A 55,083-nucleotide genomic window follows, 5' to 3' on the forward strand; every position below is an offset into this window, starting at 1 on the left:
GGCAACTGGGGCGAGCTGGTCCTGGAGCGGGTGCTTGAACATGCCGGGCTTGAAAAGGGCCGCGAGTACCAGACCCAGGTCAGCCTCAAGGGGCAAGACGGCGCACGCTTCCAGCCTGATGTGCTGATTCAGTTGCCGGGCGAGCGGCAAGTGGTGGTGGACGCCAAGGTCAGCCTCACCGCTTACCAACACTATGTGGTGGCTGAAAACGACAGCGCGCGTCAGCACGCGCTCAAGCAGCATGTGGTGTCGCTGCGCAGTCATTTGAAAGGCTTGTCGCTGAAGGATTACCAGCGCCTCGAAGGGCTGCACAGCCTGGATTTCGTGCTGCTTTTCGTACCGATTGAGGCCGCTTTCGCCGCCGCTTTGCAGGCCGATCCGGGGCTGTTTCAGGAAGCGTTCGAGCAGAACATTGTCATCGTCAGCCCCACGACGTTGCTGGCGACGTTGCGGGTGATCGACAGCCTCTGGCGCCAGGAACGGCAAAGCCAGAACGCGCGCGAAATTGCTGAACGTGCCGGCGCGCTGTACGACAAGTTCGTGGCCTTTATCGTGGATTTGGATGAAGTGGGCAGCCGCTTGAGCCAGCTCGACAAAGCCTACGCCGCCGCTCGCAACAAGCTCGCCGACGGGCGCGGCAATATCATCAGCCGCGTGGAAAATCTGAAATTGCTGGGCGCGCGGGCAAGCAAAAGTTTGCCTAGTGATTTGCTCGAGCGTGCCGCTGGATTGCCTCAGTTCGACGACGCGGACGAACCCGCCGACGTCTCCAACTCCGCCGAAGCCCCCAACCCGTAGGAGCCAGCTTGCTGGCGAAGCCGTTTCCAGGATTCGCCAGCCAACTGGGTTCTACGTCTGCTGCGCGACAAATTTGCGGATCCAATCGGCCAACTGAGTGGGCTCGGCGAGCAGTTGCCAATGCCCGGCCGCCACTTCCCTCCGCAGCAGATTCGGCGCCCAGTGCTGCAAGTTATCGAACAGGTGCGGGCGCACGAAACGGTCGCGGGTGAGGACCACCACCTGCACAGGAACCTGGGTAAACCGTTGGCGCGGCGTAAACAAACTGCGGACGAAATTCGCCCGGTACAGCTTCACGCCATATTGGCCGTCTTCGCGCTGGGTCGGGTTAATGCGCACCGGGCGGATGCCTTCCATGTTGCGTAAAAAGCGCGGCCATAGCCTGGCCATGCCGTGGCGCCAGGCCAGTTCAGGCAGCCAGGGAATGTGGAAAAAGCCGATGTACCACGAGCTGAGCAACTGGCTGAGCATCTGCTTCAGCCCGCCAAGACTGCGGGCCTTGCCTCGCTCGCCCATCCAGTAGCCGATGTGGTCCAGGCACGGCCCGGAAATGCTGGTGTAAGAGGCGATCCGGCGCCGAAGACGCGGCTCGGTCACGCCTTCCCAGCTTTGAATCGAGCCCCAATCGTGGGCGACCAGATGCACCGGTTTATCGGGACTGTGAGCCAGAATCACGGCCTCTAAATCATCGGCCAGAAGCGGCAAACGGTAGTCGCGACGATGCCGGGGTTTATCCGATGCGCCAGCGCCACGCACGTCATAGGCAATGAGGTTGAAGTCTGCTGCCAATTGGTTAATCAGCGGCAGCCAGATGTCGTGGTTATCGGGGTAGCCGTGCACCAACAGCACTGTCGGCCCGTCTGGGTTGCCCCAGCGGTACGTAGCCAGGCGCACGCCGCCGCTGTCGACCATCACCTGATCGGTTACGGCGGCGGGGCTGGCGATGTGAACGGCAACAGTCATGGCAACACTCCAATTCGGGCAGGTTGTCAGTATTGAAGGGCGAGGGCGCGGGTGACCAGAGGGCCGCGGGCAGAGCGTGGGTTGCGCGCTGGCGCTGATGGGGTCGACAGGTGCCGCGCTAGAGCGGTGGCTCCTATAAATAAGACAGACCGGAGAAAACCAGTTCCAACCCAAGGTTGGGGCGGGAGATGAGAGTTGGATGCCTTGACCGCGTTATATCCGAAAGCCTGGGTCCCCGCTTTCGCGAGGGCGACGGCAATCCAGGCGATTCACGTTCCGGTACTCACCGCAACGACAAATGCCGACTCAACAACGCCCGCAACGCCGCCGGCTTCACCGGTTTAGGCAGGAAATCCAAACCGGCCGCATGAACTTGAGCAATCAGTTCCGGGCGCCCATCGGCGCTGATCACCACCCCCGGCACCGGCTCGCCCAAGCGTGTGCGCAGCCAGGCCATGAGTTCGGTGCCGGTTTCGCCTTCGTCGAGGTGGTAGTCAACCAACGCCAGTTGCGGGCGTACGTCTTCGGCCAGCAGGTGCTCGCATTCCAGGCGATTTCGCGCGGTCCACACCTGGCAACCCCAGCGCGACAGCAGGCTGTGCATGCCGACCAAAATGCTGTCTTCGTTATCGACGCACAGCACATGGGCACCGCTCAGGTGGTGACCGTTGGCATCGGCGCCGTTGCCATTCACGACGGCGGGCGCAGGCGTGCGTGCCAGCGGTACGGTCACGCTGAAGACGCTGCCTTTGCCTGGCCAGGAACGCACTTCAAGCTTGTGGCCCAGCACGCGGCACAAGCCATCGGCGATGGCCAAGCCCAGCCCCAGACCTTTTTCGGCGCGGGTCTGGTGGCTGTCTAGGCGCTTGAATTCCTCGAAAATCACCGCGCGTTTGTCTTCTGGGATGCCCGGTCCGCGGTCCCAGACTTCCAGGCGCAACCCTTCGCTGCACCGGCGCACGCCTAGCAATACGTGGCCGCTGGCGTAGCGGAAGGCGTTGGTGAGGAAGTTTTGCAGCACGCGGCGCAGCAGCTTGATGTCGCTGTCGACGCGCAATTGGCTGCCGCGCAGGTGGAAGGCCACGCCTTGTTCCTGCGCCTGGGCTTTGAACTCGGCGCCCAGGGCATCGAACAGCGTGTTCAGCTCGAAGGCGTGACGCTCGGGGGTGATGCGGCCGTTTTCCAGGCGCGAAATATCCAGCAGGTCGCTGATCAGGTCTTCGGCCGAGCGCAGCGAACTGTCGAGGTGGCGGATCAATTGCTGGGCCTCGCCCGGCAGCGCTTCAGCCTGGTGGGCGAGGGCAGCGGAGAACAGCCGCGCCGCGTTCAGAGGCTGCATCAGGTCGTGGCTGACGGCGGCAAGAAAACGGGTTTTCGATTGGTTGGCGTTTTCCGCCACGCCCTTGGCTTCGCTCAGGGCCAGGTTGAGCTGCGACAGTTCGTGGGTGCGCGCGGCAACCCGTTGCTCCAGTCCTTCGTTGGCCTCTTTCAGCCCTTGCTCGGCATCGCGGAACGCAGTGATGTCGGTGAAGCTCATAACGAAACCGCCGCCCGGCATCGGGTTGCCGATCAGCTCAATCACACGGCCATTGGGGAAGAGTCGTTCAGAGGTGTGCGCACGGCCTTGGCGCATCCAGTACAGGCGGCGCTCGACATGCGCATCCGCTTCGCCCGGCCCGCACAGACCGCGCTCGGCGTTGTGGCGAATGATGTCCGCAATCGGCCGGCCCACGCTGATCAAACCATCCGGGTAATCGAACAATTCCAGGTAGCGGTGGTTCCACGCCACCAACCGCAGCGCGGGGTCGACCACGCTGATGCCTTGGGTGATGTTTTCGATCGCGCCTTGCAGCAGGGTGCGGTTGAACTGCAGCACCTCGGAGGCTTCGTCGACGATGCGCACCACGTCCTCGACCTGCATGTCGCGGCCTTCAATGGCGGCCTTTACCACCGCGCGGGTTGATGACGCGCCGAGTACGCCGGCCAGCAAACGTTCGGTGTGGGCAATCCAGTCGCCGTTGGCCGGCTGGTCGGGGTTGAAGGTTTTGCCTTGACGGTAGGCGAAGCGAATAAAGCTTTGCTGTGCCCGTTCTTCGCCAACGAAGCGACTGGCGAGGTTCAGCAAGTCGTCCACCTGCACGGCAAGTTGATTGCGGCTGCTGGGCTTGTTGCCGAATTCCTGGCTGATAAATCGCCCGGCTTGCCAGTGCTCAGCCACGCGGGTGCGGGAAAAGTACGACACCCACACGAACAGCGTGCAGTTGCTCGCCAGCGACAACACCACGCCCCGGGTCAGCGGGTCGACCTGCATGCCAATGGATTGGTACAGCAGAAATTCCAGACCCGGAAACTTCGCCAGCGACCAGCCCAGACTGTGCGCCACCACCGGCAGTACCAGTGTGTAGAACCACACCAGGCAGCCGGCCGTGAGCCCGGCAAACACGCCACGGCGGTTGGCCTGTTTCCACAGCAGGGCACCGAACATGGCCGGCGCCAGTTGCGTGATGGCGGCGAAGGAAATCTGGCCGATGGTTGCCAGGCTGGCGTTCGAACCGAGCAAGCGGTAGCAGACGTAAGCCAGCAGCAGAATCACCACAATGCTGACGCGGCGCACCGAGAGCATCCAATGGCGGAACACCTCGAAGGGCCGCTCGGCGTTTTGCCGGCGCAGCAACCAGGGCAACAGCATGTCGTTGGAGACCATCGTTGACAGCGCCACCGCTTCGACAATCACCATGCCGGTGGCGGCCGAGGCGCCGCCGATAAAGGCCAGCATCGCCAGGGCTGGATGGGCGTGGGCCAGCGGCAGACTGATGACGAATGAGTCGGGAATCACCCCGGCCGGCAAGAGCATTTTCCCCGCCAGGGCGATGGGGATGACAAACAGCGCGGCCAGCGCCAAATAAGCCGGAAATACCCAGCGGGCCAGGCGCGTATTTTTCGGCTCGATGTTTTCAACCACCGTCACGTGGAACTGCCGGGGCAGGCAGACGATGGCCATCATGGCCACGCCGGTTTGCACGATCAGCGACGGCCAGTTGATGGTTTCGGCCCAGAACGATTCAAGCTGCGGCGCGGCGGCAGCTTGATCGAGCAGGTCGCCGAAGCCGTTGAATACGCCCCAGGTGACGTAGGCACCGACCGCCAGAAAGGCGAGCAATTTCACCAGCGACTCGAAGGCAATCGCCAGCACCATGCCCCGGTGGTGCTCCGTAGCGTCGAGGTTGCGGGTGCCGAATAAAATCGAGAACAGGGCCAGCACCAGTGACACCACCAAGGCGGTGTCTTGCGAGCGGGTGCCCGTGGTGTCTTGCACGTGGCCGGAGCCAATCAGCATGTTGACGCCGAGCACGATGCCTTTGAGTTGCAGGGCGATATACGGCAGCACGCCCACCAGGCAGATCAGCGCGACCACAACCGCCAACAGCTGCGATTTACCGTAGCGCGCGGCGATAAAGTCGGCGATGGAGGTGATGTTTTCCTGCTTGCTGATCATCACCATTTTCTGCAGCACCCAGGGTGCGAACAGCATCAGCAGAATGGGCCCCAGGTAAATCGGCAGAAACGACCACAGCTGCCCGGCGGCCTGGCCAACGCCGCCGAAGAAGGTCCAACTGGTGCAGTACACCGCCAGCGACAGGCTGTACACCCACGCTTGTACGTTGGCCGGCATGGGCGTGCGGCGGCGGTCGCCGTAAAAGGCGATGGCAAACATAATGGCCATGTAGCACAGAGCGACCGTGGCGATCAGCCCGCTGGACAGCGACATGCGTACTCCGAAAACAGCTGGTTTATTTGGCGCGTTGAGGTGGCGAGGTGGAACGCCAGCACGCTGCTGAGTGTCGCATCAAAGTGTCATCCAGTCAGGCGCGACTAAGGTCGCACGCAGCGTATCGCCGCACTCACGCGCCGGCAGTCGTCCATAGGAATTCAGTCATGTTCAAGCCCCAACTCATCACCTTGCAGCGTGGCGCGCTGCGTCTGGAACCGTTGCTCGAAGCGGACATTCCGGCGTTGGTCACGCTCGCCGACGCCAACCGCGCGCAGCTTGTTTATATGAGCGGCCCGTTGCGCCTGGATTGGTACCGCAGCGCGCTTGCCCAGCAGCGCGACGAGCAGGCGCTGCCGCTGGTGGTGCGCTTGGGTGATCGGCTGGTGGGCACTACGCGGTTTTTCGATTTTCATCCGGAGCTGCCGTCGTGCGAAATCGGGGGCACGTGGCTCGACGCCAGCCAACACGGCACGGGGCTGAACCGAATGATTAAGTACCTGATGCTGCGTCATGCCTTCGAAAGCTGGGACATGGTTCGAGTGCAACTGCGAACCGCCGCCAGCAACGGGCGCTCGCAAGCGGCCATCGAAGGACTGGGCGCGGTGCGTGAAGGCGTATTGCGCAACCATCGGCGTTTGGCCGATGGGCGCCTGGACGACAGCGTGCTATATAGCCTGACCGACCGCGAGTGGCCGGCAATCAAGCAGCAGTTGGAGGCGCGTTTCAGCGGGTAGCGATGGCAGCGGGTAATGCAGCAGAGTGTTGGCAGATAGCGGATTTTTTCGGTGTTGAGCGGCTTGCGGCGCAACGCATCAACCAGTGGACGAGCACCTCGACGGTTCGGCAGGCGCACCCATGAACCGCTCGCAGTTGTTCGCTTACGGCTTGCGCGACAGCGTGCCGATGATTGTCGGCATCGCGCCCTTCGGCATTATTTACGGCACCTTGGCGAGCGTTGCCGGGCTCAGCCTGTGGCAGGCGTTGGGCATGTCATTGCTGGTGTATGCCGGCTCGGCGCAGTTCATTGCCATTAGCCTGCTCACCGCCGGCACCGGCGCGGCGGTCATTCTTTTCACCACCTTGATCGTCAACTTGCGCCATGTGCTGTACAGCGCTTCGTTGCAGCCTTACATCGCCCATCTGCCGCAAGCGTGGCGCGTGCCCCTGGCCTTTGGCCTGACCGACGAAACCTTTGCTGTGGTGCAGCGCCGCTACCTGGCGCACGGCGCCGGTGACCATGGCCATTGGTACCACGCAGGCGTGGCGCTGGCCTTGTACCTGTGTTGGATCAGTTCGTCATTGCTCGGCGTGTTGTTCGGCCAAGCGATGCCGAGCCTGGCCGGCTGGGGGCTGGATTTCGCCATGCTGGCAACCTTCATCGGCATCGTCGTGCCGCTGCTGCGCAATACGCCGCAAGTGGCCGCCGCCGTAGTCGCTGGCGCCGTGGCGGTGGCGTGTCACGCCCTGCCTTACAAACTCGGATTGCTGGCGGCGGCCATGGCCGGGATCATCGTTGGGGTGGCGCTGGAGCGTCGCGTTAGCAAACCCGTGGTCGGGGAGGGCGCGTGATGCAAACGTGGTGGCTAATTCTCGGCATGGCACTCATCACCTTTGCGGTGCGCTACAGCTTGTTCGCCTGGCCCAACCTTCGCTTCCCGCCGCTGGTGCTGCAAGGCTTGCATTACGTGCCGACGGCTGTGCTCACGGCGATTGTGGTGCCGGGCATGTTGATGCCTGATGGCGAGCACCTGGCGCTTCGCCTGGATAACGCTTACTTGCTCGCCGGCTTCGCTGCGATTGTGATCGCTGCCCTCACTCGGCACTTGCTCGCCACCATTGGCGGCGGGTTTGTAGTGTTCTTCTTGCTGCGCTGGGCGTTCGGCCAGTTGCCGCTATAAGCGCAATTTTTTCGCACGTTCCGGCACAAAATCTGTTTCGCCCTGTGGCTTTGTGTCACGCATTTGCAGTCCAATGCTGGACGGCCGGCGTGGCCTCACCACAGGTACACAGGGATCATGACCACACACTCGCAGTTCGCTTTGTTGGGTAAAAAACGCTTTCTGCCTTTCTTCGTAACGCAATTGCTCGGCGCCTTCAACGACAACATTTTCAAGCAGTCGCTGATTCTGGCCATCCTGTTCAAACTCAGTATCTCTGGCGACCGCACCGTGCTGGTGAACCTGTGCGCGCTGCTGTTTATCCTGCCGTTTTTCCTGTTCTCGGCGCTGGGCGGCCAGTTCGGCGAGAAGTTCGACAAGCACCGGCTGATCCGCGCCATCAAACTCGCGGAAATTCTGATCATGTCGGTAGGCGCAGCGGGTTTTCTGCTCAATAACCTGACGCTGATGTTCGTCGCCCTGTTCGGCATGGGCACGCATTCGGCGCTGTTCGGGCCGGTGAAGTACTCGATTCTTCCGGCCGCCTTGCGCGATGACGAGTTGGTGGGCGGCAACGCCTTGGTCGAGATGGGCACGTTTCTGGCCATTCTGGCGGGCACCATCGGCGCCGGCGTGATGATGTCGGAGCAAACGTATGCGCCGCTGGTGGCCACCGCCATCGTTGCCATCGCGGTTGCCGGTTACGTCGCCAGCCGAGGCATTCCGCCTGCGTCGGCGGCACTGCCGAGCCTGGTGCTGGACTGGAACATCTTTCGCCAGTCGTGGGCCATTTTGCGCATGGGCCTGGGCCAGCGTCCGGCGGTGTCGCGCTCGATTGTCGGCAACTCGTGGTTCTGGTTTCTCGGCGCAATTTATCTGACGCAAATTCCTGCGTACGCCAAAGAATGGCTGTTCGGTGACGAGACCGTGGTGACGCTGATTCTCACCGTGTTCTCGGTGGGCATTGCCCTGGGCTCGATGCTGTGTGAGCGCTTGTCCGGGCGTAAAGTCGAGATCGGTCTGGTGCCGTTTGGCTCTATCGGTCTGACGGTATTCGGCATCTTGCTGTGGTGGCATTCCGGCAACTTCCCACAAACCGCCGAGCCGCACAGTTGGCTGCAAGTGTTGAGCTACGGCCAGGCGTGGTGGGTGTTGGGCGACATTCTTGGCATCGGTATTTTTGGTGGTTTTTACATCGTGCCGCTGTACGCGCTGATTCAGTCGCGCACTGTTGAGAACGAGCGCGCGCGCGTGATCGCCGCCAACAACATCCTCAACGCGCTGTTCATGGTGGTTTCGGCCATCGCCTCGATTCTGTTCCTGGCCGTCGCCAAGCTGTCCATTCCGCAGCTGTTTTTGGTGGTGTCGCTGATGAACATCGCGGTGAACAGCTACATCTTCAAAATCGTTCCCGAGTTCACCATGCGTTTCATGATCTGGCTGCTCAGCCATTCCATGTACCGCGTCGAGCACCGCGAGCTGGATCGGATTCCAGACGAGGGCGCCGCTGTGTTGGTGTGCAACCACGTTTCGTTTGTAGATGCGCTGCTGATTGGCGGAGCGGTGCGCCGGCCGATTCGCTTTGTCATGTACTACAAAATCTACAACTTGCCGGTGCTCAACTTTATCTTCCGCACCGCCGGCACTGTGCCGATTGCCGGGCGCAGCGAGGATTTGCTGATATACGACCAGGCATTCAAAAAGATTGGCGAGTACCTGAGAAACGGCGAGCTGGTGCTGATCTTCCCGGAAGGCAAGCTGACCACTGACGGCGAGATCAACGAGTTCAAAGCCGGCGTGACGCGCATTCTGGAAGAGAACCCGGTGCCGGTGATTCCGCTGGCGCTGCAGGGCTTGTGGGGCAGTTTCTTCAGCAGAGACCCGAACAAGGGCTTGTTCCGTCGCCTGTGGTCGCGCATAGCCCTGGTGGCCGGCACGCCGCTGGCGCCGGAAGCGGCAACGCCCGCCGTGTTGCAAGCGCAGGTGGCGCAGTTGCGTGGCAGCATCAGGTAAGCTTTTGTAGGAGCCAGCTTGCTGGCGAATCCTGCAAACGATGATCGCGAATGTCGTTTGCAGGGTTCGCTAGCAAGCTAGCTCCTACAGGCGTTGCCCTTGCTAGTGGCTGAGCTTGAGGCCAACCAAGCCGCAAATAATCAACGCCACGCTACTCAATCGAATCAGCGTCACGGCTTCGCCGAACAGGACGATGCCGGCGATGACCGTGCCCACGGCACCCACCCCCGTCCATATCGCATAGGCAGTGCCCAGCGGCAGCTCTTTCATGGCAAGACCCAGTAGGCCCAGGCTGACGAGCATGGCGCAAACGGTGAGTGCGGTGGGGAGAGGGCGGCTGAAGCCGTCGGTGTATTTCAGGCCGATGGCCCACGCCACTTCGAACAAGCCGGCGACGATCAGAATGATCCAGGACATGAGACTAGCTCCACAGTGTGTGGGGTCGTCCCCGAGTGAAAGGCAGGCCCAAGGTCGTCCTCAGGCTGTGCGGTATTTTGCACAAGGCTTGTCAGATGGCAAGCCTGGCAGACGTTTCAGGATATGGACTGATCAGGCTTTTCCAGGGAGCCAGGTGCCGGCTGGTCATCTTGCATCCGGCGAAACCACGTCGCCAGCAGCGCCCCGGATATGTTGTGCCATACGCTGAACAGCGCGCTGGGCACGGCGGCCAGCGGTGAAAAGTGCGCACTGGCGAGGGCGGCGCCCAGCCCGGAATTTTGCATGCCCACTTCCAGCGCAAGCGATTTACGTTGCGCCAGCGGCAGCTTGAATACCTTGCCGGTGAAGTAGCCCAGCAAAAAGCCAAAGCTGTTGTGCAGAATTACCACCGCCATGATCAGCAAGCCGGACTCGGCGATCTTCGCCTGACTGGCTGCCACGACGGCGCTGACGATCAGCACAATGCTGACCACCGACACCAGCGGCAGCACATCCACCGCCAATCGCGTGCGCTCGCCGAGCAGCCGTTGCGCCACCACGCCGAGCACGATGGGCAGCAGCACCACTTGCAAAATCGACCAGAACAGCTCGGCAAACGACACCGGCAACCAGGCCGACGCCAGCAGCCAGATAAGCGCAGGCGTCAGCAGCGGCGCGAGCAGGGTGGTGACGGCGGCAATGGCTACCGACAACGCCAGGTCGCCTTTGGCCAGCCACGTCATCACGTTGGAGGCGGTGCCGCTCGGGCAGCAGCCGACCAGAATCACGCCCACGGCAATCTCTGGCGGCAGGTGGAAGAGCTGACACAAGAGCCACGCCACGCCGGGCATGATCACGAAGTGCGCGACCACGCCCAATGCCACACGCCACGGATGGCGGGCGACTTCGGCGAAATCGTCGAGCTTGAGGGTCAGGCCCATGCCGAACATCACCACGCCCAGCAACGGCACGATGGCGACCTTCAAGCCGATAAACAAACTCGGAACGAAGAACGCCACCACGGCGAACAGCAGCACCCAATAGGCGAATGTATTGCCAACGAAACGACTGAGAGCGGCGAGTGCGCGCATGGGGATTTCCTGAACGGGGGGTTAAACGCCTTGCGGAATTTCTTCGCCGCCCAGTGCTTCGAACAGCTGCGGCAGGAATTCGTTAAAGGTCAGCATCATCAGCGTGAAGCTGGCATCCAGCTGGCCGAGGGCTTCGTCGCCGCCGTCCTGTTCAGCCTGGTCGGTGAGCAAGTCTTCGAAGCGCAGGCGCTTGATGATCAGTTTGTCGTCGAGCACGAACGACAGTTTGTCTTCCCAAGCCAGGGACAGCTGAGTGACGAATTTGCCAGACGACAGGTGCAACTGAATTTCTTCGCTGGTCAGGTCCTGGCGTTTGCAACGAACGATGCCGCCGTCTTCCTGGGTGTCGCGCAGCTCGCACTCATCCAACACGTGGAAACCGGGGGTGGCGGTTTGGGTTTTGACCCACTCGGTCATGGTGGCGGTCGGCGCCACTTTTACCGAAAGCGGGCGCACCGGCAGCGAGCCAATGGCTTCGCGCAGGGTGGACAGCAAGTCTTCGGCGCGCTTCGGGCTGGCAGCGTTAACCAGAATCAGACCTTGCTTCGGCGCGATGGCGGCAAAGGTGGAAGAGCGGCGAATAAAGGCGCGGGGCAGGAAGGCCTGGATGATTTCATCCTTGATCTGGTCGCGTTCCTTTTTATAGACCTTGCGCATTTGCTCGGCCTCGATTTCGTCGACCTTCTCTTTAACGGCATCGCGCACGACGCTGCCGGGAAGAATGCGGTCTTCTTTACGCGCGGCGATCAGCATGAAGTCCTGGCTTACATGAACCAGCGGGGCGTCTTCACCTTTGCCGAACGGGGCGATAAAACCGTAGGTGGTCAGTTCCTGGCTGGCGCAGGGGCGAGCGGGTTTGGCGGCCAGTGCGGTTTCCAGTGCTTGCGCATCGAAGGGCAGATCTTGGGTGAGGCGATAGACGAGCAGGTTGCGGAACCACATGAGGGAAGAACTCCATTTTTCGCAAAGCGCGCATTATTCCCCCCTGAACGCCATTGGCCAACCCTGCGCTAAGCCTTTGGAACGTCAGTAAAAATTATTTTAAAAAGGGCTTGCCAGGGTGAGGATCGCTCCGTAGAATGCGCCCCACTTCGAGAGTGAAGGGTGATTAGCTCAGCTGGGAGAGCATCTGCCTTACAAGCAGAGGGTCGGCGGTTCGATCCCGTCATCACCCACCAATCGAGGTTACGCGCAGCGGTAGTTCAGTCGGTTAGAATACCGGCCTGTCACGCCGGGGGTCGCGGGTTCGAGTCCCGTCCGCTGCGCCATATTACGAGTCTCTATAGACTGAAGTAGAGACTCAACGAGGAAGCGGCCATTGGCCGCTTTTTTCGTTTCTGACTTCCCCGTTTTACCCCCTCCTTTCATTGCCGCTTGCAGCTCACCTGAGCCGCCTGCGAACCCCCGTTTTTGTTCAAAAAATGCACACGACTTTTCCTAGCCTTTTCCCGGAGAAATTCCGTTTGGATGCCTGAACTTATGGCACTTTTCCCGTTCGTATCCCCGTAGCCAGTGATCCCGGCGGCCTGCTAAGCTCCCCGCTTCACTCGATTGCCCTCTTTAGCACTAACAAGGAATGAGTATGAGACAACATCGTTTAGCGGCGGCGGTGGCCTTGGTTGGCCTGGTGCTCGCGGGCTGCGATTCGCAGACCAGCGTTGAGCTGAAAACCCCCGCGCAAAAAGCGTCCTACGGTATCGGCTTGAACATGGGCAAAAGCCTGGCTCAAGAAGGTATGAACGATCTCGATTCCAAGGCAGTTGCTCAAGGCATCGAAGACGCTATCGGCAAGAAAGAGCAGAAGCTCAAAGATGAAGAGCTGATGGAAGCTTTCGCTTCGCTGCAGAAGCGTGCTGAAGAGCGCAGCGCCAAGCTCGCCGAAGAGTCGGCTGCAGCCGGCAAGAAATTCCTCGAAGAAAACAAGAAGCGTGACGGTGTGACCACCACGGCTTCGGGTCTGCAATACGAAGTCGTCAAGAAGGCAGACGGCCCTCAGCCTAAAGCCTCCGACGTGGTGACTGTTCACTACGAAGGCAAGTTGACTGATGGCAAAGTGTTCGACAGCTCTGTTGAGCGCGGCAGCCCGATTGACCTGCCAGTTAGCGGCGTGATCCCAGGTTGGGTTGAAGCCCTGCAACTGATGCACGTTGGCGAGAAGATCAAGCTCTACATCCCAAGCGAACTCGCTTACGGCGCCCAGAGCCCGAGCCCGGCGATTCCTGCCAACTCGGTACTGGTTTTCGATCTGGAACTGCTGGGCATCAAAGACCCATCCGCAGCACCGGCTCCAGAACCCGCTCAGTAATACTCAGTGTCATCCCAGCGCCCCGTCTCGACGGGGCGTTGTTGTTTCTGCGCGTCTAAAGTCCGAACCACGGGTTGACTGGCGGGTCTCAAATAAGCATGGGTGTTACGGTTATGCACATTTCGCGAACAACTCCCATCGCCGCCAAGTGACACTTACGTACCACATTTATATCTTCAGTAACTAGCTGATTTAGTTGGTATTTTTACGCTGATTAAAAAATGCCCGATCTGTAGCAAAGCCCCGCGCCATGGGCGTTGGCTTGGACCACCAGCCGCTTGTTCACAAGGTTATCCACAGCTTCGGTGGATAACCCAGCCAGCCCAGTACGCACGCGGGCTGAGGAGAAATGCCGATGAAAACGCCATGGAATTTCGCCCGTTACCTGCCGCTGGCGCAGCGGTTTATTGCCCGCGGCCGATTGCCTGCTTTGCTCCTGGCAGTCACGCGCAAGAGCGCATCCCAGGGCGGTCGCCTGGGCGCATTGAAGGCAGAGTTACGAGTGTTACTGGCGCTGTGTATGGCATGGTGGCGCGGTGAGTATCGCGGCATCAGTTCGCAAGCCCTGCTGTCGGTGGTGGCGGCGCTGTTGTATTTCCTCTCGCCAATCGATGCCATACCCGATGCGCTGCTTGGCGTTGGTTTCATCGATGACATCGCCGTGCTCGGTTGGCTGCTGCGCACCTGGAGCGGCGAGCTGGATGAATTCCGTGCCTGGCTCGCTGCACGAACACCGGCGCAGCAGGAAGAATTGCTGCGGTTGCCATCACCGGTGCCATCATCTGAGGGCGATTCCGCGCCTTAATCACGGGGAAAACTTGCCCCGCGCATCACGCCCCGATCTCGTTTTGGGCTGTTAAGATGCGCCCTTACAAGGAAAGTGCTGAGCCAGTCGGCACTGCTTTTCCATGGGGTGGGCGGTGATGGATGTTCAGGTAATCATGCGTGATGGCGAAGCCGAATATGCGGTGCTGCCATGGGCGGAGTATCAAGCGCTATTGCAAGCGGCGGGTCGACTTCCGGCTGCAGCAGTGGCGGTCAGCGAGCCGGCTGTGTCGGCCTCCAGTCTCAATGAACTAACTGCGCTTCGAGAGGCCAAGGGCCTGACCGTCGAAGCGTTAGCGCGCACGGTGGGCATCAGCCCGCACTACCTCGAGATGATTGAAAGCGGTGAACGCCAGCCGGACTCGGCCATTCGCCGCGCGCTGGCCTGGAATCTGGGTGTGAGCAGTTGGGAGGCCGATACGTGAGCGTGAGTATCAGTCGTCACCACTGGCAGGCACTTCTGGGCGAGCTTGCTGAAGCGCGCCGGCAACGGCATCTGCTCACGTATCGCGCCCTGATCGAACGGTTGGAATTGCCAACCCCAGCGATGCAAACCCTCACTGCGGCACTGGAGCACTTGGCGGCTCTGGACGCCCGCGCGGAAAACCCACTGCGTAGTGCGCTGGTCATTAGCCAAGGCGCCAGTCGTTTGCCGCGCACCGGCTTTTTCGAATGCGCTGTGCGCCTCGGACGCTTCAGCGGCCCGAGCGACGGCATCGCGGCGGCCTCCTGGCATGCGGCCGAAGTGGTGCGTGTATTCGAGTACGACTACCCGGAAGAGGTCTGAGTGTTTTATTGGCGAGTTAAAGCGCGCCTGGGCTATTTCGTGGCCCGGCGCCTGTTGCGCTGGCCGGCGCTGGTGAAACAGCCGCGAGTCTGGGCCTGGATGGAAGGCCAATTCGCCCGCATGGCGGCATTGGACGACGTGCCCGCGCAAAGCTTCTACGGTCATTTACTGGTGTTTCGCGGTCGCGGTTTTGGCGCCCGTGAAGAAGGTATTCGCCTGCTCGGCAAGGCAGCCACTGGCGGGGACGCCAAGGCGGCATATCAGCTTGGCGTGCTCAGCCTGGCGGGCGATACGCGCAAGGCGCCGGATGGCACCGAGGCGGCGCATTGGTGGACGCTGGCGGCCGACGCGGGTCACCCACTGGCCGCTCGCCGTCTGGCGCAGTTGTACGCCGAAGGTGAGCACGGCTTGGCCGCCGACTCAGCGCTCGCCGAGCGTTACGCTCAACGCGCCACCGAGCTGGGTATTTAATCAGGCCGTAAGCTTTTGCGTGTCGATAATGTGCAGGCTGTAGCCGGGCACATTTTTCGCCTGGCGCTTGGCTTCCGAGGCCAAGCCGGCCAGCTGCGCCGCATCCAGCGTGGAGCAACTGGACGGATGCAAATGCACCACCCCCAACGACAGCGACAACAGTGGAAACTCCTCGCGGTGGCCTTTGCGGTTATGCGCAATGAAGCAGCCGGCTTCCAAGTGTTCCGCGCTGTAAAAACGCCGGCACTGGCCCTGAAAATCTTCCAGTAGTCGGTTCAAGCGCGCTCGCCAATCTTCCGAGCCCAACACCAGAAGAAAGTCGTCGCCGCCGATATGGCCGACGAAGTCTCGAGTCGGGTCTACACGTTCATTCAGACATTGCGCCAGGCACAACAGAATTTCGTCGCCTTTGGCGTAGCCGTACAGGTCGTTGAACGGCTTGAAACTGTCGATATCCACGTAGCAAATCACCGCCTCGCGGCTCTGTTGCAAGAGGCGCGTCAGGCATTGCTGAATGGGCACGTTGCCGGGCAGTAGCGTGAGCGGATTAGCGTGCCGCGCCTGCTGAATTTTCAGTTCGGTAATCAGCTTGAGCACATCGATCACACGCCCCAGGCCCAGGTAGCGGCCGTGCAGCGTGATGATGAAATCCTCCTCCATACGTTGCCGCGCGCGGCTGGTGAGTAGGCGGCTGACCTTTTGCAGGCTCTGGCCGATGTCCACTGCCAGGAAGTCGGTGCTCATCAGGCGACTAATCGGCTTACGCGCGAACAGGTCGGTGGCGAAGGGTTTGAGCAGCGCATCGGACAACGAGTGCCGATGGACGATGCCCACCGGCTGCTGTGCTTCGTTCAGCACCGCCAGCGAGTTCAGGTTCGCTTGGGCACGAAAGGCTTCGAGCACGGCGGCAATCGGCAAGCTTTCTTTTACCGCAGGTTGTTCATTGAGCAAGGCGGTGAGGTCGCTGCCTTCGTCGTTCAGTGCCGGCGCGCTGGCATCAAGTTGGGGCAGCAAGCTACGGGCATCGCGAGGCGGCAATTCCTGCGGGCGGCTGAGTAAATAGCCTTGCAGCAGGTCGACGCCCATTTCAGCCAGCACTGTCAGCTCTTCAGCCAGCTCAATGCCTTCGGCGATCACCTGCGCGCGGGAGGCCTTGGCCATTTGCAGAATGGAGCCGACGAACTCGCGCTTCACGGCGTCCTGGTGAATGCCGTCGATAAAGTGCCGGTCGATCTTGACGTAGTCCGGGCGCAGTTCGGACCACAAACGCAGGCTCGAATAGCCCGCGCCGAGGTCGTCCAAGGCAATCGAAAAGCCCATGGCACGGTAGTGGTGGAGAGCGGTGTACAGGAGGGAAAAGTCTTCGGTCGGCGATTGCTCGGTTAGTTCGATTACCACCTGGCTCGGCGGAATGCCGTAATTCTGCAGCAGTTGCAGGGTGCGCCCGGGCTGGTGCGTCGGCTCCAGCAGCGAGTCTGGGGAGACGTTGAGAAACAGCTTGCCCTCCAGCTTGTGCTCGCTGAATGAGCGGCACGCACTTTTGCGGCAAGCCAGTTCCAGTTCGCTCAGGCGGCCGGCATGGCGGGCTACGCCAAACAGATTGACGGGGGAGTGCAGCGGGCTGTTTGAGGGGCCGCGTGTAAGGGCTTCGTAACCAAGAATGCGGCGTTCGGACAGCGACACGATGGGCTGAAACAGGCTATGCAGGTCGCCGTGAGCAAGGATGTGGTCCAGCGCGCTCAACTGCTCGGTGACGGTCATGGGTCGCTCTCGATGTCCTGAAAAAACAAAGGGGCTGATATCGCTATCAGCCCCTTATTTCACGACAGTTTGATGACTGCTTGATGACGCTCCGTCAGTGCTTGGCCACTGCCGAGTTCAGACCCAGGTAATCGAGCAGAATCTGGCCGGTTTCGGACAGATAGGCATCGTCTTCGGGTTTCACTTTGTCGTCTTCGGTGGGCAGCGCGTCTTCGTCTTCTTTCTTCAGTTCCTTCAGCGGCTCTTGGCCCTTGGCGGCACGGCGGGTGTTCTCCATGGCCAATTGCTGGGTTTCGATGTCGGTGTGCTGGGCGCGGCGTTTGACCTCGTTGAGGCTCACGGTAGTTTCGTGGCTCAGCTTTTGCGCCAGTTCCAAACGCTCGCGGGTGAACACGAAGTCGGCGTCTTTGGCGACGCGCGCATCGTGGCGAGCTTTGAGCTCAACCAGGAACGGTTTGAACGGATCGCTTTCCGGCTTGATGGCCGGGCGGATGCTGTCCCATGGCATGGCTTCCGGCAGCGCGCTTTCGCCAATTTCCTTGGTGTCGACCACCGCTGGGTAAGCGATGTCCGGCAGTACGCCCTGATGCTGAGTGCTCTGGCCGGAGACGCGGTAGAACTTGGCCAGGGTCAGTTTCAGTTCGCCATGGTTAAGCGGCTGAATGGTTTGGACGGTGCCCTTGCCGAAGGTCTGGCCGCCGAGGATCAAGGCGCGGTGATAGTCCTGCATGGCACCGGCGAAAATCTCCGAAGCCGACGCTGAGAGACGGTTCACCAACAACGCCATCGGGCCGCTGTAATAGGTGCCTGGGTTTTCATCAGCCAGCACGTCGACACGACCATCGGCATTACGCACCAGTACGGTCGGGCCCTGGTTGATAAACAGACCGGTTAGCTCGGTGGCCTCCTGAAGCGAGCCGCCGCCGTTGTTGCGCAGGTCGATAACCACGCCGTCGACTTTCTCTTTCTGCAATTCAGCCAGCAGTTTCTTCACGTCACGCGTGGTGCTTTTGTAATCCGGGTCGCCAGCACGGAACGCTTTGAAGTCGAGATAGAAGGCAGGAATTTCGATGACGCCGAGTTTGTAGTCGCGACCATCGTGCTTGAGTTTGAGTACCGATTTTTTCGCGGCTTGCTCTTCAAGTTTTACCGCTTCGCGGGTAATCGAAACGACTTTGCTGGTCTGGTCATTCGGGCCGTTGGTGGCAGGCACCACTTCCAGGCGAACCACCGAACCTTTTGGACCGCGAATCAGTTTGACCACTTCATCCAGACGCCAGCCGATGACGTCGACCATCTCGCCATTGCCTTGGGCAACGCCAACAATCTTGTCAGCCGGGGCCACCTGTTTGCTCTTGTCGGCAGGACCTGCCGGCACCAGGCGAACCACTTTCACGGTGTCGTTATCGCTTTGCAGCACGGCACCGATGCCTTCAAGCGACAGGCTCATGTTGATGTCGAAGTTTTCCGCGCTGTCGGGAGACAGGTAGTTGGTGTGCGGATCGTAGGACTGGGCGAAGGTGTTGATGTAGGCCTGGAAGATGTCTTCGCTACGGGTTTGCTCCAGACGCGACAGTTGATTCTTGTAGCGCTTGGTCAGCAATTCCTGGATCGCCGCCGGTTCTTTACCAGCGATTTTCAAGCGCAGCACTTCGTCTTTTACGCGCTTGCGCCACAGCTCATCGAGTTCGGCGGTGTCTTTGGCCCACGGCGCTTTTTCGCGATCGACCATCAGGCTTTCATCAACGCCGAAGTCGATTTTGTCGATGCCTTTATTGAGCAGGCCCAAGGCAAAATCGAGGCGCTGTTTCAGGCGGTCGAGGTGACGCTTGTAAATGGTGAACCCAGGGTCGAGATCGCCACTCTTAAGAAAATCGTCGAACTGTGTGCGCCACTTATCAAACTCGGCGATGTCGCCGGCCGTGAAGTAACTGCGCGACGGATCGAGCAGTTTCAGATAGCTCTCATAGATGATTACCGAGCGCTCATCGTTGAGCGGCGGTTTGCTGTAGTGATGGCGCTTGAGCAGCTCCACTACATTGAGACTGGCGATTACCTGCTCGCGGTCTGGTTGCAACGTGTCCCAGCCATTGTTCGCGGTCGCAGTGGCGCACGCCGTGAGGGGGAGGGCACTGAAACCGATCAAAAGGGCTAAGGCGGAACTGGGTAAAAAGCGCTGCATGCTGAGTCGACGCGAGGGTAGTTGATAACGCATATTAGGCCGTCTTTGAGAGCGCCGGTTCCGTTGGCCCCGGCTGCATAATGCAAATAGCTCGATGGTTCGCACCGGGCTCAGTCCGAACTCACTATGGAGGCACCGTGAAGGCATTGCAAGGCGTTGAAGGACGCGCTGAATGGGCAGATCGACCAAGTCTCACCTGCGACGTCGGACAGATCCGAATTCGCGTTGCGGCGGCCGGTCTCAATCGTGCTGACCTGCTCCAGCGAGCCGGCCATTATCCGCCGCCTCCGGGTGCCAGCGACACGCTGGGTCTGGAGTGTTCCGGGGTTATCACCGAAGTCGGTGCAGGCAGCTCATGGCAGGTCGGCGACCGTGTTTGCGCGCTGCTCGCGGGCGGTGCGATGGCCGAGGAAGTGGTGGTCGATGGCCGTCACGCCTTGCCGGTCCCGCAGGGCCTGAGTCTGGTTGAAGCGGCCGTGATTCCCGAGGTGTACGCCACCGCGTGGCTGAACATTTTTCAGCTGGCGCAGTTGAAGCCCGGCGAGAAAGTGTTGCTGCACGCGGGCGCCAGCGGCGTGGGTTCGGCGGCCATTCAATTGTGCAAAGCGTTCGGTAACCCGTGCTGGGTGAGCGTAGGGTCCGCAGATCGTCTGGCCTATTGCGAAAGCCTTGGCGCCCAAGGCGGCGTGCTGCGAGACAAAGACCTTGAAAGCCTGCGCGATTTCGCACCCTTCGATGTGATTCTGGATCCGGTGGGCGCGAACTACGCCGAGCTCAACCAGCAGGTAATCGCACTGGATGGGCGCTGGGTGTCCATTGGTGTAATGGGCGGCCGCCAAGCGACGTTCGACTTGGGCCTGATGCTGGCCAAACGCGTGCAGTTTTGCGGCTCCACGCTGCGTAGCCGAAGCGATCAATTCAAGGCTGATCTGCTGATCGATTTGAGTCAGCACGTCTGGCCGCTGTTCACAGAGGGTCGACTAAAACCGCAATTGGAGCGTACCTTTGCCAGCAAGGATGTGGAGGCCGCTTTTGCTGCACTCGCCAGCAATACTGTGTCCGGAAAGGTTGCGTTGCTGTTGGATGAATCTCTAAGTTAATCAGCAGTTTCCATTGCGCTTTTATATTGCTGTTCCGTGGCATCGATTGGGTAAAGCAATCGTTGCCATGGTTTCAATCAATATGCTCTTTCAGGCAGATCGGCCTACTATCCTTCCTGTAAATTTTCCAACCAGAAGGATTTAGCGAATGTCTCTGATCAATACCGAAGTCAAACCGTTCACCGCCAATGCTTTCCACAACGGTAAATTCATCGAAGTGACCGAGCAGTCCCTGAAGGGCAAGTGGTCGGTCCTGATCTTCATGCCGGCAGCGTTCACCTTTAACTGCCCGACGGAAATTGAAGACGCCGCTAACAACTACGCCGAGTTCCAAAAAGCCGGCGCTGAGGTGTACATCGTCACCACCGACACTCATTTCTCCCACAAGGTTTGGCACGAAACTTCGCCAGCCGTTGGCAAGGCTCAGTTCCCGCTGATCGGCGACCCGACTCACCAGCTGACCAACGCTTTCGGCGTGCACATTGCCGAAGAAGGCTTGGCACTGCGCGGCACTTTCGTGATCAACCCGGAAGGCCTGATCAAGACCGTAGAAATCCACTCCAACGAGATCGCTCGTGACGTGTCGGAAACCCTGCGTAAATTGAAAGCTGCTCAGTACACCGCTGCTCACCCAGGTGAAGTGTGCCCAGCCAAGTGGAAAGAAGGCGAAGCCACTCTGGCTCCTTCTTTGGACCTGGTCGGCAAAATCTAAAAACGACTCCAAGCCCGCTGCGCAGTCACGCGGCGGCACTGAAAACAGATCCGCCATCTCGTAGTTAGCTGGGTTTGGAATTCGTTTAAGCAAGCAGCGCTGCGGGGCTTTATCGGCTCCGCACGCCCAATGCCTGGGCGCGATCCGCTCGGGCATTTTTTTCCCTGAATTTTGTAAACGGAAGGTACCGCATCATGTTGGACGCCACTCTGAAGACCCAGTTGAAGGCTTACCTCGAGAAGGTTACTCAGCCATTCGAGATCGTCGCGTCCCTCGATGACAGCGACAAATCCCGTGAGCTCAGCGGCCTGCTGAACGACATCGTCAGCCTGACCGACAAAATTACCCTGCGAGAAGATGGCAACGATGCCCGTAAGCCGTCTTTCGCCCTGAATCGTCCCGGCGCCAATATCAGCCTGCGTTTTGCTGGTATTCCCATGGGCCACGAATTCACCTCGTTGGTGCTGGCCCTGCTGCAAGTGGGCGGCCACCCTTCGAAAGTCGCTGCGGACGTGATCGAGCAGATCAAGAACCTCCCAGGCGAATTCAACTTTGAAACCTATTTCTCGCTGTCGTGCCAGAACTGCCCGGACGTCGTTCAGGCCTTGAACCTGATGGCCGTGCTCAACCCCAACATCCGCCACGTGGCCATCGACGGCGCGCTCTTCCAAGAAGAAGTTGAGCAGCGTCAGATCATGTCGGTGCCGAGCATCTACCTGAACGGCGAACTGTTCGGCCAAGGCCGCATGGACGTTGAACAAGTGCTGGCGAAGATCGACACCGGCGCCTCCGCCCGTGATGCCGAGAAGCTCAATAGCAAAGAAGCCTTCGACGTATTGGTGGTTGGCGGTGGCCCAGCCGGTGCCGCAGCCGCTATTTACGCCGCTCGTAAAGGCATCCGCACTGGCGTGGCGGCTGAGCGTTTCGGCGGTCAGGTGCTCGACACCATGGCCATCGAGAACTTCATTTCCGTGCAGGAAACCGAAGGCCCGAAACTGGCCCGTGCCCTTGAAGAACATGTGAAGCAGTACGAAGTCGACATCATGAACCTGCAACGTGCCAGTGCTCTGGTGCCTGCGAAAAATGCCGGCGAGCTGCACGAAATCAAGTTCGAAAGCGGCGCGTCGCTGAAGGCCAAAACCGTGATTCTGGCCACCGGTGCCCGCTGGCGCGAAATGAATGTGCCGGGCGAGCAGGAATACCGCAACCGCGGCGTGGCGTACTGCCCGCACTGCGACGGTCCGCTGTTCAAAGGCAAGCGCGTGGCGGTGATCGGCGGGGGTAACTCTGGCGTGGAAGCGGCCATTGACCTGGCCGGTATCGTCAGCCACGTGACCCTGATCGAGTTCGACAGCAAGCTGCGCGCCGATGCGGTGCTGCAACGCAAACTGCACAGCCTGCCGAACGTCAACGTGATCACTAGCGCGCTGACCAGCGAAGTGAAAGGCGACGGCCAGAAAGTGACCGGACTGGTCTACAAAGACCGCAACTCCGATGAGTTCATCAACATCGAGCTGGAAGGCATTTTCGTGCAAATCGGCCTGCTGCCTAACAGCGAATGGCTCAAGGGCACCATCGAACTGTCGAACCGTGGCGAGATCATCGTCGACGCCCGTGGTGAAACCTCGCTGCCCGGCATCTTCGCTGCCGGCGACGTGACCACCGTGCCGTACAAGCAGATCGTGATCGCGGTAGGCGAGGGTGCCAAAGCGTCGTTGAGCGCGTTTGACCACCTGATCCGTACCACCTGATCGCTTCGGTGATAAACAAAAAAGGCAGCCTTCGGGCTGCCTTTTTTTGTCGCGCATTTGCGCTCAACCTGCGATTGCCCTTGTAGGAGCGAGCTTGCTCGCGAAGCGTTTTGTGTCGCGACGAAAAGCTTCGCGAGCAAGCTCGCTCCTACATAACGATCAGCGCTTGGCGCGGATGAACTCGGCCTGAGCGTTAGCCGAGGTCAGGATCGAATACCGGGTGGAGCGCGATACGCGCCCGGTCAGAAAACGCTCGAACACCGGATCGAACATCTGCCGATCCAGCCCAGGCTGTTCTGCCTGAAGATAACCCTCGCAACAGGCGCGGTAGTCGTCGAGTTCGATAAAGCGTTTGAGCCAGTAGGTGAACACGTAGCCCATCAGAAAACCCAGGCTGGCATCGCGGTTGATGACGGTGTGGGCGCAGCATTCGAAGTCGATCAGTTTCAGTTGGCCATCCGGCGCAATGAGGATGTTTTTCGGATGGGGATCCATGTGCACGAAACCGTCGTCGAGCATCCGCGCGAACAGGCGAAACACCTCGGGCAGCAGTGTTGGCGCCTGCTCAGGCGCCACGGTCAATTGCGCGTCAACACTCTGGTGATCGGGCAAAAAACCGATCAGCAAATACTCCTCGCGCAGAAACGGGAAGCGGGCCTTGTAGCCGTAGGCGGCAATGCGCGGCACGTAATCCGCTTTGGCGCTGATGGCCGACAGGTTGACGAATTCGTTGGTCAGGTCGTGCAAGCCCACCGCTTTGCGAATGCCCAGGTAATTCTGCAGTTGCTTCTTCCAATGCTGCAGCCGGTTGTATTTCAGCACCCATTGTTGCTCGCCGTTTAATAGGCAAACCAGGCGCGTATCTTCCGGCGGGTCGAGGGTGATGCGTTGTGCGGGGTTGGCGAAGAACTGCTCGATGGCGGCGGCGATGGCTACCCGCTGAGTCGGCTCGAGGTGAAACGTGATGCCCCGAATGGTTTGCTCGGTGTAATGGCGGGTAAGCGGTTTGAGGTGACGCATGCAGCCGGTCCTTGTGCCTGGGCAGAAAAAGCGCGCCATGGTAAGCCAAGGAGTCCAATTTGCAGAGCGGGGAAACCGCCCAACTATCGGAAGCGGGAGTGTCAGGCCTCTCCCGCAGCAACAAAGCGCTAGCGGGAGAGGGCGCGGCAAGCGTTAACGCCAGTTAAGAATCGGCCAGCCGGTCTTCTCGGCATGCTCACGCAACACAGGGTCTGGATTCACCACATGGGGATGGCTCACCTGCGCCAACAGCGGCAAATCATTGCGCGAGTCGGAGTAGAAATAGGCGCCTTCCAGACTCTCATTCTGTTCAGCCAGCCAAGCGTGCAGGCGCGTCACTTTGCCTTCGCGGTAAGTCAGCACGCCCTGCGTGTTGCCGCTGTAGTGGCCGTGCACTTCTTCGAGATCAATCGCCAGCACTTCATCAATTTTCAGCCGCGCCGCAATGGCGCTGACCAAGAAATGCGCTGAAGCGGAGATCACCAAAATCCGGTCGCCGGCCGCGCGGTGCGTGGCCAGGCAGCGGGTGGCGTCGCTGAAGAAAATCGGCTCGATCACGTCTTCCACAAACGGCTCGACCACAAACGCCACTTCCTCGGCGGTGCGGCCCACCAGCGGCGACAGGCTGAAGGTCATGTAGTCCTCCATCGCCAGTTTGCCCTCGGCATACAGGGCCATCAGTTCGTGGTCTTTTTTCACAAACGACTCGCCGTCCACCCAGCCGATATCGGCCATGTGTTCGCTCCACAAGCTGGCGCAGTCGCCGTCGATCAGGGTGTCGTCGAGGTCAAAAATCGCCAGGGCCATCACGCCACCTCCCGGATCGCGTTGCTGTCGATGCTCAGGGTCAGCTGCGTACCGTTGTCATGCACGTCATCGGCGCTGCGGTTCAGCACGTCCACTAGCAGTTCGACGCCACGGGCTTCCACCCGATAACGAATCACGTTGCCGAGCAGGCTGTGGCTGCGCACCTGGGCGTCGATATCGCCGTTGCCCAAGGAAATCGCTTCCGGGCGAATCGCCACGCGGCTGTTCACCGGGCGCAGCAACAAGCGGCTGGCCGCATCGGCGTCGAGCAGGTTGTAGTTGCCGATGAAACCGGCGGCGAAGGCATCGACCGGCGCCGTGTAAAGGGTTTCGGCGTCGCCGCTCTGCACGATTTTGCCGGCGTTCATCAGGAAGATGCGGTCCGACATGGTCAGCGCTTCTTCCTGGTCGTGGGTCACGAAAATAGTCGTCAGTCCCAGCTCTTGCTGAATGCTGCGAATTTGCTCGCGCAGGTGCTTGCGGATGCGCGCATCGAGGGCCGACAACGGTTCATCGAGCAGCAGCAAACGCGGACGCGTCACCAGCGAGCGTGCCAGGGCCACGCGCTGGCATTGGCCACCGGAAAGCTGGTGCGGGTAGCGGTCGGCGAAGGTGCCGAGTTCCACCATGTCGAGCGCTTCTTTCACGCGCTTGGCGCTGTCGTCCTTGCTGACCTTTTGCATGCGCAGGCCGAAGGCGACGTTCTGTTGCACGCTCATGTTGGGAAACAGCGCATAGCTTTGGAACACCATGCCGATGTCGCGTTTCTGCGGTGAAAGCGGCACCAGGTCGTTGCCTTCAAGCAGAATTTTGCCGCCGTTCACTTCGGTTAAGCCGGCGATGCAGCGCAGCAGGGTGGATTTGCCGCAACCGGACGGGCCGAGCAGCGTTACGAATTCGCCCTTGGCAATTTCGCAGTTGATATCGCTGAAAATCGAGGTGGCGGCGTAGCTTTTGTGCAGCCCCTGAATGCTCAGAAAACTCATGCTTTGTCCTTGTTCAAACGGTTGGCTGCCCAAGTGAACAGCAGCACAAAAAAGAAATAGGAAATCACCAGCGCGCTGTTGAAGTGGCCGCTGCTGTTTTTCATGTTGTTCAGGTACACCTGCAAGGTTTCGTAGCGCGTGCCGACCAGCAGGTTAGCGAAGACGAATTCACCGAACAGGAAAGAAAACGACAGAAATAGCGACACCATCAACCCCTTGCGCAGGTTGGGCAGCACCACCAGAAAGGCCGCTTTCCAGGTGCTGGCGCCGAGCAGGTGGGCGGCGTCCATCAGGTCGGTGAGGTTGATCGCTTGCAGGTTGTTGGTGATGGCCCGGTACATAAACGGCAGCGCCACGGTGAAGTAGCAGCCGATCAGAATCCACGGCGTGCCCACCATGGCCAGCGGGCCGGAACCGTAGATCTGCAACAGGCCCACCGACGACACCACGGGCGGCACGGCGAAGGGCAGCAAGATCAGAATGTTCATCAAGCCGTCGAGCTTGGGGAAGTGGTAATGCACCACAAACAGCAGCGGCAGAATCAGCACCACCGACAGCAGCAACGCGCCAAAACACACCAGCAGCGATTGCCCAAATGCGGTGAGAAAACGCGGATCGGTCCACAGCTGCGCATACCATTTCAGCGTCAGGCCGTCGGGCAGAATGGTTGCCGACCAGCTGGTGGAAACCGAGTAGAGCAGGGTGCCGGCCAGCGGCAATAACAGAATGAGGAACAGCAAGGTGACCACCGTGCGGTGATACAGCCCGGCCGCCCGGGTTTCAACGCGCGACATGGTAGCTCCTCTTCAACAGCCATTGATGCACCACGGTAATCACCGCCATCAGCCCCACCAGCACCATCGCCAGGGCGCTGGCCAGGTTCGGATTGAGCGAAATATCACCGGCCACCATGGCGGCGATACGAATCGGCAGCACGTTGAAATTGCCGGTAGTCAGGGCGTACACAGTGGCGTAAGCGCCCAGCGCGTTGGCCAGCAAAATGATGAACGTGCCCAGCAGCGCTGGCGTCAGCACTGGCAAACCGATGTGTCGCCAGAAGTCCCAGGTGCTGGCGCCCAGCAGTTCGGCTGACTCGCGCCAGTCTTCACGCAGCGCGTCGAAGGCGGGGTAGAGCAGCAGCACGCCGAGGGGAATCTGGAAGTAGGTGTAGAGCACGATCAAGCCGGTTTTCGAATACAAGTTGAAGTCGTCGATGACGCCGGCCTGCTTGAGGATGATGGTCAACGCGCCGTTGAAGCCGAGCAGAATCACAAAGGCAAACGCCAACGGCACGCCCGCGAAGTTGCTGGTCATGTTGGAAAACGCCATGACGAAATCGCGCAGTTTGCTCTCGACCTTGCGCAACGAGTACGCGCCGAGAATGGCGATCACGATGCCGATCACGCTCGACCAGAAGGAAATTTCCAGGCTGTGCTGAATGGCCTGCAAATAGAACTTCGAGCTGAACACTTTGGCGTAATTGCTCAGGCCCCAACCGGCGGCGCTGTCGAGGCTGTTGATCGCCACCCACAGCAACGGCGCGATCTGAAAGGCAATAAAGAAAACGGCAAAGGGCAGCAGGCACAGCAGGCCAAGCCATTTGCCACGGGTGACTGAACTCACTTCAACAGCTCCCGGCAGACAGGTTTGTTATGGGGCACACCCAGCAGTTCGCAGATGGTGCCGCACAGGTCGGTTTGTTTCGGTTGGGCAAAATTGTCGAGGCTGAACGCATCGCCCAGCACAAACAGCGGCACTTCGCGCTCTTCAGTGAGCAGACCGTTGTGCGAGCGGTCGTTGTTCATGCCGTGGTCAGCGGTCACCAGCACTTGATAGCCGGCCTCGAGCCAGCGTTGCAGGTATTCGGCGAGCAACAGGTCGGCGCTGCGGGCGCTGTTGCGGTATTGAGGACTGTCGAGACCGTGCTTGTGGCCGGCGTCGTCGATGTTCATCGGATGCGCCAGCAGGAAGTTAGGCGCGTGGCGCACTCGCAGGCTTTCGGCATCGGCGAACAAATGGGAGTCGGGGTAGTGATCGGCGTAGTAGAAATGGCCATGCTGAATGGGCAATTCCGGCGCCTCGGTATGACGGTCGCGCGCGGCGTGAAATGGGCTGCGGTTATACAGCTCACTGACCCAATGATAGGCCGCCGCTGCCGTGCTCAAACCTGCCGCGCTAGCGTAGTGGAAGATGCTTTGTTGAGTGGAAAGACGCGACACATCGTTATGCACGATGCCGCTTTCGATCGGTGGTACGCCGCTCAGAATGCATTCATACAACGGCCGCGAGAGTGCCGGCAGTTCGCATTCGAGCTTGTACAACGCTGCGCGCCCAGCGCCGCAGTAAGCGTGCAAATGCCCCATGGCATGTTCGGCTACACCGTAGTTGAGGCCGTCGAGCACCACGAGTATGACGTTGTGTTTCATGTGCTATTCCACCGTTGCAAGGCGTTCCTCAGTCGCTGTAGGAGCGGCTTTAGCCGCGATGCTGTTGCGCTTTGAAAGCATCGCGGCTAAAGCCGCTCCTGCATTGACCGCACGGGCTGAAAAAGAAGAAAGCGGCCAGACCGCTTTCTTCTATCGCCGCCTGACGCTTTATTCCATGTTGATGATCACGTTTTCCTGCCACAGGCTCGGCAGTGCCTTGGACGTTTCTTCCCAGGCTTTGGCATCTTTGATCGGTTGTACTTTGGCGTATTGCTCGTTCGGCAGCAGCTTGGCCTGCACCTCAGCCGGCAGCTTCAGGTGCTCTGCGCGGATCGGACGGGCGTTACCTTTGGCCAGGTTGATCTGACCGGCGTCGCTCAGGATGTACTCACGCGCCAGCTTGGCGGCGTTCGGATTCTTGGCGTATTTGTTGATGATGGTGGTGTAGCCGGAAATCACCGAACCGTCCGACGGAATCAGCACTTCAAAGCGGCTTGGGTCGATCTGGTCGCGGTAGCTCAGACCGTTGAAGTCCCAGACCACGCCCACTTCCACTTCGCCTTTTTCCAGGGTCTGAATGGTGGGGTTGGACAGCGACAAGCGACCTTGCTTGGCGATTTCAGCGAACAGGTCGAGGCCCGGCTGAATGTTCTTCTCGTCACCGCCTTTGGCAATGGCGGCAGCTAGTACGCCGTTTACTGCTTGGGCGGCAGCGCTGACGTCACCGATGGCGACTTTGTACTTACCTTTTTCCAGGTCGGCCCAGGACTTCGGTACGTCTTTCACCAGCTTCTTATTGACGATGAAGGCGATGGAGCCGGTGTAGGCGAGCATCCAGTGACCGTCTTTGTCTTTGGCCCACTCAGGAATCTGTGCCCAGGTGCTGGGTTTGTAGGGTTGGGTTACACCCTGCTGCGCCGCGATGGGGCCAAAGGCCGCACCGACGTCACCGATATCGGCGGTGGCGTTGTCTTTTTCCGCTGCGAATTTGGCGATTTCCTGCGCCGAACTCATGTCGGTGTCCAGGTGCTTGAGGCCGTAGAGTTTGCCCAGGTCGACCCAGGTGTCTTTCCAGTTGGCCCAGCTGTCTGGCATGCCCACGCTGTTTACCGCGCCCTCGGACTTGGCGGCGGCTTCCAGGCTTTTCAGGTCGGTATCGGCGGCCATGGCAAGGTTAGCCAGAGCAATGGTCGATCCCAGGATTGAAGCTAGCAACAGGCGTTTCATTCGACGCTCCTTCGTGTTGAGGGTGTTGGTCTAGATCAGCAATAGCCAAGCCAAGTTAGCGGTAATGGATGACAATTTTGTGTCGGACCGCTCTGGCACGCCGCCCGGCAAAAGTCCGCCGGGCGAGCGTCCAGCAAGCGTAGACCATGGATAAGTGCTTGATTTAAAAAATATAGGTGGCCGCACGCGGTTGGCATGAGGCGTGCAAAAGCACAGCCGTGTCATGCAATAGTCATCTAGGCTGGCTAGGGTTATTCGCAGGTTTCGGGCAGTTTCGGCGCTCGGGCCGGCTCCGAAATGGGGCTGGACTAGTCCAGATGAGGGCATTTAATGCGAGATGAGGCGCCCCGTGCCGTGACAGCGATCTGTCGCGCACTGGAAGAACAGATAGAGCATGGCCTGCTGCCCTCGGGCAGCAAGTTGCCGGCCGAGCGCAAATTGAGCGAGGTGTTCGACACCACGCGCATCACCTTGCGTGAAGCCTTGGGACAGTTGGAAGCTCAAGGCCTGATTTACCGTGAAGAGCGCCGGGGCTGGTTTGTGTCTCTGCCACGTCTTGCCTACAACCCGCTGGTGCGTAGCCACTTCGACGCCATGGTCGGGGAGCAGGGCCGCACGCCTTCCACCGAAGTGATTGCCGCGCGCCTGCTACCGGCGCCTGCGGCAATCTGCGATTTGCTTGAGTTGCCGGCGTTATCCAGCGTGATCCAGATTCGCCGGGCACGCCGCGTCGATGGCCGGCTGGTGCTGTACGTCGAGCACTACCTGAACCCGGCGTACTTCCCCGGCATTCTCGATTTTGACCTGACCTTGTCGCTGACCGAGCTGTACGCCCGCGAGTACGGCATTCACTACGGCCGCGTGCGCTTTGACATGGTGCCCACGGCGTTGCATCTGGAAGCGGCGGCGGCCTTGAAGGTGTCGGTGGGCAGTCCAGCGCTGCGCATCACTCGTGTGAACCGCGACCAGCACGGCCGCTTGATTGACTGCGACATCGAATGCTGGCGGCACGATGCGATTCACGTGAGCGTGGAAGTGCCGGAGTAGGGAGTGGCTTTAGCCGCGATGTTTTAACAGCATCGCGGCTAATCGGGATGCCGCCCAGCCGCTCCTACAGGATTGAGGCGCGGGTTTAGAACAACTCGGTCGCGTAAAACGCGGTGAGCACTTTCACCAGATGCTCAAGGTCATGGCTGCCGGCCAGTTCGCGAATGGAGTGCATGGCAAAGGTCGGCAGGCCGATGTCGACGGTGCGCACGCCGAGGTTGCTGGCGATGATCGGGCCGATGGTTGAGCCGCAGCCCATGTCGCTGCGCACCACAAAGCTTTGCACCGGCACTTCTTCGGCCAGGCACAAATGGCGGAAGAAGCCGGCGGTTTCGCTGCTGGTGGCGTAGCGCTGATTGCTGTTGACCTTGATTACCGGGCCGGCGTTGAGCTTCGGGCCGTGGTTGCCGTCGTGTTTGTCGGCGTAGTTGGGGTGCACGCCGTGGGCGTTGTCGGCCGACACCAGCAGCGATTTCTGGATCACGCGCACAAAGTCTTCGTCTTGCGGCAGCACGCGGCGCAGCACTTGCTCAAGCATCGGGCCGTCGGCGCCGCAGCAGGAACTGGAGCCGACTTCTTCGTGGTCGGTGCAGATGAGGAAGCAGCTTTCATCGTCGGCGCTATGCAGCAGCGCCTGCAGGCCGGCGAAGCACGACAGCAGATTGTCGAGACGTGCGCCGGCGATGAAGTCGGCATTCAGGCCGATAACGGCGGCGTCCTGGGTGTCGTAGAAGCTCAGCTCGTAATCGAGCACCGCGTCTGCGTTCAAGCCGTGTTCGCGACCGAGCTGATCGGCGAGCAGGGCGCGGAAGTCGTAGCGTTCGTCCCCTGCAACCTGGGCCAGAATCGGTGGCAATTCGTTCTGCGGGTTGATCGCCCAGCCCTGGTTCGCTTCACGGTTCAGGTGAATGGCCAAGTTGGGAATGGTGGCGATGGGCACCAGAAAGTCGATGAGTTGGCTTTCAACCTTGCCGTCGCGGCGGAAGGTGACGCGGCCGGCCAGCGACAAGTCGCGGTCGAACCACGGCGCGAGCAGGGCGCCGCCATACACTTCCACGCCCAACTGCAAGAAGCCTTGGCGCTGCAATTCCGGCTGCGGTTTTACCCGCAGACACGGGCTATCGGTGTGGGCGCCGACCATGCGCAAACCGCCTTCAAGTGGCGGGCGCTTGCCCAGCTTGAAGGCGATGATGGAGGAGTCGTTACGGGTGACGTAGTAGCGGCCACCGGGCTCGGTGTGCCAGGTTTCCCGCTCATTGAGGTGCACATAACCGGCCGTTTCCAGGCGCATGGCCAGGCTGGCGGTGGCATGAAACGGCGTTGGCGAGGCCTTGAGAAAGTCGATCAGGCCCTGATTCAATTCTTCGCGCATAAGGCACTCCAGGCGGCAATGCGCGGAGTTTACCGTATACCGCCGCAGGCTTCAGCCGATCACCAGCTTGCCGTTGAGAAACACGTCACGACGCTCCTTGCGGCCCACTTTCTCGTGTTTGGCGAGCTGGTACACCGCGTTGAAACGGGCGCGGTCCAGCGGCCCTTGCGTGGCAATAAACGCCTCCACCAGCGCGTCGTAGTGCCGTTCGATGATGAACTTGTGAATCTCGCGGTAATAGAAGAAGCCCATCTGAAAACCGAGGGTTTCGCTGAAGTATTCCGAACGGTGGGAGAAACCGTTTTCCAGGTCGATGGCGTGCGCCGTGGCGCCGTCCGGGCTGATCATCACGTTGCCTACCCAAAAATCCATATGCGAAATGTTTTTCTCGATCAGGCTGCCGAGCAGTGCAAAGGCGGTGGCGATGAACTGATTCACCGCTTCCGGGTTTTGCTTGAGCCATAGGTGGCCGTCGACCAGATCGTTCAGCAACCCGGTAAGCAGGAACAGTTCACGGGTAATGCCGAGCCCGGATTTGGTATGACCGAAGCCCACCAGCGGTGGTACCTGCGCGCCACGGCGATTGGCTTCGGCGGTGTTGATCAGCTCTTCGATGGCCCAGTCATAGCGGCCATCGCGATGGGCTTTGCGCCAGGTGACACGCAGCTTGGATTTGATGTCAGTGAGCGGCTGAATCTTGGCAAACAACGCTTTGCTGCCCGCGCAGAAAGGGCGGCTGTAGCGTTTGTGGTTGGCATTCTTTCGGCCATGCACCAGTTGCTGCAGGGCTTGCAGCGCGGAAGCATCAGGCGCTTCGCGCAGGAACAACGTGGTGTTCTGGAATTGCACGGGGAAGGGGTAGTCGCGATGAAGCTGTTGAATAAACATTGCGCCAGCCTCCGTGCTGGTGACGAGTGAAAGGGCGCCATTATGAGGCCATCACTCTAGCTTTCTGCAATGTTTTGTAACGCGGGTGACACAACATCCTGATATGGGTCAGGCCGGTGTGGTGCTCGGCCCCATCTTTTCATTAATCAGAACGGCGCTAGGCATTCAAAGCGCAAACGCTCGCCGGTTTTGGGATGCGTGAAGGCCAACATTGCCGCATGCAGACACAAGCGCGGATAGGCGGCCAGCGCCTGTGGGTGGGCGTACAAGCCGTCGCCCAGCAGCGGATGGCCGATGGACAACATGTGCACGCGCAATTGGTGCGAACGGCCGGTGATGGGCGTTAGCTCAACCCGCGCCCAGTTGCCGCAGCGCTCCAGCACGCGCCAGAAGGTCAGGGCGTTGCGGCCGTGTTCGCGGTCGACCACGTGGCGGGGTTTGGTGGGCGGGTCGTAGCGCAGTGGCAGGTCGATGCTGCCGCTGTCCAGTTCCGGCTGGCCCCAGCACAGGGCGATGTAGGCTTTCTCGGTTTCGCGGTCGTGGAACTGGCGCGACAGCTCGCGGTGAGTGTCGGCATCGCGAGCCAGCAGAATCAGGCCCGAGGTTTCCCAGTCCAGGCGGTGCACGATGCGCGCTTCGGGATAACCGTTTTCCTGCAAGCGGGTGATCAGGCAATCCTTGTTGTCGTCCGCGCGCCCAGGCACCGACAGCAGCAGGGTGGGCTTGTTGACCAGCAGGATTTGTTCGTCCTGGTAGACGATTTCAACGTTCGACAGCGGCATGCAGAGGCCCTACAAAACACATTCGCAAAAACGACAACGGCGGCCGAAGCCGCCGTTATCTGAACCCTTCGAATCAACGATCCGGCAGGGTGATGTTGAGCTCGAGAATCGAACAGCTGCCTTGGTTTTCCAGGGCGACCTGAACTTGGTCCGAGTCGATGTTCACGTACTTGCGGATCACTTCAACCAGCTCTTGCTGCAAGGCCGGCAGGTAATCCGGTTTGCTGCGCTGGCCGCGCTCGTGGGCGACGATGATCTGCAGACGCTCTTTCGCAATCGAGGCGGTGGTCTCTTTTTTACGCTCGCGAAAGAAGTCGAAAATGTTCATTCGCGACCTCCGAACAGGCGTTGCATGAAGCCCTGCTTTTTAACGTCGAGGAAACGGTGCGCGACTTCTTTGCCCAGCAGGCGGTCGACGGCATCGCTGTAAGCTTGGCCGGCGTCGCTCTGGTCATCGAGAATAACCGGCACGCCCTGGTTCGACGCCTTGAGCACAGCTTGCGACTCGGGAATAACGCCGAGCAGGCGAATGGCGAGGATTTCTTCAACGTCTTCAACGCCGAGCATTTCGCCTTTCTGTACGCGCTCAGGGTTGTAGCGGGTCAGCAGCAGGTGTTCCTTGATCGGATCTTCGCCCAGTTCAGCGCGGCGCGACTTGCTGGCCAGCAGGCCGAGCATGCGGTCGGAGTCACGTACCGAGGACACTTCCGGGTTGGTTACGACGATGGCTTCATCTGCGAAGTACATCGCCAGGTGCGCGCCTTTTTCGATACCGGCTGGCGAGTCGCAAACCACGTATTCGAAGGTCTGGCGCAGCTCGTTGATGATTTTTTCCACGCCTTCTTTGGTCAGCGCGTCTTTGTCGCGGGTTTGGCTGGCGGCCAAAACGTAGAGGTTTTCCAGGCGTTTGTCTTTGATCAGTGCTTGAGTCAGGGTGGCTTCGCCGTTAACGACGTTAACGAAGTCGTACACAACGCGGCGTTCACAGCCCATGATCAGATCGAGGTTACGCAGACCGACGTCGAAGTCGACGATGACAGTCTTGTGCCCACGCAGGGCGAGGCCGGTACCGATGGCGGCGCTGGTGGTGGTTTTACCGACGCCACCTTTGCCGGATGTGACTACGAGGATCTTGGCCAAGGTGATTCACCCCAAATATGAAGAAATGCGGGAATCTGGCGCCAACGAAAAGGTGGCTTCCAGATGCCCGTTTTGTGTCCTGAAAAGTGGCCGCAGTATCCGTTAAAGCCGGGTGATGTTCAACACGTCACCGGACAGGCTGACCTGAACTGCATCGCCCCACAGCGGGTCGCGGCGCAGGTCTTCAGCGACCTTGTATTGCCCCGCAATCGAGAGCATTTCGGCGCCCAGTTGTTGGCAAAAAATTCGCGCTTTGGTGTCGCCTTTTACCCCGGCCAGAGCCCGGCCGCGCATGGGCGCGTAAACATGGATGTTGCCGTCAGCGAGAAGTTCCGCACCGGCACTGACCGGCGCCAGCACGATCAAATCCCCGCCCTGGGCGTACACCTGCATGCCGCCACGTACTGGCGAATTGATAACTTTGGTCGGTTTAACCACAGGCTCTGGCGGCTTTTCCGCCTTCTTTTTCGCCGTGATCTCTACCGGTTCCACGAGCTTTTCCCGCGCGCCGGAAGGCGGCAGCACCGGAATGTCGAGGGCCAGGGCGGCGGCGATGTCTTCTTCACGGTTGGCGCGGATGGCCAGGGTGCGCAAACCATGGCGACGACACAGCGCCATTAGCTCGCCAAGGTCGAGGATGCCTTCGGCGGCGGGCAGTTTGTCGAGTGCCAGCACCAGCGGAATGTTGCTGAAGAAGTTCGGCGCCTGGGCAACCTTTTCGGCCAGTTGCTGTTCCAGGCGCTCAAGATCATTGTGCGCAAGCTCAAGCACGGTGATGGCGAGCATGCTGCCTTTGAGCTGGAATACGGGGTCTTGGTTGAGCAGATCGGCTTGGCTCATGGGATGCCTGATGCGCCTTTGTAGAAATATGCGGATTGCAGAGGGGCCGCCTGTAAGCGGTGCGGGCCAGACGCCCGGAATGTTCCGGTCTTATAACCAGAACGTGGACGAGCCGCAAGCTGCGCCTGATCTTTAGACTGAGCGCCGGTTATTTTCTGGGGCAGGTACCCATGCATCGTCCACCGTTTCGTCGCGTGTTTCTCTCTCCCCGCCATTGGCCGCTCTGGTTCGGCCTGGGTGTGTTGTGGCTGCTGGTGCAGTTGCCCTATGCCGTTTTGCTGCGGCTTGGACGTGGCCTGGGTTGGCTTATATATGTTGCCGCACATGCTCGGCGCAAAATTGCCGCGCGCAATTTACAGGTGTGCTTTCCCCTTATGTCTGTTGATGAGCGCCGGGCGCTGCTGCGGGAAAACTTCGCCTTTGCGGGCATTGCCCTGTTTGAAACGGCCATGAGCTGGTGGTGGCCGCATCGACGGCTGATGAGGCTCGGCCATGTCGAAGGCCTGGAGCATTTGGATCGAGCTCAACGTGAAGGGCACGGGGTGATCTTGATGGCAGCGCACTTCACCACTCTGGAAATTGGCGCCGTCTTGCTGCGTCTGCACCGTTTGGTTGATGGCATGTACCGGGAACACAAGAACGAAGTGTTTGACTATGTGCAGCGTCGTGGTCGTGAACGCTTCGGCGCCCAGGCGGAAATGATCGAGCGCGATGACGTGCGCGCCATGCTCAAGGCGCTGCGTGCCGGGCGCATTGTCTGGTATGCCCCCGATCAGGATTACGGCATCAAACAAAGCATTTTCGTGCCGTTGTTCGGCACTCCTGCGGCTACCGTTACCGCCACCAGCAAATTCGCTCGAGTCGGTCGTGCTCAGGTCATCCCCATGACCCAAAAGCGCTTGCCGGGCACAGGCGGCTATCAGTTAGTGATTCATGCGCCGTTGCCCCACTTCCCAGGGCAGAGCCAGGAGACCGATTGCCTGCAAATTAATCAGTGGCTGGAACGCGCTATTCTCGCTTGCCCCGAGCAGTACTTATGGGCGCATCGGCGTTTTAAAACCCGGCCACCGGGCGCGCCTGGAATCTACGACGACCTTTGAGAGTTGCTCGATCCTCACGGTTATCCATGACCGAGACTTTTCCGATTCCAGTGTGGGATTAATCTGTAGAATTCGCGTCTTGTTTGTTATGCGGATTCACCGATGGATCGTCCACAGTTTCGCCGCCACTTTCTTCATCCCCGCTATTGGCTGCTCTGGCTTGGCCTGGGTTTGCTCTGGTTGCTGGTGCAGCTGCCTTATTCGGTGCTACTGGGGCTGGGGCGAGCGCTGGGATGGATCATGTATGCGAGCGCCCGCTCACGGCGCGAGATTGCCGCGCGCAACCTTGAGTTGTGCTTCCCGCAGATGTCGGCCAGCGAACGCAAAAAGCTGCTGAAAGAAAACTTCGCCTCCACCGGTATCGCCTTTTTTGAAATGGCCATGAGCTGGTGGTGGCCGACCAAGCGTCTGGCGCGCTTGGCCCATATCGAAGGGCTGGAGTATTTGCAGGAAGCGCAGCTGCAAGGGCAGGGCGTGATTCTGATGGCAGTGCACTTCACCACGTTGGAAATTGGCGCCGCCTTGTTGGGCCAGCGCCACACCATCGACGGCATGTACCGCGAACACAATAATGCGGTGTTTGACTTTGTTCAGCGCCGTGGCCGCGAGCGCCATAACCAGGATGCCCAAGCCATTGAACGCGAAGACGTGCGCGCCATGCTCAAAGTGCTGCGCGCCGGCCGGGCGATCTGGTATGCGCCGGATCAGGATTACGGCCTGAAGCAAAGTGTGTTCGTGCCGCTGTTTGGCATTACTGCCGCCACGGTCACCGCCACCAGCAAATTCGCCCGCCTGGGCCGCGCGCAGGTCATGCCGTTTACGCAGAAACGTCTGCCCAACGGCGGGGGCTATAAATTGGTGATTCATCCGCCACTGCGCAATTTCCCTGGCGAGTCCGAGGAAGAAGACTGCCTGCGGGTGAATCAGTGGGTGGAGCGCGCCATTCTCAGTTGCCCGGAACAATACTTGTGGGCGCACCGTCGATTTAAAACGCGGCCACCGGGGCAGGCGAAGCTTTACGGCAAACGCTGAATCGCACGAGCTGCTCACACAATCGCGACGCACTTCTATACTCGCGAAAACCCCCGCAGAGAGGCTTCGATGAATCTGGCGCACGATCCAAGCAAACCGGTGACTGGCCTGATTCTCTCGGGCGGCGGGGCACGCGCGGCGTATCAAGTGGGCGTGCTCGCGGCGATTGCCGATTTGCTGCCCGACACCACGCAAAATCCCTTTCCCGTTATCGTCGGCACCTCGGCCGGCGCCATCAATGCCGTGGGCCTGGCGTGCGGCGCGTTGCAATTTAATGAGGCGATCAAGCGCCTGACCCACGTGTGGCAAAACTTCCACACCCATCAGGTGTACCGCAGTGATTTTCCCGGCGTGGTGCGTCAAGCCAGCCGTTTCTTTGGCCATAGCTTGCTGGGGCTGGGAAAGCGTGCGCCGGTGGCGTTGCTCGACAGCTCGCCATTGGGCGGCTTGCTGGCGGAAAACCTCGACTTCACCGGAATCGCCGCCGCCGTGCGCATGCGCAAACTGCGCGCGGTGGCGGTGACGGCGTTTGGCTACGACTCCGGCCAGGCGGTGACGTTTTACCAAGGCCGCGCGGCAATCGACCCGTGGTTCCGCCATCGCCGCGTTGGCGTGCCCACCCGTTTGCAGCTCGAACACCTGCTGGCCAGCGCAGCCATTCCGCTGATTTTCCCGCCGGTGAAAATCAACCGAGAATACTTCGGCGACGGCGCCATGCGATCCTCCGCGCCCATCAGCCCGGCGCTGCACCTGGGCGCCAACCGCGTGTTGGTGGTGGGCGTGAGTGGCAACGCCAATCCGCACAATGTGCCGGTGCGCAGCAAAGTGGCGGGGCCGCCGAGCCTGGCCCAAGTCAGCGGCCATCTGCTTAACAGCACCTTTATCGACAGCCTGGAAAGCGACATCGAGTTGCTCGAACGCATGAACCAAATGTGCCGCCTGTTACCCGCCGACTTGCCAGCGAAAAGCTCGGCGATCAAGCCGGTGGACGTGCTGGTGATTGCCCCCAGCCAACCGCTGGACCACATCGCCGCGCGCCACTGGCACGAGCTGCCGCGCACGCTGCGCATGTTTTTGCGCGGGCCGGGAGCGAAGAAAGCCGGTGGGGCAGGGGTGTTGAGTTATTTGCTGTTCGAGTCGGGCTATTGCAACGAGCTGATCGAACTGGGGTACCAGGACGCCATGGCCAAGAAGGCCGAGTTGGTGCGTTTTCTGGGGTTGGAACCGCAGGTGGCGCAGTCGTTGGCGCCGGAGTTAAGTCGTTAATCCGGTAACCCGTTGGGCTCCGCCAGCGGCGAAGCCCAACCAAGCGTTTACTCGGCTACCTGCAACTTGCGCGCTTCGGTGTACACGTAACGCACTTTCTCGTATTCGAACGGCGAGTTGGTCTGGCCGTAGCGGAAGGTGGTCACGTAGCGGCGGTCGATGGAGCGCAGCAGGAACAATTCCGGGTGGTCCTGACTGATTTCGGCCACGTTGAGGAAGTTGATCTGGTTTTCCACCGTGAAGTCCGCCAGCAACCCGCCGGTATCGCGCAGGTTCGAGGGGCCCAGAATCGGCAGCATCACGTACGGTCCCGCAGGCACGCCATAAAAACCCAGCGTCTGGCCGAAGTCTTCCGACTGTTTAGGCAAGCCCATCATGGTCGCCGGGTCCCACAGGCCCACCACGCCAATGGTGGTGTTCAGCAGGAGGCGGCCGGTGGTTTCCAGTGAGCGCTGACCTTTGAACTGCAACAGGCTGTTCACCAGGTTGGGGATGTCACCAATGTTGCTGAAGAAGTTGCTCACGCCACTGCGCACGAATTGTGGCGTCACGTAGCGATAGCCCTCCACAACCGGCAGGAAAACCCACTCATCGAAGCGGTAGTTGAAGTGGTAAATGCGCCGGTTCACCGATTCCAGCGGGTCGTACACGTTCAAGGCGTCGAGGGTCGAGCGCTCGAATTCGTGTTGGTCCAGGCCCGGGTTAAATTTCAGCGCTTTGAGCGGCTCGGTGAAGCCATCCGCGTCGGCAGCTGGCGCGGTCGTCGGTGTTTGCGGGTCGGCAGCATGCGCCGCGCCAGTGGCCAGCAACAGAGCCAGCAGCAAGGAAGTCTTGGTCATTTCAGCAGCTCCAGCATGGCGGCGGTGTTTACGCGGTAGTTGAGGTTGCCGCAGTGCCCGCCGTGCGGGTAAACGGTCAAACGGTCGCCCATCGTTCTGCGTAAAAAGCCCAGGTCGCCAGGGCCGAGAATCACGTCATCCTTGTTGTGCATCACCAGCACCTTGTCACTGGTTTTCAGGTAATCCTCCAGCGCATACAAGCTCACCTGATCGATCAACTGCAGCAAGCTGCCGCCGTCGGTGCGTGCCCGCCACATGGGAATCAACTGCTCGCGGATGTAGCAATCAAAGTCGCATTGCAGGGCTTTGCGGAAATACGGGGTCAGGCTGGTGCCTTCGCTGATCGGCGTTTCCGGCGGCGTGATCAGGCCACGGCGGTTGATCAGGTCGGAGGTAAAAGCGATATCGGCCGAGGAGAAGCGGAACGAGGTGCCGATCAGCATCGCCAGTTGCTCGTCCGAAAGGTGCTCCTTGGACTGTTGCAAGTCGTAGAGCATCGCATCGTTGATGTCGATGTAACCCTTCTGCTGGAAGTAGCGGGTCAGCTTGCTCAGCACCGTGTCATAAAAGGTGCTGCTGTTGGACACGCCTTTCACCTCGGTTTGCACCAGGCGATCGAGGTTGGTAATCGAGGTGTAGAGGTTCACCGGCGGGTTGAGCATCAACACTTTCTTGAAGTTGAAGCTGCGCCGGGTTTCATCCAGCTTGCTGACAAACGCCGCGTTTAGCGCGCCGAGGCTGTAGCCGGTGAGGTAGAAGTCGGTGACTTCCACTTCCGGGTGCTGGGCGCGCACCGCTTGCATCACGTTGTACAAGTCTTCGGCGTCTTCGGTGCTCACGCCGGGCGTGGCGTGGCGCGAAGCAGCGGTCATGAAGTCGTAGCTGGTGGGCGAGGATAGCTGCACCACGTGGTAGCCCGCGCCATAAAACACCCGCTTCAGGCCTTCAGCCAACGAGCTGGAATAGTGCCCACCGGTGCCGGCAATGATGAAAATCAGCGGTGCCGGGCCTTTTTGTTTGGCCATGCGGTAGCGCAGGGTTTTCACCGGCCAGAAGTTATCCGGCACTTCCAGTTCACGCTCGGGGCGCAGTTTGAGGTTGTAGTCGGCCTGATCGATATCCAGGTCATCCGGCACTTGCGCGCGCAACTCCGGAGGCGTCGTGGCGATGGTCGCCTCGAACGGGTTGGTCAGGGGGAACCCATAGCTGGCCTCGTCGATGTCGGCAGCCGACAACAATGGACTGAGGCATAAACCTGCCATAAGCGCAGCAAAACGTGAGAGGCGCGGCATCGCAAATCCCTTTAGAAGATAAAGTGCGGAGTGAATCTGGCGATATGACAGCAGACACGCTGGTATAGCACAGACATATTTACTCGGCTTGTTTTGCCAGCTCAGCCAGTGCCGCGCCGCTGAGTCGGTAGGTGGTCCAGTCGTCCTGCGGGCGGGCGCCGAGGCGGCGATAAAAGCCCAGCGCCGGCTCGTTCCAGTCGAGCACAGCCCACTCCAAGCGACCACAACCGCGCTCTACGGCCAACTGCGCCAAACGTGCCAACAAGGCCTTGCCCAGCCCGGAACTGCGCGCCGCTTCGCGAACGTACAGATCTTCCAGATAAATGCCGGGCTTGCCTAGAAAGGTCGAGAAGCTGGAGAAGAACAGGGCAAACCCCTGGGGTTCGCCATCCAACTCGCCGATTAGTACTTCAGCGAACGGGCGCGGGCCGAACAGGTTGGCCGTGAGGTCTTCAGGGGTGGCGACGGCTTGGTCGCTAAGCTTTTCATACACCGCCAACTCGTGAATCAGGCTGAGGATCAGGCCGACGTCATCGGGCGTGGCGTTGCGCAATTGAATACGGGACATAGAGGCTCCTGGAATGGCGAACTGAGCGGAGCTTGCCGGCTCCCTGCGCGCGCGGCAACAGCATGATATGAAAACCGTGGCCAAGGCTTGATCTTTGGTGCTCTGGCGCTTGCATACGGCGTTCGTGCGTTTATCCTGAGCGCCGATTTATTTACCGGAGAAACCCATGTCCCGTCGTTTGCCCCTGATCGCCTTGCTGATCGTTCTGGCCCTGTGGCTGGCCGCCGCCTACGGGCTGCGTTTCGCCCTGATGGAAGACAGCCAGTGGGTCGGCATTTGCGTTGACCAGGCGCAGCGCTGGGAATGCCAGGTGCGTGACGGCCTGGGTTTGTTGATTCATTTCCGCATCATCGCCTGGGCCGGCTTGGGCGGCGCCCTGCTGGCGTTCGTGGTGCCGGGCCGTGCCGGCTGGTGGTTGGCGGTCGCTGCGCTGGTGTTCGCCTTGCCGGCGCTGGTGCTCTATAGCGCCAGCCTGGCGGTGTTTGCCGTGGTGATTGCCGCGTTGCGGTTGGTGCGCGCGCCGCGTCTGGCTTGAAAACCATCGCGGCTAAAGCCGCTCCTACAGGGGGGTGTGATTCTGTAGGAGCGGCTTTAGCCGCGATGCTGTTGATCAATAAAAACGGGGCTCATCGTGAGCCCCGTTTTTTATTGCCTGCGTTGGGCCTAGCTGGCCCGAACCCGCAAGCTGCGCCACAGCGCGGCGACCATCAGCACGCTCACCGCGGCCCAGCCCAGCGCCTGCCAGTTGCCCAGGGTTTCCTGGTACAGCTGCGGCAGAATGCCGGCGCCCACGATCAGGGTTAGCAGGGCGATTTCACGGCGTGGCCCGGCCACGGGGCGGCATACGTACACCAGCGCCGGCAGCAGCAACACCATGCTCGGGAAGCAGCGGTAGCGCGGGTCGAATACCAAACCGAGCATCAGTACCGCCGCCGCGAACCCACTGGCCGCAAACCACCAGCCACCGCGCGCTTGCAGCCATTGATAGGCGCCGGCACGCCAGCCGTCCTTGCTCGACAACGCCAACGCGCCATGGGCCAGCACGATCAGGTTCAAACCCACCAGAAACACTGCCCATGCCCATTCGCCGATGTAGCGGCTATTAACCCGCGCCATCTCGCCCCACAGCGCAATGCTGCAGGCGCCTACAGCGGCGAGCAGCGGCAGCAGCAAGGCCGAACGGGTGGAGTTGGGGCGCCCGGCCAGCAGCAGGGTCGCGAAGAAAATCACACCGCTGACGCTCAGCCACAATGTCCAGTTGGCAAAGTTCGAGACCGGGCCGGCCAGCACGTTTTTGTCTTGGCGGTCGGCGTCGTACAGGCCCCAGTAGCCGCCCATGGCGCCTTCGCTAACGCGTTTCCACGGTTGGTCGAAGGCTTCGATCAGGTTGTAGTTCCAGCCGTTCTTTTCGGCCATGGCCACGAAGCCACGGATGAACTTGGCTTCGTTGACGCGGCTCGGCACAGCGGTTTCGCGCTGACGGCCTTCGCTCGGCCAGCCGGTTTCGCCGATGAAAATATCTTTGGGCGCGAACTTGCTGCCGAACACCTGGCGAATTTCGGCCACGTGAGCCAAGGCTTCGTCGATGCCGGTGGGGTCATCTTCCCAATAAGGCAGCAAGTGAATGGTCAGGAAGTCCACCGCTGGCGCCACTTCCGGGTGCTTGAGCCAGAACTCCCACACGTCCGCGTAGGTGACCGGCTGCTTGATTTGCGCCTTCACGTCGCCAATCAGTTTGGCCAGTTGCGCGCCCGTTACTTCTTTGCGCAGCAAGGTTTCGTTGCCGACGATCACCGACTCCACCACATCCGGGTTCTCGTTGGCCGACTTGATCAGCGCATCGACTTCCTTCTTGGTGTCCACCGGATTGCCGTTCACCCAGGCGCCCAACATCAGCTTCAAGCCGTGTTTGCGGGCGAGGTCTGGAATCGCTTCAAGGCCAGTCATGGAGTAGGTGCGAATGCAGTGGAAGCGCGTCGCCAGCAGAGCCAGGTCGGCATCCATGCGCTCGGGACGCAGGGCGAAAGGTTGGTCGAAGGGCGACTGATCCTTATCGAACGGCGTGTACGAGGCGCACTGCAATTTGTGCGTCGGCGTCGCTGCGTCAGGCAGTACCAACGGTTGACCCAAACCAAACCACAGCCCGCCGATGGCGAACAGGGCAAGCAGGCAAGCGAACACATAGGGCAGGGCGGGGAAGCGAGAGGATGCGGGCATAGTTAGGCGCGTCTTGGGGCAAAGCCGCGCAGTTTACCTGCATTCGTTCTGTTTAGCGTAGAGCGGCCAGCGCCGTGTGTGAGCGGGTATGAATGGGCGTGGCGCAGCGGTACTTGAATGCGCGTTCAATCATAAATTTCAAGGGCTTGGGGCAGGCGTTGACGGTGCTGGATATCGACCTTGTCGTTCCTGAATCAACGATGTCGTTTCTTCGCCGTGTTGATGTCGTTCTTGGAGCAGGTGAGCGCTGCGGTTGGGTCGATTATCAGGGCGTCGGCACACGACTGACTCAGGGCGTGGGCCAGCAGAATTTTGCGAGAGGCCCGTCCACAAGAACAACCACACAGACACAACCACCTGCCACTCGGCAGCCGCCGAGCCACACTTTTCGGGGAACAGACTTATGAGCAAAATGCGTCGGTTATTGGGTTTGGGTGCCGGTTTGGCACTGGCACTGAGCACCGGTTTGGCAGGTGCCGCCGATAAACCCACATTGAAAATCGGCTACGTCGATGGCTGGTCCGACAGCGTCGCCACCACCCACGTGGCGGCGGAAATCATCAAACAGAAACTCGGCTACGACGTGCAGCTGATGCCTGTCGCCACCGGCATCATGTGGCAGGGCGTGGCCAAAGGTCAGCTCGACGCCATGCTCTCGGCCTGGCTGCCGGTCACCCACGGCGCCTACTACGAAAAACTCAAAGACCAGGTGGTCGACCTCGGCCCGAACTTCAACGACGCGAAAATCGGCCTGATCGTGCCTGAGTACGTCACCGCCAAAACCGTAGGCGATCTGCAAGCGCAGAAAGACGCCTTTGGCGGGCGCATCGTCGGCATCGACGCCGGCTCAGGCGTGATGCTCAAAACCGACCAGGCCATCAAAGACTACGGCCTGGAGTACAAACTGCTCGCCAGCTCCGGCAGCGCCATGACCGCCGAACTGGCCCGCGCCATTCGCTCGGAAAAACCCATTGCGGTCACCGGCTGGATTCCGCACTGGATGTTCGCCAAGTGGAAACTGCGCTTCCTCGAAGACCCGAAAAACGTTTACGGCGCAGCTGAACACGTCGACAGCGTGGCCAACCCTGGCCTGGAAGCCAAGGCACCGACCGTGGTGGCCTTCCTGAAGAAATTCAACTGGACCCCCGATGAAATCGGCAGCGTGATGCTGGCCGTGGAAGAGGGCGCCAAACCGGCTGAAGCCGCGAAGAAGTGGGTGGCTGAGCACCCGGACCGTGTGGATGGCTGGTTGAAGTAAAGGTTTATCGCGCTCGAAGCAAAGCCGCTCATTGAGCGGCTTTGTTGTTTTGGGAGCCCATATAAGAGCATCGCGGCTTAAGCCGCGATGCTTTTAAATGTTTCGAATAAGACTAAGGTCGTCTGTCTTCCGGCCCTGAGCGAACTATTGTTAGCTCACCAGCAACCCGTGCTGCGGAGGATAAAAATAAAATGAACGACAGCATCTACGAGCGGATTGAGCAAAGTCCGCGATTCAGAGAATTGGTAGCCAAGCGCGAGCGATTCGCCTGGATACTTTCCGCCATCATGCTTGGCCTGTACGTGGCCTTCATTCTGATCATTGCCTTCGACCCCAGCCTGTTCGGTACGCCGATCAGCGAAGGGTCGCCCACCACCTGGGGTATTCCAGCCGGTATCGGTTTGATTCTCTCGGCCTTCGTGCTGACCGGTATCTACGTGTACCGCGCCAACGGCGAGTTCGATGACATGAACCAGGCGATTCTGGACGAGGTGAAAAATGATCGCGCGTAACCTTGCGGCGTGCGCCTTGCTCGCCTTCGCACCCGCCCTCTGGGCCGCCGATGCCATCACTGGCGCGGTACAACGGCAACCGATCAACGTAGCGGCCATCGTTATGTTCGTGGCGTTCGTGGGTGCCACGTTGTTCATCACGTATTGGGCCTCCAAGCGCAATAACTCCACCGCTGACCATTACGCGGCGGGCGGCAAAATCACCGGCTTCCAGAACGGCTTGGCGATTGCCGGCGACTACATGTCGGCGGCCTCGTTCCTGGGTATATCCGCGCTGGTGTACACCTCCGGCTACGACGGTCTGATCTACTCCATCGGCTTCTTGGTGGGCTGGCCGATCATTCTGTTCCTGATCGCTGAGCGTCTGCGCAACCTGGGCAAATACACCTTTGCCGACGTGGCCTCTTACCGCCTCAAACAGAAAGAAATCCGCACCCTGTCGGCCAGTGGTTCGCTGGTCGTGGTGGCGTTCTACCTGATCGCGCAGATGGTTGGTGCCGGCAAGCTGATTCAGCTGCTGTTCGGGTTGGATTACCACGTGGCGGTGATTCTGGTCGGCATTTTGATGGTGCTGTACGTGCTGTTCGGCGGCATGTTGGCCACCACTTGGGTGCAAATCATCAAAGCCGTGCTGCTGCTCTCGGGCGCTTCGTTCATGGCGTTGATGGTGATGAAAACCGTCAACTTCGACTTCGGCACGCTGTTTTCCGAAGCCGTGAAAGTGCACGCCAAAGGCCAGGCAATCATGAGCCCCGGCGCGCTGGTGAGTGACCCGATTTCGGCGATCTCCCTCGGCTTGGCACTGATGTTCGGTACCGCCGGTTTGCCGCACATCCTCATGCGCTTCTTCACCGTGAGCGATGCCAAGGAAGCCCGTAAAAGCGTGTTCTACGCCACCGGCTTTATCGGCTATTTCTACATCCTGACCTTCATCATCGGCTTCGGCGCCATCTTGCTGGTGAGCACCAATCCGGCGTTCAAAGATGCAGCCGGCGCGTTGCTGGGCGGTAACAACATGGCGGCGGTGCACTTGGCCAATGCCGTGGGCGGCAGCTTGTTCCTGGGCTTCATCTCGGCCGTAGCGTTCGCCACTATTCTGGCGGTGGTCGCGGGCTTGACCCTGGCCGGCGCCTCGGCGGTGTCGCATGACATTTATGCCAGCGTGATCAAAGGCGGCAAAGCCAACGAGAAAGATGAACTGCGCGTCTCGAAGATCACCACCATCGCCCTCGGCGTTCTCGCTATCGGCCTGGGCATTCTCTTCGAGAAACAGAACATCGCCTTTATGGTGGGCCTGGCCTTCTCCATTGCCGCGAGCTGCAACTTCCCGGTGCTGTTCCTTTCCATGTACTGGAAAAACCTCACCACCCGTGGCGCGATGGTCGGTGGCTGGCTGGGACTATTGACGGCCGTAGGCTTGATGATTCTCGGCCCAACCATTTGGGTGCAGGTGCTGGGTAACGCCAAGGCCATTTTCCCGTACGAATACCCGGCGTTGTTCTCGATGTTCGTGGCGTTCGTGGGTATCTGGTTCTTCTCGATCACCGACAAATCCACCTCGGCCGGTGAAGAGCGTGCTCGCTTCCTGCCGCAATTCGTTCGCTCGCAAACCGGCCTGGGCGCCAGTGGTGCAGCGGCGCATTGATCGACATAGCTTCTGAGTGATTTTGGGCAGCCTTCGGGCTGCCTTTTTTTTAAGCGCATGGCGGTTATAGCTGCTCCTGCCCACCCTGTAGGAGCGGCTTTAGCCGCGATGCTTTTAAATTTTCACGCGCAAATCGCGATCGAGCGAGCTAGAGACGGGCAAGGCAAAAACGGGTTTTCAAGCGCAGTTGGCTGTAGCCAATGAGCATTGAAAGCCCGTTTTTAACGCCGCCCAGCCGACGCGCAGCCGATCGCCAGGCGAAAAAAAAACCCCGCACTAGGCGGGGCTTTTTTATGCCGGCTAGGAACTAGATCCTGCCAAGCAGCGCCAAAATGATCACGATGATCAAAATGGTGCCCAGAATGCCCGACGGGCCATAGCCCCAGCTTCTGGAGTGCGGGTACAGCGGCAGGCCGCCGACGAGGAGAAGAATAAGTACCACGATCAAAATTGTGCTGAGGCCCATGGGTGTATTCCTTGTTCTAGACCGTTGAGTGCAACTTCCTTCAGAGGCCGTGCAACCGTTGCGCTTGCCTCGTCTACTTAGTACGACTAAGCGAGCTTTCTAATAATTCAGGTTATTTCTGCGCGATGCAGGAGGAGGGAAGATGGCGTTTCGCCTGGCCGCTGATGCCGTGGTGCTGGTGCACCTGTTGTTCATTCTGTTTGTGCTGTTCGGCGGGCTGCTGGTGTTGCGCTGGCGCTGGCTGATGGCGCTGCATTTACCGGCCGTCACGTGGGGCGCCGCCGTGGAGTTTCTGCATTTGTATTGCCCGCTCACGCCGCTGGAAAACCACTTGCGCCAAGCCGCTGGGCAGCAAGGCTATGACGGCGGTTTTATCGAGCATTATCTGATCCCGCTTATCTACCCACGCGGCCTCACTGCCGAGATGCAGTTGGGCTTCGGCGCCGTGGTGCTGGTGCTCAATATCGCGGTTTACGCGTACGTGATTCGCGGCGCCGTGCAGGCAAAAAAGGCCCAGGCATGAGCACGGTTTGCTTCGCTCATTCAGCAGCCTAATGGTGCGTGGGCCGGGGGATTGCGTTCGCTACACTGGCATCACTCCTCTCCCATGACACCTATAAGAAAAGGCAGCCTTACTATGCAAAATCGCATGATGATCACCGGCGCTGGTTCTGGCTTGGGCCGCGAAATCGCGTTGCGTTGGGCGCGCGAAGGCTGGCAATTGGCGCTGTCCGATGTCAGCGAGCCGGGCCTGGCAGAAACCCTCAAGCTGGTGCGCGAAGCCGGCGGCGATGGCTTTACCCTGCGTTGCGACGTGCGCGATTACAGCCAGCTCACCGCCTTGGCGCAGGCCTGCGAAACCAAGTTTGGTGGCGTCGATATCATCGTTAACAACGCGGGCGTCGCCTCGGGCGGTTTCTTCAGCGACCTGTCGCTGGAAGATTGGGACTGGCAGATTTCCATCAACCTGATGGGCGTGGTCAAAGGCTGCAAAGCGTTCCTGCCGCTGCTGGAGCGTAGCAAGGGCCGCATCATCAACATCGCCTCCATGGCCGCGTTGATGCAGGGCCCGGCAATGAGCAACTACAACGTGGCCAAGGCCGGCGTGGTGGCATTGTCGGAAAGCTTGCTGGCCGAACTCAAGCAGCAGGAAATCGGCGTGCACGTGGTGTGCCCATCGTTCTTCCAAACCAACCTGATGGACTCCTTCCGTGGCCCAACGCCGACCATGAAAGCCCAAGTCGGCAAACTGCTGGAAAGCAGCCCCATCAGCGCGGCAGACATTGCCGACTACATCTTCACCTCGGTAGCCAACAACGACTTCATGATTCTGCCGCACGAACAAGGCCGCATGGCCTGGGCGCTGAAGCAGAAGAACCCGGAGCTGCTGTACAACGAAATGGCCGTGATGGCCGAGAAGATGCGCGCCAAGGGCAAGTAAGTCCTGCGCTGTTAACTTGTCTGGTCGGTCAATTTTTTTGCCGGCCAGGCTTGTTCGTCACCGCCCTTGAATAGTAGGGTTGCTGGCCCGGCCTGCCTGGTCGTCGCCACGTTGATTATTCTTGTGAAACCCATCTCTCGGGGCCTGCTCTTCGTCGCCCTGGTGCTGGCCGCTATTAATTTGCGCCCCGGCATCACCTCTCTTGCGCCGCTGATCGAGCGGATCGCCAATGAACTGTCGTTGAGTCGCGGCCTTATCGCCCTGACCACCGCGCTGCCTGTGTTGTGCATGGGGCTGCTCGCGCCGTTTGCACCGCGTCTGGCCGTGCGTTTTGGCCTGGAGCGCACCATTACCGGTTGCATGGCGTTGATTGGCGGCGCCTTGCTGCTGCGCCTGGCCAGTCATCACAGCGTTGTGTTGATCGGCAGTGCGGTGTTTGTCGGTACCGGCATCGCCGTGGCGGGGCCGCTGCTTTCCGGTTTTATCAAGCGCCACTTTGTGGGCAAGGTCGGCCGCGTGGTGGCCTGGTATTCCTTGAGCATGACCATCGGCGGTGCCGGCGGCGCGGTGTTGACCGGGCCGATGACCGGCCTGCTCGACGAACGTTGGCATTGGGGATTGGCGATCTGGGCGGTTCCGGCGCTGGTTGCCGTGCTGCTCTGGCTGTGGGTGCCAAACAAACAGGAAGATCCGGCCGAGGTTGGCAGCGGCGGGGGCCTGCCGTGGCGTGAACCGCGGGCCTGGGTAATTACCGGATTTTTCGCCATTCAGGCCGGGCTGTTTTACACGCTGACCACCTGGCTGACGGCGCGTTATCACGAAGTCGGCTACGACGCCTCGCAGAGCAACACCTTGTTCAGCTCGTTCATGATGATCGGCCTGCCCAGCGCCTTCGTGCTGCCATGGCTGGCCCAGCGTTACGACAATCGCGCGCAGCTGCTGCTGGTCTGTGCCATCACCTCAAGCCTGTGCCTGGGCATGATTTCCTTTATGCCGCAGCTGCTGCCGCAGGTTGTTGCGCTGCTGTTGGGCTTTGCCTTGAGCGGCTCGTTTGCGTTGTCGTTGGTGCTGCCGATGTACGAAGTGAACACGCCGCTGGCCGTCAGCCGGTGGACCGCCATGATGCTCTGCGCCGGCTACAGCATCAGCAGTTTCACGCCGATTCTGACTGGCCTGGTGCGCGATCTGACCGGCAGTTATCAAGTGCCGTTTATCGTGCTGACCGGGCTGGCAACCAGCATGATCGTTCTGGCATTGCTGCTTCGTCCGCGTGCTGCAGCGCTCGCTGCCCAGTAACAATTTGCCGCACCGGCCCGCACCCCGCGCGGGCTGTGGGGTTTATGACCGTGGCGTGACGGTTTTTCTCTGCTAGCGTTACCAGCCAGCAGTTTGAGGATTTTCACACTGCGGTTATCTGGCATAATCGCGCCCCCTTTCGACCTGAACAGAAAACCACATGTTCGATCTTTTCAGCGGGCTGGAACCCTGGGTACTCATCAGCCTGATCCTGGCCCTGGCATTCGTCCTGTTCTTCGAGTTCATCAACGGCTTCCATGACACCGCCAACGCGGTGGCAACCGTTATCTACACCAAAGCCATGCCGCCCCATCTGGCGGTGATGCTCTCCGGTGTTTTCAACTTCCTCGGTGTGTTGCTCGGCGGCGTTGGCGTGGCCTATGCCATTGTTCACTTGCTGCCGGTCGAACTGCTGATCAACGTAAACACCGGCCACGGTCTGGCCATGGTGTTCTCGTTGCTGGCGGCGGCCATCACCTGGAACCTCGGCACCTGGTACTTCGGTATTCCAGCGTCCAGCTCGCACACCTTGATCGGCTCGATTCTCGGCGTGGGCCTGGCCAATGCGCTGATCAGCGATATTCCGCTGGCCGACGGCGTGAACTGGCAGAAAGCGATTGATATCGGCATGTCGCTGATCGCCTCGCCCATCGCCGGCTTTGCGGTCGCGGCGCTGGTATTGCTCGGCCTGAAATGGTGGCGCCCGCTGTCGAAGATGCACAAAACCCCGGAACAGCGCCGCAAGATTGACGACAAGAAACACCCGCCATTCTGGAATCGTCTGGTGCTGGTGTTGTCGGCCATGGGCGTGAGTTTTGTACACGGCTCCAACGACGGTCAGAAAGGCATCGGCCTGATCATGCTGGTGCTCATCGGTATTGTGCCGGCGCAGTTCGTGCTCGACCTCAACAGCACTACCTACCAGATCGAACGCACCCGTGACGCCACCATTCACCTGAGCCAGTTCTACGACCGCAATCGCGAAAGCCTCGGTGAATTCCTGGCGCTGGGCAAAGGCGACACCGCCGAGATGCCGGAGCTGTTTCGCTGCAACCCGCAGCAAACCGAAGCCACCATCGCCGGTCTGTTGAAAGACCTCAAAGGCGTGAGCGACTACCACAGCCTGGAAGCCGATACCCGCATTCAAGTGCGCCGCTATCTGCTGTGCCTGGACGACACCGCGAAGAAAGTCGGCAAGCTCGACGCCCTGGACTCGCGTGAAAAATCCGACCTCGACAAGCTGCGTAAAGACCTCACCGCCACCACCGAATACTCGCCGTTCTGGGTCATTCTGGCCGTGGCCCTGGCGCTGGGTATCGGCACCATGGTCGGTTGGAAACGCGTGGTGTTGACCATCGGCGAGAAGATTGGCAAGCAAGGCATGACCTACGCCCAGGGCATGTCGGCGCAGATTACCGCCGCGTGCGCCATCGGCTTGGCCAACGTGTTCAGCCTGCCGGTGTCGACCACTCATGTACTGTCGTCCGGTGTTGCCGGCACCATGGTCGCGAACAAAAGCGGCCTGCAGGGCGGCACGGTGCGCAATATCTTGTTGGCCTGGTTGTTGACCTTGCCTATTTCGATGGGGCTTGCAGCCAGCCTGTTCTGGCTAGCTACACGGTTCGTCGATTAATAAAAAGCCCCGCAGATGCGGGGCTTTTTATTAATCGACATTCGGCTTCCGGGCCGTCGGCCCTGCTGCGTTGAAAGCCAACTTTAAATGCTAAAGCCCGACATTGAGTCGGGCTTTCTTATGGGTTCACGGAAGATTTTGTAGGAGCGGCTTCAGCCGCGATGCTCTTAAGCACACCACCGCGGCTAATCGAAATGCGGCCCACCCGTTCCTACCGAGAGCGGGGCGGCTTACAGCTCAACCACATGCCCTTCCTTCGGCGACACCTTGCCGTGGTACAGCTGGGCAATCAGCGCTTGCGCAGCCGGGAAGCCCTGGCTGACCACCACGTCCAGCAGCGGCGTAACCTGATCGTAAAAACGCACCAGCCCTTCACCGATATGCTCCGAGACCTTTTCTGGTCCCCAGTCGGCATTGCGTTTGCGCAGCTGAATCGGCGCGAAGAACAGTTGCGGCTGCGGCCCGGTAATGGCGGTGAGTTGGGCCGGGTCGGTGTTCTGCGCTGAGCCTGCGCAGCAGCTGTAAACCAGGTGCTCGCCGAAGTGCTGGTGCACGCGATCACGCAGCGCCAGGTCGCTGGAGAAATCGACATACAGCGTCGGTTGGTCGTTGGCCAATTGCTCCAGGTCTTCATACGCCACGCTCTGCTCGTAGCAGCCAAGGCCTGCGACGAATTCGGTGTTGCGGTGTGAGGTCAGGGCCACACGCTGTACGCCCGCGTCGTTCAGGCATACGGCCGTGGCGAACGCGGTTTTGCTTGAGGCGCTGGAGAACACCAGGCGGGTAGCGCCGAAGAATCCGTTGTCTTCGAGGAAGTCGGCGAGCATCGACGACGTCAAAAACAGCGGCTTGAGCAGAATCTGCAGGTTCTCGGTGCGGGGGTTGTAGAACGTGTCCCAGCTGCAGCGGGTGTATTGGTTGTACGCCGAGGTCAGCACGCGGCGGTGTTCGGCGCCGTCGTAAAAGCCACGGTCAGTTACGCGCTCGGGCTTCATGCGCAGGTGGCTGGCGATGGGGAAGTAGCCATAGACACGCTCGCCAACCGCCACGCCTTCAACCGTCGACGACACCACGTCGGCAAATCCCCACACCGGCACATGACCCAACGCCGCGTCACCGGTGGGGAAGAAGTCCCAATAATTCATCGACTCGCCAAACGCGGCGTAGGTGATGTTGTTGGTGGTCAGCGACAGCCGATCGAGCTTGACCACCACCTCGCCAGGCCCCGCGCTGAGGTCCTCTTCGTGGGTGCGGATGTGGCTCTGGTCCAGTGCATTTTTTTCGGTAAGAAGGCGTGTTACGGTGCGGCGATCTGACATGACGGCTCCTGTTTTTGTGGGGGCAAGGCGTGTCGTCACAGAGTACGAGCTAACCATGAAACGCGGGTTCGGAAACGCCAGCACACCGCCAGCCAGCCCGTTAAAGCCGCGCAGCAAGCCGCTTAAACGCCCGAGCCAGGCCCGCGCGATTTTCACCGTCGCGGCCATCTTCGAGGCCTTTGTTCGGATTTGGCTGCGCGGTGGCTGGAGCGCCTTGACCACCCGCGCCGTGGCTCTGGAGGCGGGCGTGGCCATCGGCACCCTCTACGACTATTTCCCCAGCAAGGAAGCGCTGCTGTCGGGCTATGTGCGCTATGGCATCGAATGCATGCTGCAACGCGTGGACGCCGAAGTGGTGCAGCCCACCGCGCTCACCTGGCAACAGCGCATCGAGCAATTGCTGGAGGTGTGCTGCAACCCACCGGAGCCCGAGCGCTCGATGTTCAGCTACGAGCTGATCGCCCTGGAATACAAAATCGCCGAGCGCAAACACCAGCAGCGCGCCTATGAAGAACTGGCTGGTAAATGGCGTGAAGTGTTCGCCGCCTGCCACGACCTGCCTCGCCAGCCAAGCGGCGAAACAGTGGATGCGTGGCTGACGGCGGTGTGGGGAGGGCGCCGTTATTGCCTCACTGCGCAGCTCAGTGCAGCGCAGCAACAGGCGTGGCTGGCGGAGATGAAAACCTTGCTGGTGCAGCGGGTGGCCGCGTTAGAGGCAGCCAGTTAGGCCGCGCCGCCAGGAACCACTACAGCACGTGTTTGGAAATCAGTTTGGAGATTTCCACCATCGAGGTGCGCCCGGTGAACTCGAACTTCACCCGGCCGACCGAGGAGAAATAGATCTCCAGCTCCGAGTCCAGATCGAACGTGCCGGAGGTTTCCACCGAGTAGGCCACGATGTTTTTGTAAGGCAGAGAGGTGAAGTCTTTCTTGCTGCCGGTGAGGCCTTGGACGTTCACCGCGATGATGCGCTTATTGGTAAACACCACGCCGTCGCGCATGGATTTGTAGGCGTCGATCACCTGTTCACCGTCGACCAGCAGCGCGGTCACGCGCTCGGCGTATTCGTCGTTTTGCTTGAGTTTGAAAAAGCCTTTGTTGTTGAAATCGATCATGGGAAGTCCTTTTTAGGGTGCGAAAAACGCAGGGTACGTGCTCGAAAAAACGTTAGCGCTGGCATCACACCAAGCGTCTAATCTGCCGATGCCGCCATACCAGTCGGTAGTACAAAACCTGCAACGCCAGCATGGTCAGGTAGGCCAGGGGAAAGGCCATCCACACGCCTTCGAGGCCAAAGTGGGCGTCGAGCAAATAGGCACCGGGCGTTTGCACGCCGAGGATGCAGAAGATCGAAATGGCCACCGGCACCAGCACCACGCCGCTGGCGCGCATGATGCCGCCCACGGCGGCTTGGTAACCGAAAATCAGCATGCTCCAGAGCATGATATGCAGCAGGTGTTCGGCTTCGGCGCGGGTGTCGGGGTCTGTGATAAACAGCCCCAGCAGCCAGTGCGAAAGGGCGTAACCCAGCAAAACCAGGGCGCCGGTCAGGTAGGTATTGATCAGCAGGCCGGTGCGCAGGATGGCGCCGATGCGGTCGGCCTGGCCGGCGCCGATGGCTTGGGCGCCGAGTATGGAGGCGGTGATGGCAATCGACAGCGCGGGGAATTGCACGTAGTTGACGATCTGCGTGACCGCGCCATAGGCGGCAGTGGCTTGCGAGCCGTGGCCGTTGACCAACGCCAGAATCACCAGCTCCGAGAGAGAAATCACCACCATCTGCAACCCCGTCGGCAGGCCGATGCGCATCACCAGACCGATAATCTCGCGGTTCACCCG

General features: G+C 60.1%; 54 protein-coding genes and 2 tRNA genes (2 of these 56 running past the window's edge). 28 read left to right on the forward strand and 28 right to left on the reverse strand.

The features are described 5' to 3' along the window. Window positions 1–798: the 3' portion of a DNA recombination protein RmuC gene (locus ACZZ0Q_RS06230; RefSeq protein WP_463542225.1), read on the forward strand. It extends 603 nt beyond the left edge of the window; the window shows 798 of its 1,401 coding nt (coding positions 604–1,401); its start codon lies off the left edge, out of view; its stop codon occupies window positions 796–798. 51 nt (window positions 799–849) lie between these two features. Here the strand turns inward: ACZZ0Q_RS06230 and ACZZ0Q_RS06235 are convergent, their stop codons facing one another. Both ACZZ0Q_RS06235 and ACZZ0Q_RS06240 read right to left on the reverse strand, forming a co-directional pair. Next, entirely contained in the window at window positions 850–1,761 is a 912-nt protein-coding gene (locus ACZZ0Q_RS06235; protein WP_463539719.1) for an alpha/beta fold hydrolase, read from the reverse strand. Between the two features lie 283 nt (window positions 1,762–2,044). Beyond that, window positions 2,045–5,530, reverse strand: coding sequence for a hybrid sensor histidine kinase/response regulator (locus tag ACZZ0Q_RS06240; RefSeq protein ID WP_463539718.1), 3,486 nt, complete (start codon window positions 5,528–5,530; stop codon window positions 2,045–2,047). A 167-nt stretch (window positions 5,531–5,697) separates the two neighbouring features. Here ACZZ0Q_RS06240 and ACZZ0Q_RS06245 point away from each other — a divergent pair, with 167 nt between their 5' ends. The 4 genes from ACZZ0Q_RS06245 (at window position 5,698) to ACZZ0Q_RS06260 (ending at window position 9,423) form a co-directional block, all read left to right on the forward strand. Continuing rightward, entirely contained in the window at window positions 5,698–6,267 is a 570-nt protein-coding gene (locus ACZZ0Q_RS06245; protein ID WP_463383492.1) for a GNAT family N-acetyltransferase, read from the forward strand. Between the two features lie 121 nt (window positions 6,268–6,388). Then, complete coding sequence (locus tag ACZZ0Q_RS06250) at window positions 6,389–7,102, forward strand: AzlC family ABC transporter permease (RefSeq protein ID WP_463539717.1); 714 nt, start codon at window positions 6,389–6,391, stop codon at window positions 7,100–7,102. Then, window positions 7,102–7,431 carry an AzlD domain-containing protein gene (locus ACZZ0Q_RS06255; RefSeq protein ID WP_463539716.1) on the forward strand — a complete coding sequence of 110 codons (330 nt, stop codon included), beginning with the start codon at window positions 7,102–7,104 and terminating at the stop codon, window positions 7,429–7,431. The genes ACZZ0Q_RS06250 and ACZZ0Q_RS06255 overlap by 1 nt, the downstream gene beginning before the upstream one ends. Window positions 7,432–7,548: 117 nt before the next feature. Beyond that, window positions 7,549–9,423: an MFS transporter gene (locus tag ACZZ0Q_RS06260; protein ID WP_463539715.1), complete on the forward strand. Its 1,875-nt coding sequence runs from the start codon at window positions 7,549–7,551 to the stop codon at window positions 9,421–9,423. A 102-nt stretch (window positions 9,424–9,525) separates the two neighbouring features. Here ACZZ0Q_RS06260 and sugE read toward each other — a convergent pair whose 3' ends face one another. From sugE to rdgC, 3 genes are all read right to left on the reverse strand, one after another. Next, complete coding sequence (gene sugE / locus ACZZ0Q_RS06265; RefSeq protein WP_463539714.1) at window positions 9,526–9,840, reverse strand: quaternary ammonium compound efflux SMR transporter SugE; 315 nt, start codon at window positions 9,838–9,840, stop codon at window positions 9,526–9,528. Between the two features lie 116 nt (window positions 9,841–9,956). Then, the gene (locus ACZZ0Q_RS06270) at window positions 9,957–10,931 is read right to left on the reverse strand and encodes a bile acid:sodium symporter family protein (RefSeq protein ID WP_463539713.1); all 975 of its coding nucleotides are present in this window, start codon (window positions 10,929–10,931) and stop codon (window positions 9,957–9,959) included. A gap of 21 nt (window positions 10,932–10,952) precedes the next feature. Then, window positions 10,953–11,873, reverse strand: a complete 921-nt coding sequence (gene rdgC, locus ACZZ0Q_RS06275) for a recombination-associated protein RdgC (RefSeq protein WP_122452815.1) — start codon at window positions 11,871–11,873, stop codon at window positions 10,953–10,955. Between the two features lie 160 nt (window positions 11,874–12,033). Between rdgC and ACZZ0Q_RS06280 the strand changes: the two genes are divergently transcribed. The 7 genes from ACZZ0Q_RS06280 to ACZZ0Q_RS06310 all read left to right on the forward strand — a co-directional run bounded on the left by ACZZ0Q_RS06280 (window position 12,034) and on the right by ACZZ0Q_RS06310 (window position 15,319). Further along, window positions 12,034–12,109, forward strand: a tRNA-Val gene (locus tag ACZZ0Q_RS06280). A gap of 13 nt (window positions 12,110–12,122) precedes the next feature. Then, a tRNA-Asp gene (locus tag ACZZ0Q_RS06285) sits at window positions 12,123–12,199 on the forward strand. 314 nt (window positions 12,200–12,513) lie between these two features. Then, the gene (locus tag ACZZ0Q_RS06290) at window positions 12,514–13,236 is read left to right on the forward strand and encodes an FKBP-type peptidyl-prolyl cis-trans isomerase (protein ID WP_463539712.1); all 723 of its coding nucleotides are present in this window, start codon (window positions 12,514–12,516) and stop codon (window positions 13,234–13,236) included. A gap of 355 nt (window positions 13,237–13,591) precedes the next feature. After that, complete coding sequence (locus ACZZ0Q_RS06295) at window positions 13,592–14,041, forward strand: YkvA family protein (protein WP_463539711.1); 450 nt, start codon at window positions 13,592–13,594, stop codon at window positions 14,039–14,041. 118 nt (window positions 14,042–14,159) lie between these two features. Then, on the forward strand, window positions 14,160–14,486 hold the full coding sequence (locus tag ACZZ0Q_RS06300; RefSeq protein ID WP_463539710.1) for a helix-turn-helix domain-containing protein: 327 nt from the start codon (window positions 14,160–14,162) through the stop codon (window positions 14,484–14,486). Then, window positions 14,483–14,848: a hypothetical protein gene (locus ACZZ0Q_RS06305; RefSeq protein ID WP_463539709.1), complete on the forward strand. Its 366-nt coding sequence runs from the start codon at window positions 14,483–14,485 to the stop codon at window positions 14,846–14,848. The genes ACZZ0Q_RS06300 and ACZZ0Q_RS06305 overlap by 4 nt, the downstream gene beginning before the upstream one ends. Beyond that, complete coding sequence (locus ACZZ0Q_RS06310) at window positions 14,849–15,319, forward strand: tetratricopeptide repeat protein (protein ID WP_463539708.1); 471 nt, start codon at window positions 14,849–14,851, stop codon at window positions 15,317–15,319. It begins immediately after the preceding gene. On the opposite strand, the gene ACZZ0Q_RS06315 is transcribed toward ACZZ0Q_RS06310, so the two are convergent. Beyond that, entirely contained in the window at window positions 15,320–17,080 is a 1,761-nt protein-coding gene (locus ACZZ0Q_RS06315) for an EAL domain-containing protein (protein ID WP_463539707.1), read from the reverse strand. Between the two features lie 94 nt (window positions 17,081–17,174). Then, window positions 17,175–19,262, reverse strand: a complete 2,088-nt coding sequence (locus ACZZ0Q_RS06320) for a carboxy terminal-processing peptidase (protein ID WP_463561005.1) — start codon at window positions 19,260–19,262, stop codon at window positions 17,175–17,177. A gap of 137 nt (window positions 19,263–19,399) precedes the next feature. On the opposite strand from ACZZ0Q_RS06320, the gene ACZZ0Q_RS06325 reads away from it, so the two are divergent. The 3 genes from ACZZ0Q_RS06325 to ahpF all read left to right on the forward strand — a co-directional run bounded on the left by ACZZ0Q_RS06325 (window position 19,400) and on the right by ahpF (window position 22,825). Further along, window positions 19,400–20,362 (forward strand): NAD(P)H-quinone oxidoreductase, encoded by a 963-nt coding sequence (locus tag ACZZ0Q_RS06325; protein ID WP_463539706.1) that lies wholly within the window; start codon window positions 19,400–19,402, stop codon window positions 20,360–20,362. A gap of 148 nt (window positions 20,363–20,510) precedes the next feature. After that, entirely contained in the window at window positions 20,511–21,074 is a 564-nt protein-coding gene (ahpC, locus tag ACZZ0Q_RS06330; RefSeq protein ID WP_122452823.1) for an alkyl hydroperoxide reductase subunit C, read from the forward strand. 194 nt (window positions 21,075–21,268) lie between these two features. Continuing rightward, window positions 21,269–22,825: an alkyl hydroperoxide reductase subunit F gene (gene ahpF, locus ACZZ0Q_RS06335; protein ID WP_463539705.1), complete on the forward strand. Its 1,557-nt coding sequence runs from the start codon at window positions 21,269–21,271 to the stop codon at window positions 22,823–22,825. 159 nt (window positions 22,826–22,984) lie between these two features. Here ahpF and ACZZ0Q_RS06340 read toward each other — a convergent pair whose 3' ends face one another. The 7 genes from ACZZ0Q_RS06340 to ACZZ0Q_RS06370 form a co-directional block, all read right to left on the reverse strand. Then, complete coding sequence (locus ACZZ0Q_RS06340) at window positions 22,985–23,845, reverse strand: lipopolysaccharide kinase InaA family protein (RefSeq protein ID WP_463539704.1); 861 nt, start codon at window positions 23,843–23,845, stop codon at window positions 22,985–22,987. A 153-nt stretch (window positions 23,846–23,998) separates the two neighbouring features. Next, window positions 23,999–24,652, reverse strand: coding sequence for an HAD family hydrolase (locus ACZZ0Q_RS06345; RefSeq protein WP_463539703.1), 654 nt, complete (start codon window positions 24,650–24,652; stop codon window positions 23,999–24,001). Next, a complete protein-coding gene (locus ACZZ0Q_RS06350) occupies window positions 24,652–25,638 on the reverse strand; it encodes an ABC transporter ATP-binding protein (protein WP_463539702.1) in 987 nt (328 codons plus the stop codon). Before ACZZ0Q_RS06350 ends, ACZZ0Q_RS06345 begins: the two co-directional genes overlap by 1 nt. Beyond that, a complete protein-coding gene (locus ACZZ0Q_RS06355) occupies window positions 25,635–26,432 on the reverse strand; it encodes an ABC transporter permease (RefSeq protein ID WP_463539701.1) in 798 nt (265 codons plus the stop codon). The genes ACZZ0Q_RS06350 and ACZZ0Q_RS06355 overlap by 4 nt, the downstream gene beginning before the upstream one ends. Continuing rightward, window positions 26,419–27,261 (reverse strand): ABC transporter permease, encoded by an 843-nt coding sequence (locus ACZZ0Q_RS06360; protein WP_463539700.1) that lies wholly within the window; start codon window positions 27,259–27,261, stop codon window positions 26,419–26,421. The genes ACZZ0Q_RS06355 and ACZZ0Q_RS06360 overlap by 14 nt, the downstream gene beginning before the upstream one ends. Next, a complete protein-coding gene (locus ACZZ0Q_RS06365; protein ID WP_463539699.1) occupies window positions 27,258–28,064 on the reverse strand; it encodes an alkaline phosphatase family protein in 807 nt (268 codons plus the stop codon). Before ACZZ0Q_RS06365 ends, ACZZ0Q_RS06360 begins: the two co-directional genes overlap by 4 nt. A 168-nt stretch (window positions 28,065–28,232) precedes the next feature. Then, window positions 28,233–29,291 carry an ABC transporter substrate-binding protein gene (locus tag ACZZ0Q_RS06370; RefSeq protein WP_122493867.1) on the reverse strand — a complete coding sequence of 353 codons (1,059 nt, stop codon included), beginning with the start codon at window positions 29,289–29,291 and terminating at the stop codon, window positions 28,233–28,235. Between the two features lie 330 nt (window positions 29,292–29,621). Between ACZZ0Q_RS06370 and ACZZ0Q_RS06375 the strand changes: the two genes are divergently transcribed. After that, complete coding sequence (locus ACZZ0Q_RS06375; RefSeq protein ID WP_463383474.1) at window positions 29,622–30,338, forward strand: UTRA domain-containing protein; 717 nt, start codon at window positions 29,622–29,624, stop codon at window positions 30,336–30,338. An 85-nt stretch (window positions 30,339–30,423) separates the two neighbouring features. Here ACZZ0Q_RS06375 and ACZZ0Q_RS06380 read toward each other — a convergent pair whose 3' ends face one another. The 6 genes from ACZZ0Q_RS06380 to minC all read right to left on the reverse strand — a co-directional run bounded on the left by ACZZ0Q_RS06380 (window position 30,424) and on the right by minC (window position 35,360). After that, the gene (locus ACZZ0Q_RS06380; RefSeq protein WP_463539698.1) at window positions 30,424–31,710 is read right to left on the reverse strand and encodes a M18 family aminopeptidase; all 1,287 of its coding nucleotides are present in this window, start codon (window positions 31,708–31,710) and stop codon (window positions 30,424–30,426) included. Window positions 31,711–31,761: 51 nt separating this feature from the next. Beyond that, a complete protein-coding gene (locus ACZZ0Q_RS06385) occupies window positions 31,762–32,598 on the reverse strand; it encodes a hypothetical protein (RefSeq protein ID WP_463539697.1) in 837 nt (278 codons plus the stop codon). Between the two features lie 146 nt (window positions 32,599–32,744). Then, window positions 32,745–33,380 (reverse strand): RluA family pseudouridine synthase, encoded by a 636-nt coding sequence (locus ACZZ0Q_RS06390; RefSeq protein WP_463539696.1) that lies wholly within the window; start codon window positions 33,378–33,380, stop codon window positions 32,745–32,747. Window positions 33,381–33,453: 73 nt separating this feature from the next. Continuing rightward, window positions 33,454–33,708: a cell division topological specificity factor MinE gene (gene minE, locus ACZZ0Q_RS06395; RefSeq protein ID WP_108095523.1), complete on the reverse strand. Its 255-nt coding sequence runs from the start codon at window positions 33,706–33,708 to the stop codon at window positions 33,454–33,456. Beyond that, window positions 33,705–34,520, reverse strand: a complete 816-nt coding sequence (gene minD / locus ACZZ0Q_RS06400) for a septum site-determining protein MinD (RefSeq protein ID WP_122452834.1) — start codon at window positions 34,518–34,520, stop codon at window positions 33,705–33,707. The genes minE and minD overlap by 4 nt, the downstream gene beginning before the upstream one ends. Window positions 34,521–34,622: 102 nt before the next feature. Further along, a complete protein-coding gene (gene minC, locus ACZZ0Q_RS06405; protein ID WP_463539695.1) occupies window positions 34,623–35,360 on the reverse strand; it encodes a septum site-determining protein MinC in 738 nt (245 codons plus the stop codon). A 170-nt stretch (window positions 35,361–35,530) separates the two neighbouring features. Between minC and ACZZ0Q_RS06410 the strand changes: the two genes are divergently transcribed. From ACZZ0Q_RS06410 to ACZZ0Q_RS06420, 3 genes are all read left to right on the forward strand, one after another. Next, on the forward strand, window positions 35,531–36,460 hold the full coding sequence (locus ACZZ0Q_RS06410; RefSeq protein WP_463539694.1) for a lipid A biosynthesis lauroyl acyltransferase: 930 nt from the start codon (window positions 35,531–35,533) through the stop codon (window positions 36,458–36,460). A gap of 102 nt (window positions 36,461–36,562) precedes the next feature. Then, on the forward strand, window positions 36,563–37,492 hold the full coding sequence (locus ACZZ0Q_RS06415) for a lipid A biosynthesis lauroyl acyltransferase (protein ID WP_463539693.1): 930 nt from the start codon (window positions 36,563–36,565) through the stop codon (window positions 37,490–37,492). A gap of 69 nt (window positions 37,493–37,561) precedes the next feature. Next, window positions 37,562–38,758 carry a patatin-like phospholipase family protein gene (locus ACZZ0Q_RS06420; RefSeq protein WP_463539692.1) on the forward strand — a complete coding sequence of 399 codons (1,197 nt, stop codon included), beginning with the start codon at window positions 37,562–37,564 and terminating at the stop codon, window positions 38,756–38,758. A 47-nt stretch (window positions 38,759–38,805) separates the two neighbouring features. Here ACZZ0Q_RS06420 and ACZZ0Q_RS06425 read toward each other — a convergent pair whose 3' ends face one another. The 3 genes from ACZZ0Q_RS06425 to ACZZ0Q_RS06435 all read right to left on the reverse strand — a co-directional run bounded on the left by ACZZ0Q_RS06425 (window position 38,806) and on the right by ACZZ0Q_RS06435 (window position 41,457). Further along, complete coding sequence (locus tag ACZZ0Q_RS06425; RefSeq protein WP_463539691.1) at window positions 38,806–39,597, reverse strand: MlaA family lipoprotein; 792 nt, start codon at window positions 39,595–39,597, stop codon at window positions 38,806–38,808. After that, window positions 39,594–40,889 (reverse strand): alpha/beta fold hydrolase family protein, encoded by a 1,296-nt coding sequence (locus ACZZ0Q_RS06430; protein ID WP_463539690.1) that lies wholly within the window; start codon window positions 40,887–40,889, stop codon window positions 39,594–39,596. Before ACZZ0Q_RS06430 ends, ACZZ0Q_RS06425 begins: the two co-directional genes overlap by 4 nt. A gap of 79 nt (window positions 40,890–40,968) precedes the next feature. Then, entirely contained in the window at window positions 40,969–41,457 is a 489-nt protein-coding gene (locus tag ACZZ0Q_RS06435; protein ID WP_122452840.1) for a GNAT family N-acetyltransferase, read from the reverse strand. 166 nt (window positions 41,458–41,623) lie between these two features. On the opposite strand from ACZZ0Q_RS06435, the gene ACZZ0Q_RS06440 reads away from it, so the two are divergent. Continuing rightward, entirely contained in the window at window positions 41,624–41,992 is a 369-nt protein-coding gene (locus tag ACZZ0Q_RS06440; RefSeq protein ID WP_463539689.1) for a hypothetical protein, read from the forward strand. Window positions 41,993–42,120: 128 nt separating this feature from the next. Here the strand turns inward: ACZZ0Q_RS06440 and ACZZ0Q_RS06445 are convergent, their stop codons facing one another. Beyond that, entirely contained in the window at window positions 42,121–43,674 is a 1,554-nt protein-coding gene (locus ACZZ0Q_RS06445) for a glycoside hydrolase family 17 protein (protein ID WP_463539688.1), read from the reverse strand. 403 nt (window positions 43,675–44,077) lie between these two features. Here ACZZ0Q_RS06445 and ACZZ0Q_RS06450 point away from each other — a divergent pair, with 403 nt between their 5' ends. From ACZZ0Q_RS06450 to ACZZ0Q_RS06460, 3 genes are all read left to right on the forward strand, one after another. After that, the gene (locus ACZZ0Q_RS06450; protein WP_463383464.1) at window positions 44,078–44,932 is read left to right on the forward strand and encodes a glycine betaine ABC transporter substrate-binding protein; all 855 of its coding nucleotides are present in this window, start codon (window positions 44,078–44,080) and stop codon (window positions 44,930–44,932) included. Window positions 44,933–45,123: 191 nt separating this feature from the next. Beyond that, a complete protein-coding gene (locus ACZZ0Q_RS06455; protein WP_463539687.1) occupies window positions 45,124–45,444 on the forward strand; it encodes a DUF485 domain-containing protein in 321 nt (106 codons plus the stop codon). After that, complete coding sequence (locus ACZZ0Q_RS06460) at window positions 45,431–47,089, forward strand: cation acetate symporter (protein ID WP_463539686.1); 1,659 nt, start codon at window positions 45,431–45,433, stop codon at window positions 47,087–47,089. The genes ACZZ0Q_RS06455 and ACZZ0Q_RS06460 overlap by 14 nt, the downstream gene beginning before the upstream one ends. Before the next feature lie 307 nt (window positions 47,090–47,396). Here ACZZ0Q_RS06460 and ACZZ0Q_RS06465 read toward each other — a convergent pair whose 3' ends face one another. Beyond that, window positions 47,397–47,555, reverse strand: a complete 159-nt coding sequence (locus ACZZ0Q_RS06465) for a DUF3309 family protein (RefSeq protein WP_108095509.1) — start codon at window positions 47,553–47,555, stop codon at window positions 47,397–47,399. 142 nt (window positions 47,556–47,697) lie between these two features. On the opposite strand from ACZZ0Q_RS06465, the gene ACZZ0Q_RS06470 reads away from it, so the two are divergent. The 4 genes from ACZZ0Q_RS06470 to ACZZ0Q_RS06485 all read left to right on the forward strand — a co-directional run bounded on the left by ACZZ0Q_RS06470 (window position 47,698) and on the right by ACZZ0Q_RS06485 (window position 51,925). Then, entirely contained in the window at window positions 47,698–48,078 is a 381-nt protein-coding gene (locus ACZZ0Q_RS06470) for a DUF2784 domain-containing protein (RefSeq protein WP_122493852.1), read from the forward strand. A 114-nt stretch (window positions 48,079–48,192) separates the two neighbouring features. Continuing rightward, window positions 48,193–48,996, forward strand: a complete 804-nt coding sequence (locus ACZZ0Q_RS06475; protein ID WP_463539685.1) for an SDR family oxidoreductase — start codon at window positions 48,193–48,195, stop codon at window positions 48,994–48,996. A gap of 123 nt (window positions 48,997–49,119) precedes the next feature. Continuing rightward, window positions 49,120–50,292, forward strand: coding sequence for an MFS transporter (locus ACZZ0Q_RS06480; protein ID WP_463539684.1), 1,173 nt, complete (start codon window positions 49,120–49,122; stop codon window positions 50,290–50,292). A 160-nt stretch (window positions 50,293–50,452) separates the two neighbouring features. After that, a complete protein-coding gene (locus ACZZ0Q_RS06485; protein WP_122493849.1) occupies window positions 50,453–51,925 on the forward strand; it encodes an inorganic phosphate transporter in 1,473 nt (490 codons plus the stop codon). A gap of 230 nt (window positions 51,926–52,155) precedes the next feature. On the opposite strand, the gene ACZZ0Q_RS06490 is transcribed toward ACZZ0Q_RS06485, so the two are convergent. Further along, window positions 52,156–53,244: a DUF2855 family protein gene (locus ACZZ0Q_RS06490; RefSeq protein WP_463539683.1), complete on the reverse strand. Its 1,089-nt coding sequence runs from the start codon at window positions 53,242–53,244 to the stop codon at window positions 52,156–52,158. A 55-nt stretch (window positions 53,245–53,299) separates the two neighbouring features. Between ACZZ0Q_RS06490 and ACZZ0Q_RS06495 the strand changes: the two genes are divergently transcribed. Continuing rightward, window positions 53,300–53,971, forward strand: a complete 672-nt coding sequence (locus ACZZ0Q_RS06495) for a TetR/AcrR family transcriptional regulator (RefSeq protein WP_463539682.1) — start codon at window positions 53,300–53,302, stop codon at window positions 53,969–53,971. A gap of 19 nt (window positions 53,972–53,990) precedes the next feature. On the opposite strand, the gene ACZZ0Q_RS06500 is transcribed toward ACZZ0Q_RS06495, so the two are convergent. Both ACZZ0Q_RS06500 and ACZZ0Q_RS06505 read right to left on the reverse strand, forming a co-directional pair. After that, on the reverse strand, window positions 53,991–54,359 hold the full coding sequence (locus ACZZ0Q_RS06500) for a PH domain-containing protein (protein WP_463383460.1): 369 nt from the start codon (window positions 54,357–54,359) through the stop codon (window positions 53,991–53,993). Between the two features lie 64 nt (window positions 54,360–54,423). Continuing rightward, window positions 54,424–55,083, reverse strand: the 3' end of a protein-coding gene (locus ACZZ0Q_RS06505; RefSeq protein ID WP_463539681.1) for an MATE family efflux transporter. 696 nt of this gene lie beyond the right edge of the window; only the last 660 of its 1,356 coding nucleotides appear in the window; the start codon falls outside the window, past its right edge; its stop codon occupies window positions 54,424–54,426.

The organism is Pseudomonas sp. AC070, assembly GCF_979258635.1.

Coding starts and splice junctions, on each gene's coding strand:
- ACZZ0Q_RS06235 (WP_463539719.1), bottom strand. CDS start 1,761: ATGACTGTTGCCGTTCACATCGCCAGCCCCGCCGCCGTAACCGATCAG.
- ACZZ0Q_RS06240 (WP_463539718.1), bottom strand. CDS start 5,530: ATGTCGCTGTCCAGCGGGCTGATCGCCACGGTCGCTCTGTGCTACATG.
- ACZZ0Q_RS06245 (WP_463383492.1), top strand. CDS start 5,698: ATGTTCAAGCCCCAACTCATCACCTTGCAGCGTGGCGCGCTGCGTCTG.
- ACZZ0Q_RS06250 (WP_463539717.1), top strand. CDS start 6,389: ATGAACCGCTCGCAGTTGTTCGCTTACGGCTTGCGCGACAGCGTGCCG.
- ACZZ0Q_RS06255 (WP_463539716.1), top strand. CDS start 7,102: ATGCAAACGTGGTGGCTAATTCTCGGCATGGCACTCATCACCTTTGCG.
- ACZZ0Q_RS06260 (WP_463539715.1), top strand. CDS start 7,549: ATGACCACACACTCGCAGTTCGCTTTGTTGGGTAAAAAACGCTTTCTG.
- sugE (WP_463539714.1), bottom strand. CDS start 9,840: ATGTCCTGGATCATTCTGATCGTCGCCGGCTTGTTCGAAGTGGCGTGG.
- ACZZ0Q_RS06270 (WP_463539713.1), bottom strand. CDS start 10,931: ATGCGCGCACTCGCCGCTCTCAGTCGTTTCGTTGGCAATACATTCGCC.
- rdgC (WP_122452815.1), bottom strand. CDS start 11,873: ATGTGGTTCCGCAACCTGCTCGTCTATCGCCTCACCCAAGATCTGCCC.
- ACZZ0Q_RS06290 (WP_463539712.1), top strand. CDS start 12,514: ATGAGACAACATCGTTTAGCGGCGGCGGTGGCCTTGGTTGGCCTGGTG.
- ACZZ0Q_RS06295 (WP_463539711.1), top strand. CDS start 13,592: ATGAAAACGCCATGGAATTTCGCCCGTTACCTGCCGCTGGCGCAGCGG.
- ACZZ0Q_RS06300 (WP_463539710.1), top strand. CDS start 14,160: ATGGATGTTCAGGTAATCATGCGTGATGGCGAAGCCGAATATGCGGTG.
- ACZZ0Q_RS06315 (WP_463539707.1), bottom strand. CDS start 17,080: ATGACCGTCACCGAGCAGTTGAGCGCGCTGGACCACATCCTTGCTCAC.
- ACZZ0Q_RS06320 (WP_463561005.1), bottom strand. CDS start 19,262: ATGCAGCGCTTTTTACCCAGTTCCGCCTTAGCCCTTTTGATCGGTTTC.
- ahpC (WP_122452823.1), top strand. CDS start 20,511: ATGTCTCTGATCAATACCGAAGTCAAACCGTTCACCGCCAATGCTTTC.
- ahpF (WP_463539705.1), top strand. CDS start 21,269: ATGTTGGACGCCACTCTGAAGACCCAGTTGAAGGCTTACCTCGAGAAG.
- ACZZ0Q_RS06340 (WP_463539704.1), bottom strand. CDS start 23,845: ATGCGTCACCTCAAACCGCTTACCCGCCATTACACCGAGCAAACCATT.
- ACZZ0Q_RS06345 (WP_463539703.1), bottom strand. CDS start 24,652: ATGGCCCTGGCGATTTTTGACCTCGACGACACCCTGATCGACGGCGAC.
- ACZZ0Q_RS06350 (WP_463539702.1), bottom strand. CDS start 25,638: ATGAGTTTTCTGAGCATTCAGGGGCTGCACAAAAGCTACGCCGCCACC.
- ACZZ0Q_RS06355 (WP_463539701.1), bottom strand. CDS start 26,432: ATGTCGCGCGTTGAAACCCGGGCGGCCGGGCTGTATCACCGCACGGTG.
- ACZZ0Q_RS06365 (WP_463539699.1), bottom strand. CDS start 28,064: ATGAAACACAACGTCATACTCGTGGTGCTCGACGGCCTCAACTACGGT.
- ACZZ0Q_RS06370 (WP_122493867.1), bottom strand. CDS start 29,291: ATGAAACGCCTGTTGCTAGCTTCAATCCTGGGATCGACCATTGCTCTG.
- ACZZ0Q_RS06375 (WP_463383474.1), top strand. CDS start 29,622: ATGCGAGATGAGGCGCCCCGTGCCGTGACAGCGATCTGTCGCGCACTG.
- ACZZ0Q_RS06380 (WP_463539698.1), bottom strand. CDS start 31,710: ATGCGCGAAGAATTGAATCAGGGCCTGATCGACTTTCTCAAGGCCTCG.
- ACZZ0Q_RS06385 (WP_463539697.1), bottom strand. CDS start 32,598: ATGTTTATTCAACAGCTTCATCGCGACTACCCCTTCCCCGTGCAATTC.
- ACZZ0Q_RS06390 (WP_463539696.1), bottom strand. CDS start 33,380: ATGCCGCTGTCGAACGTTGAAATCGTCTACCAGGACGAACAAATCCTG.
- minE (WP_108095523.1), bottom strand. CDS start 33,708: ATGAACATTTTCGACTTCTTTCGCGAGCGTAAAAAAGAGACCACCGCC.
- minC (WP_463539695.1), bottom strand. CDS start 35,360: ATGAGCCAAGCCGATCTGCTCAACCAAGACCCCGTATTCCAGCTCAAA.
- ACZZ0Q_RS06410 (WP_463539694.1), top strand. CDS start 35,531: ATGCATCGTCCACCGTTTCGTCGCGTGTTTCTCTCTCCCCGCCATTGG.
- ACZZ0Q_RS06415 (WP_463539693.1), top strand. CDS start 36,563: ATGGATCGTCCACAGTTTCGCCGCCACTTTCTTCATCCCCGCTATTGG.
- ACZZ0Q_RS06420 (WP_463539692.1), top strand. CDS start 37,562: ATGAATCTGGCGCACGATCCAAGCAAACCGGTGACTGGCCTGATTCTC.
- ACZZ0Q_RS06425 (WP_463539691.1), bottom strand. CDS start 39,597: ATGACCAAGACTTCCTTGCTGCTGGCTCTGTTGCTGGCCACTGGCGCG.
- ACZZ0Q_RS06430 (WP_463539690.1), bottom strand. CDS start 40,889: ATGCCGCGCCTCTCACGTTTTGCTGCGCTTATGGCAGGTTTATGCCTC.
- ACZZ0Q_RS06435 (WP_122452840.1), bottom strand. CDS start 41,457: ATGTCCCGTATTCAATTGCGCAACGCCACGCCCGATGACGTCGGCCTG.
- ACZZ0Q_RS06440 (WP_463539689.1), top strand. CDS start 41,624: ATGTCCCGTCGTTTGCCCCTGATCGCCTTGCTGATCGTTCTGGCCCTG.
- ACZZ0Q_RS06445 (WP_463539688.1), bottom strand. CDS start 43,674: ATGCCCGCATCCTCTCGCTTCCCCGCCCTGCCCTATGTGTTCGCTTGC.
- ACZZ0Q_RS06450 (WP_463383464.1), top strand. CDS start 44,078: ATGAGCAAAATGCGTCGGTTATTGGGTTTGGGTGCCGGTTTGGCACTG.
- ACZZ0Q_RS06455 (WP_463539687.1), top strand. CDS start 45,124: ATGAACGACAGCATCTACGAGCGGATTGAGCAAAGTCCGCGATTCAGA.
- ACZZ0Q_RS06460 (WP_463539686.1), top strand. CDS start 45,431: ATGATCGCGCGTAACCTTGCGGCGTGCGCCTTGCTCGCCTTCGCACCC.
- ACZZ0Q_RS06465 (WP_108095509.1), bottom strand. CDS start 47,555: ATGGGCCTCAGCACAATTTTGATCGTGGTACTTATTCTTCTCCTCGTC.
- ACZZ0Q_RS06470 (WP_122493852.1), top strand. CDS start 47,698: ATGGCGTTTCGCCTGGCCGCTGATGCCGTGGTGCTGGTGCACCTGTTG.
- ACZZ0Q_RS06475 (WP_463539685.1), top strand. CDS start 48,193: ATGCAAAATCGCATGATGATCACCGGCGCTGGTTCTGGCTTGGGCCGC.
- ACZZ0Q_RS06485 (WP_122493849.1), top strand. CDS start 50,453: ATGTTCGATCTTTTCAGCGGGCTGGAACCCTGGGTACTCATCAGCCTG.
- ACZZ0Q_RS06490 (WP_463539683.1), bottom strand. CDS start 53,244: ATGTCAGATCGCCGCACCGTAACACGCCTTCTTACCGAAAAAAATGCA.
- ACZZ0Q_RS06495 (WP_463539682.1), top strand. CDS start 53,300: ATGAAACGCGGGTTCGGAAACGCCAGCACACCGCCAGCCAGCCCGTTA.
- ACZZ0Q_RS06500 (WP_463383460.1), bottom strand. CDS start 54,359: ATGATCGATTTCAACAACAAAGGCTTTTTCAAACTCAAGCAAAACGAC.